The organism is Mycetohabitans endofungorum (assembly GCF_037477895.1).
Classification (GTDB): Bacteria; Pseudomonadota; Gammaproteobacteria; order Burkholderiales; family Burkholderiaceae; genus Mycetohabitans.
Genome location: NZ_CP132745.1, coordinates 576,713 through 634,383, shown reverse-complemented (window position 1 = coordinate 634,383; position 57,671 = coordinate 576,713). Strand labels below are relative to the sequence as shown.

The window sequence follows — 57,671 nt, the reverse complement described above, 5'->3', positions numbered from 1 at the left end:
TATTTCCGCCCCCGTTATTGAAACGCTGAAAGCCCAAGTGGCGCAGCAGGCTGAATTGACGGCACGCGTTGAGTTGCGTACGCAGCCCGCACATATTACCGATGGTTTGCCGCAAGGCTACTTTGACACCATTGTCATTAATTCTGTCATCCTGCATTTTCCAAATACGGACTATTTAATTGACGTATTACGCCAGGCCATGGCGCTACTTGCGCCGGGGGGCGCACTTTTCGTCGGCGATGTGCTTGATCTGCGATTGTTCGGGTGTTTTGCGAGTGCCGTCCAATTGCACCAGGCGGATCCCACGACGGATGATCATGCCAGTGTGCGCCAACGGATTGAGCAAACGCAACTGGCCAGGAAGGAATTGCGTTTGGCACCGGCTTTCTTCAGCACGCTGCCCCGCACGATTGACGAGATTGCAGCGATCGATATCCAGCTCAAACAGCGGGATTACCATAATGAATTGAGCCGTTACCGCTACGATGTGGTGCTGCGCAAAGGGCCAGTCAACACGCTATCGCTGGCGCATGCACCGCAGCTGCATTGGGCAGCAGAGTCCACCACGCTTGAGGCGGTGCAGACGCATTTAGCCGCTGAACGTCCCGCCTGCCTGCGTATTGTCGGTGTGCCTAATATGCGCTTGGCGTGCGAATTGGAAGCCATGCAGGCGCTTGGTAACGACGATTGTGATCTTAAACAGATCCAGCATCGGCTCAAAACGGGATATACACAAGCCATGGCACCCAATGTCGAAGATTTCTACGCATTGGGCGAATCGTTGGGTTATTGGGTCGGTGTCACATGGTCGGAACAGGCCGCTCCAGCATGTATCGATATTGTACTGGTAAAAACAGGCGACATGGCTTGCGCGATTCCTACGGATCTCTACCTGTCGCCTTCCTCTAGCAGCGAACAATCCCCTCATGCTTATGCCAATAACCCGACAAGCTTAGATCAGTTTGCGGATATTCGTCAGTATGTCGCAGCACGACTACCCGAATACATGGTGCCGGCCGCTTTCATGCGCCTGGATGCGTTGCCGCTTACGCCGAACGGCAAGCTTGACCGCCGTGCCTTGCCAGCGCCAAGCAGCGCGCTGTCTGAGCAAAGGTATGAGGCACCGCAAGGGGAATTTGAGACCACGCTCGCGGCAATCTGGCGTGAACTGCTTGGCGTTGAGCGTATTGGCCGTCAAGACAGCTTTTTTGCACTGGGTGGTCATTCGTTGCTTGCGGTACGCATGATTGAACGCTTGCGCCGCGTTGGGTTGACAGTCTCGGTACGCACGTTGTTCGATTCGCCTACCTTGGCTGCCCTGGCTCAATCGCTCAACCCGCACCGTGAAGTGACGGTGCCGCCCAACGTGATTACGCCCGACACTACCGCAATCACGCCGCAGATGTTGCCTCTGATCGATTTGACCCAAGCGGACATTGATCGAATTGTTGAGCAGGTGCCGGGTGGAGTAGCGAACATTCAAGATATTTATGCGCTTTCGCCGCTGCAGGACGGGATTTTATTTCACCACTTGCTGACCACTGACGGCGACCCGTATCTGCGGATGGTTCAGAAATCATTTGATGATCGGCAGGCGCTCGATCACTACCTCGATGCGGTCCGGCAGGTCGTTAATCGTCACGATATTTTGCGCACGGCCTTTGTGTGGGACGGACTGTCTACACCTGCCCAGGTTGTCTGGCGCCATGCTCCGCTATCGACGACTGAGCTTGTTTTAGACCCAGCCCAGGGATCTGCCACCGAGCAATTGACCCATCGCTTCAATCCTCGTCGTCACCGTATCGATTTAACTCAAGCCCCGTTGATGCATTTCGTCATCGCGCGAGATAGCGATGGTTGCTGGCTGCTATTTGAGTTGGTGCACCATCTAATCGATGATCACGCGACACTGGAAGCCATGCATACCGAGGTGCAGGTTTTCCTGGATGGTCGGGGCGATACTTTGCCACCGGCTTCACCCTTCCGTAACTTGGTTGCGCAGGCACGCCTGGGCGTGAGTCAAGAAGCCCATGAACGCTTCTTTACCGACATGCTTGCTGACGTGGATGAGCCGACACTGCCGTTTGGGCTTGCCGATGTGCATCGTGACGGCGCGCAAGTGACCGAAGCGCAGCACGCGTTGTCACAGGCATTGAACGATCAGTTGCGTGCGCAAGCCAGACGTTTGGGTGTGAGCGTGGCCAGCTTATTTCATCTGGCGTGGGCGCAGGTGCTCGCGCGTGCGAGTGGCCAGCAGCGGGTGGTGTTTGGCACAGTATTGTTCGGGCGCGTGCAAGGTGGCAATGGCACGGGCAGCGCGATGGGGCCGTTTATCAATACACTGCCGCTGAGAGTGGAACTAGACCGTAGCGTTGAGGATGGCGTGCGGGATGCACAAGCACGCTTGGCCGCGTTGCTTGAACACGAACATGCGTCGCTGGCACTCGCGCAGCGTTGCAGTGGCGTGCCGGCGGGCACGCCACTCTTTAGCGCGCTGCTTAATTACCGACGCAATGTGGTGCGGCTGGGCGATAAACAATCGGGGGAAGGTGCGGGTTTTTTAGATGTAGAAGGGCGTACCAACTACCCACTCACGCTGTCGGTGGATGATGCCGATCGAGCGTTAAGGCTCAGTGTTCAAGTGGCACGGCCGTTTGACGCAAACCGTGTGTGTGGTTATATGCAGCAGGCACTGGAAAGCCTAACGCAAGCGCTCGAATATTCGCCAAACTTACCGGTTTGGCACTTAGAAGTGCTGCCTGGCGAAGAGCGTGCACTGCTGCTTCAGACATGGAACGCGACACAGCGCGAGTATCCGGCACACCGGTGTGTGCACCAGTTATTCGAAGACCAGGTGGCGCGCACACCCGAGGCGACGGCGCTGGTGTATCAGGACCAGGTGCTTAGCTATGCGCAGCTCAATGCAGAGGCCAACCGCCTCGCGCATCGGCTTATCGATCTGGGCGTTGAACCCGGTCACTCTGTTGCCACGCTGCTTGAGCGCTCGATTGATTTGGTGGTTGCGCAGCTAGCCATCCTCAAGGCAGGTGCAGCTTACGTACCGATTGATCCGCGCGCGCCCACAGAGCGACAAAGCTGGATCGTAAGCGATTGTGCAGCGCAGTTGTTGCTCACTGATGCGCACACCGAAGGTGCGGCTGCGCTGCCCACAGCACTAATGCGTCTGGACTTGTCAGATAAAGCGCAAACTGAGCACTTTCCAACGACGTGCCCACAACTGGCCGGCCGTAGTGTTGATACGGCTTATGTGATGTATACGTCGGGCTCCACCGGTATGCCCAAGGGCGTACGGGTGCCGCACCGAGCGATTGCGCGGCTAGTGATCAACAATGGCTATGTTGATGTTGGAGCGAATGATCGCATCGCATTGGCGGCCAATCCAGCTTTTGACGCGAGCACCTTTGAGGTCTGGGCGCCGTTATTAAATGGCGCGGCGGCGGTCGTGATCGATCATGACACGGTGCTGACGCCAGCGCTGTTTGCACAAACGCTGCGCGAACAGCGTATTAGTGTTTTGTGGTTGACCGTGGGTTTGTTCAATCAAATGGCCGTGGAATTGGGCCCAGTCTTTCCCCAACTCAAGGCTTTGATTGTCGGAGGTGACGCACTAGATGCGAGCGTGGTGGCGCAAGTGCTGCGCGATTCGCCTCCTCAACAGTTGATCAACGGTTATGGTCCGACCGAGAGCACTACATTTGCGACGACTTATAGGATCACGGCGGTGCCCAAGGGCAACGTCAATATTCCGATTGGTCGGCCGATTGCAAACACCCAAGTTTATCTGCTCGATGCACACGGCCAGCCGGTGCCGCTAGGTGCAGTTGGCGAGCTGTACATTGGTGGTGCAGGGGTTGCACAGGGCTATCTGAACCGCCCGGAGCTGACTGCCGAGTGCTTTGTGCGTGATCCGTTCTCAGATGAAGCGGATGCACGAATGTATAAGACGGGCGATCTGGCGCGTTATTTGCCGGATGGAAACCTAGAGTTTGTCGGGCGCAACGATGAGCAGGTCAAGATCCGCGGTTTTCGCATTGAGCCCGGTGAGATCGAGGCGTGCCTGGTGCAACACGCGCAGGTGCGCGATGCGGTGGTGCTTGTGCGGGGCGAAGGCGTGGAGAAGCGGCTGGTCGCGTACGTGGTGGCGGAGGCCGATGAGCAGCTGGTTAGCGAGCTGCGCACGCATGTGGCTGCTCGCTTGCCCGAGTATATGGTGCCGGCTGCATTGGTGCGGTTGGATGCGTTGCCGTTGACGGCCAATGGCAAGCTGGATCGGCGCGCGTTACCTGAGCCAGATGCTGGTGCACTCGCGCATCAAGCGTATGAAGCGCCGCAAGGCGAATTGGAGACCACGCTGGCCCAAATCTGGGCCGAATTGCTCGAAGTGGAGCGTGTGGGTCGGCACGACAGCTTTTTTGCACTCGGGGGCCATTCGCTGCTGGCGGTGCGCTTGATGAACCGAGTCAGCGCGCTGGGTGCCGACGTGCCGCTTGCGACCCTCTTTGCATCGCCGACGCTGGCCGCGTTTGCGGCGGTGGTGAGTGCGCAACTGAACCAGCAAACCAGTGCGCTGCCTGAGATCACACCGGTCCCACGCGAAGGCGTCTTACCGCTGTCGTTCGCGCAGCAGCGGCTATGGTTTCTCGCACAACTTGATAAGACCAGTGCTAACTATCATATCCCGTTTGTCCTGCATGTGCGTGGGCCATTAAACCGAGTCGCATGGCAGCAGGCATTGGATGCACTCCTCGCCCGTCATGAAGCGTTGCGCTCGACGTTTGTGAGCGTCGAGGGTCAGCCGCAGGTGCAGCTGTTGCCGGCTGACACGGGCGTGCCGCTGCGCTGGCATGATTTGCGTGGAGTACCCGATGCCGATGCGCAGCTGTCGCGTTTGACTGCCGATGAAGTGCACGCGCCGTTCGATCTGGCGCGTGGACCGCTGATGCGTGTATGCGTCATTCAGCTCGCCGATGACACCTATCAGTGCGTGTTCACGCAGCATCATATTGTGTCGGACGGCTGGTCGCTTGAAGTGCTGATAAGAGAACTCAGTGCATTGTACGCGGTAAGCGTTGGGGCGCAAGCCGATCCGCTGCCGCCGCTGACGATCCAGTATCCAGATTACGCGGCTTGGCAGCGTCAATGGCTGTCGGGTGAGCGGCTTCAAACGCAGAGCGACTACTGGCGCGCGACACTGGCTGATGCGCCGGTGCTGCTGGAACTACCGACGGACCGGCCGCGCCCGGCACAACAGTCGTTTGCTGGTGCACACGTGCCGGTGCAGATCGATGCATCGACTACGCAAGCGCTTAAGCGCTTAAGCGCGGAGCATGGTACGACGCTATTTATGACGGTGCTCGCCGCGTGGAGCGCGGTGCTCGCGCGCCTGTCAGGTCAGGATGATTTGGTCATTGGCACGCCCAGTGCCAATCGGGGGCATGCTGCGATCGAGCCGTTGATTGGCTTCTTTGTCAATACGCTGGCGTTGCGTGTCGACTTATCTGGCGAGCCTAATACGAGCGAACTGCTTAAGCGCGTGCGGTGCACGACGCTGGACGCGCAGGCGCATCAAGATCTGCCGTTCGAGCAAGTGGTCGAGATCGTGCAGCCGCCGCGTCGATTGAATCATACGCCGCTGTTTCAGGTGATGTTTGCGTGGCAGAGCAACGAGATAGGGCAATGGAGCTTACCCGAGCTGGATGTCAAGCCTGGTGAGCTTAATTACGACATGGTCAGGTTTGACCTGGAAATGCATTTGTATGAGGCAGGTGAGCAGATCACTGGTTCGTTACATTATGCGAGTGCGCTGTTTGACCCCACGACGATCGAGCGGCACGTAGGGTATCTGAAGACGATGTTGCAGGCGATGGCGGCTTGCCCACAGCAACCGGTGGCAACACTGCAGATGCTGGGAGCGGATGAGCGTCAGTTGCTGCTTCAGACATGGAACGCGACGGCGGCTCCCTATCCAGCTCCCCAATGCATTCATCAGTTGTTCGAGGCGCAGGTGGAGCGCAGCCCGGAAGCCACTGCACTGGTGTATGAAGCGCAGACACTGAGCTATGCGCAATTGAACGCCCGGGCCAACCGTCTCGCGCATCGGCTCATTGAATTGGGCGTCAAGCCAGATACCCGAGTGGTGCTCTGTGTCGAGCGCTCGCCGGCAATGGTCGTGGGGCTATTGGCGATTCTGAAGGCCGGCGGTGCGTATGTGCCGCTCGATCCCGCGTATTCGTCCGAGCGTCTCACGCATATTCTCGCCGATACCGCACCCACGATCGTGTTAGCTGATGCGGCTGGGCGCGCTGCGCTCGGTGATGCTGTACTGACCTCGTGCACGGTAATTGACCCCAATAGGCTGCCGGAGGCAGCGGATACCAATCCGTCAGTGTCAGGCCTGACGGCGCACGGTCTCGCCTATGTGATTTATACGTCCGGCTCGACCGGGACGCCCAAGGGCGTGATGGTCGAACATGCCCAAGTGGTGCGGCTGTTTGACGCGACCCACTCGTGGTATGGCTTCAATGAGCACGATACCTGGTGCCTATTCCACTCGTTTGCGTTCGATTTTTCCGTGTGGGAACTCTGGGGCGCGTTACGTTACGGTGGCAAACTGGTCATTGTGCCCCATCATACTGCCCGCTCTGCCCAAGCGTTTCACCAATTGGTCTGTGAGCAAGGCATCACCGTATTAAACCAAACACCTAGTGCGTTTAAGGCCTTTATCGCTAGCCAAGCACAAAGCGCCTTATCGGATCAATTACGCTATGTGATCTTTGGTGGGGAGGCGCTGGAGCCCGCCATCTTGCAGGCATGGTATGCCACGCGCGATGAACGCCGTCCGCAATTGGTCAACATGTATGGGATTACCGAAACCACTGTGCATGTGACTTACCGGCCGCTTCGACAACAGGACAGTAAGCAAGCGGATAATCCGATTGGCGTACGGATCCCAGACCTGAAGATCTATCTGCTCGATGCGCACGGGCAGCCGGTGCCGCTCGGTGCGGTGGGGGAACTGTACATTGGTGGGGACGGTGTGGCACGGGGCTACCTGAACCGTCCTGAGTTGACTGCCGAGCGCTTTGTGCGCGATCCGTTCTCGGATGCACCGGATGCGCGGATGTACAAGACGGGCGATTTGGCGCGCTATTTGTCCGACGGCAATCTGGCGTACGTAGGTCGCAACGATGATCAAATTAAGATGCGCGGCTTTCGCATTGAGCCTGGAGAGATCGAGGCATGCCTGGCTGCACACACACAGGTGCGCGATGTGGTGGTGCTCGTGCGAGGCGAGGGCCTGGACAAGCGGCTTATCGCGTACGTGGTGGCCGAGCCGGATGACGCGCTGGCTAGCACGTTGCGCACGTATGTGGCCGCTCGCTTGCCCGAGTATATGGTGCCGGCCGCGTTTGTGCGGTTGGATGCGTTGCCACTGACGCCGAATGGTAAGCTGGATCGGCGGGCGCTACCTGAGCCAGACGCTGACGCGCTCGCGCATCAAGCGTATGAAGCGCCGCAAGGTGAGCTGGAGTTGACGCTGGCGACGATTTGGTCGGAGCTACTGGGTGTCGAACGTGTGGGCCGGCACGATAGCTTTTTTGCACTCGGGGGCCATTCACTGCTGGCGGTGCGGTTGATGAACCGAGTGGGTGCGCTCGGTGCCGACGTGCCACTTGCGGCCCTCTTTGCATCGCCGACGCTGGCCGCGTTCGCGGCAGGGGTGAGTGCGCAGCTGAACCAGCAAGGCACCGCATTGCCTGAGATTACGCCTGCCTCGCGCGAAGGCGCGTTGCCGCTGTCGTTTGCGCAGCAACGGCTATGGTTCCTTGCGCAACTCGATGAGGTCAGGGGTACCTATCACATCCCGCTTGTGCTGCGTGTGCGCGGGCCTTTCGATCGGGCCGCCTGGCAACAAGCGCTGGATGCCCTGTTCGCGCGCCACGAAGCGCTGCGCTCGATATTTGTCAGTGTCGACGGACAGCCGCAGGTGCGGTTGCTGCCGGCCGACACGGGCATGCCGCTGCACTGGCACGATCTGCGGGGCGTGCCGGATGCCGATGCGCAACGGGTGCGTTTGACCGCCGATGAAGTGCACGCGCCGTTCGATTTGGCGCGCGGTCCGCTGATGCGCGCATGCGTCGTTCAACTCGCCGACGATGACTATCAGTGCGTGCTCACGCAGCACCATATTGTGTCGGACGGCTGGTCAATCGACGTGTTGGTCCGCGAGTTGAGCGCGCTGTACGCCGCGAGCGTGGGGGCGCAAGCCGATCCCCTGCCGCCGCTGGCGATCCAGTATCCGGATTACGCGACCTGGCAGCGTCAGTGGCTGTCGGGCGAGCGGCTTCAAACGCAGAGCGACTACTGGCGCACGACGCTCGCTGACGCGCCGGTGCTGCTGGAACTACCGACGGACCGGCCGCGTCCGGCGCAGCAATCGTTTGCCGGCGCGCACGTGCCGGTGCGGATCGATGCGCAAACCACGCGCGCACTGAAGCGCTTGAGCGCGGAGCATGGCACGACGCTATTTATGACGGTACTTGCCGCATGGAGCGCGGTGCTCGCGCGCCTGTCGGGCCAGGACGATTTGGTCATTGGCACGCCCAGCGCGAACCGGGGGCACCGCGCAATCGAGCCGTTGATTGGTTTTTTTGTCAATACGCTGGCGTTGCGCGTCAATCTGGAGGACGAGCCGACGACCGCGCAACTGCTCGAGCGCGTGCGGCGCACGACGCTGGACGCGCAGGCGCATCAAGACCTGCCGTTCGAGCAAGTGGTTGAAGTGGTGCAGCCGCCGCGCCGGCTCAATCACACGCCGTTGTTTCAGGTGTTGTTCGCGTGGCAGAGCAATGAGACAGGGCAGTGGCGCTTACCTGGGCTGGATGTCACGCCTGACGAACTCGATTACGACATCGCTAGGTTTGATCTTGAACTGCATCTGTATGAGGCAGGCGAGGAGATCACCGGGTCATTGCATTATGCGAGTGCGTTGTTTGACCCCGCGACGATCGAGCGACATGTCGGGTATCTGACGACGATGTTGCAGGCGATGGTGGCTCGCCCACAACAACCGGTGGCAACACTGCAGATGCTGGGAGCGGATGAGCGTCAGTGGCTGCTTCAGGCGTGGAACACGACGGCGGCTCCCGACCCAGCCCACCCGTGCATTCATCAATTGTTTGAGGCGCAGGTGGAGCGCAGCCCGGAAGCCACTGCACTGGTGTATGAAGCGCAGACACTGAGCTATGCGCAATTGAACGCCCGGGCCAACTGCCTCGCGCATCGGCTCATTGAATTGGGCGTCAAGCCGGACGCTCGAGTGGCGATTTGCGTCGAACGTTCACCGGCGATGGTCGTAGGGCTATTGGCGATCCTGAAAGCGGGCGGCGCGTATGTGCCGCTCGATCCCGCGTATCCGCCCGAGCGCCTCGCGCATATTCTTGCTGATACCGCGCCGGCCATCGTGCTGGCCGATGCGGCAGGCCAGTCTGCGTTGGGCGACACGGTTCTGGCTTCATTCACCGTACTGGATCCGAACGTACTGCCAGAGAGCGCGACCACCAATCCACAGGTGCCTGGGTTGAGTGCTCGTCATCTGGCGTATGTGATTTATACGTCCGGCTCGACCGGCATGCCAAAGGGCGTGATGGTCGAGCACGCCCAAATTGCCCATTTATTTGATGTCACGCAACTGGACGATGCGCAGAAGAAAGATCAAGCGTCGATGAGCCATCCAGTTTGGATGCGGCAAGCGTATGGACTGACGCCTGACGATCGTGTCCTGCAAAAGGCGCCTTTGACTTTCGATGTGTCGGTCTGGGAGTGCTTTTGCACGTTGCTCAATGGCGCGACCCTCGTCGTGGCAGCACCCGGTGTGCATAGGGATCCGTCTGCGTTAGTGGAGTTGATGATCCGGCAGCGCATCACGACGGTTCATTTTGTGCCTTCCATGCTCGGCATGTTCCTCGCCACTGACGGTGTTCAGCGCTGCACGACGGTCAAACGCGTGCTTTGCACGGGAGAAGCCCTCACGAGTGCGCAGGTTCGGCTTTGTCAGCGTCTTTTACCGCACGCCCAACTGCATAACTTGTATGGCCCCACCGAGGCAACGATTGGTGTGGCAGCGTGGACTTGCCCAGCAGAGTATACGGAGGACACTATTCCGATTGGTCGGCCCATTGCCCACAACCGACTTTACCTACTGGACAGATACGGTCAGCCGGTGCCGCTGGGGGCGACCGGCGAGTTGTACATCAGTGGTGCAAGTGTCGTGCGCGGTTACTTGAATGGCCCCGACCTGACCGCCGAGCGCTTTTTGCTCGATCCGTTCAGCGATCGTGAGGACGCGCGCATGTATAAAACGGGTGACTTGGCGCGTTACCGGCCTGACGGGAATTTGGCGTTTCTGGGACGCAATGATCACCAGGTCAAGATTCGAGGTCTTCGAATCGAGTTGGGCGAGATTAAAACATGCCTGGTTAGACACCCACAGGTACAAGAAGCGGTAGTACTTGCGCTGGGTGAGGGCCTGGACAAGCGGCTCGTCGCGTACGTGGTGGCCGAGCCGGATCAACAGCTTGCCCATACGTTGCGCGCGTATCTTACGGCTAGACTGCCTGACTACATGGTGCCGGCCGCGTTTGTGCGGCTCGATGCGTTGCCGTTGACGCCCAACGGCAAGCTCAATCGACGTGCGTTACCCGAACCAGACGCGAGTGCGCTGGCGCAGCAAGCGTATGAAGCGCCGCAAGGCGAATTGGAGACGACGCTCGCGACGATTTGGACGGAGCTACTCGGGGTGGAGCGTGTTAGCCGGCATGACAGTTTCTTTGCGCTCGGGGGCCATTCGCTGCTAGTGGTGCGTTTAATGAACCGAGTTGGCGCGCTGCTCGGTGCTGACGTGCCGCTGACGGCCCTCTTTGCATCGCCGACGCTGGCTGCGTTCGCGGCGGTGGTGAGCGCGCAACTGAACCAGCCAGTCAATACATTACCTGAGATCACGCCGATCTCGCGCGAAGGCAGCTTGCCGCTGTCGTTCGCGCAGCAACGACTATGGTTCCTCGCGCAACTCGATGGAGTCAGTGGTACCTATCACATCCCGCTTGTGCTGCGTGTGCGTGGGCCTTTTGATCGGGCTGCGTGGAAGCAAGCGCTGGATGCGCTGTTCGCGCGCCACGAAGCGCTGCGTTCGACGTTTGTCAGTGTCGACGGTCAGCCGCAGGTGCAGCTGTTGCCAGCCGACACAGGCGTGCCGCTGCACGGGCATGATCTGCGCGGCGTGCCGGATGCCGACGCGCAGCTGACACGCTTAAGTCGCGATGCAGCGCACGCACCGTTTGATCTGGTGCAGGGGCCGCTGATCCGCGCGTGTGGCATCCAATTGGCCGATAACGAGCACAGGTTAGTGCTCACGATGCACCATATCGTGTCGGACGGTTGGTCGTTTGGCGTGCTGGTGCGTGAGTTAAGCGCGCTGTACGCCGCGAACGTGGGGGCGCAAGCCGATCCCCTGCCCGCGCTGACGATCCAGTATCCGGATTACGCAGCCTGGCAGCGTCAGTGGCTGTCGGGCGAGCGACTTCAAACACAGAGCGATTACTGGCGCACGACGCTCGCGGACGCGCCGGTGCTGCTGGAACTACCGACAGATCGGCCGCGTCCGTCTCAGCCATCATTTGCCGGCGCGCACGTGCCGGTGCGGATCGATGCGCGAACCACGCAAGCGCTCAAGCGCTTAAGCGCTGAGCACGGTACGACCCTGTTTATGACGGTGCTCGCGGCGTGGAGCGCGGTGCTCGCGCGCCTGTCGGGCCAAGATGATTTGGTCATTGGCACGCCCAGCGCCAACCGGGGGCATGCTGCGATCGAGCCGTTGATCGGCTTTTTTGTCAATACGCTGGCGTTGCGCGTGAATTTAAAAGGCGAGCCGACGACAACGCAGTTACTTGAGCGCGTGCGGCGCACGACGCTGGACGCGCAGGCGCATCAAGATTTGCCGTTTGAACAAGTGGTCGAGATCGTGCAGCCGATGCGCCGGCTCAATCACACGCCACTGTTTCAGGTGATGTTTGCGTGGCAGAGTGGTGAGCTAGCGCAATGGCGACTGCCGAATCTGGGCGTCACGCTTGACGATCTTGATTACGACATTGCTAGGTTCGACCTTGAGCTGCACTTGTATGAGGCAGGCGAGGAGATCATCGGGTCATTGCATTATGCGAGTGCGTTGTTTGACCCCGCGACGATCGAGCGACACGTGGGATATCTGACGACGATGTTGCAGGCGATGGCGGCTTGCCCACAACAGCCGGTGGCAACACTGCAGATGCTGGGAGCGGATGAGCGTCAGTTGCTGCTTCAGACATGGAACGCGACGGCGGTTCCCTATCCAGCCCACCAATGCATTCATCAGTTGTTCGAGGCGCAGGTGGCGCGCAGCCCGGAAGCCATTGCACTGGTGTATGAAGCGCAGGCACTAAGCTATGCGCAATTGAACGCCCGGGCCAACCGTCTCGCGCATCGGCTCATTGAATTGGGCGTCAAGCCGGACGCTCGAGTGGCGATTTGCGTCGAACGTTCACCGGCGATGGTCGTAGGGCTATTGGCGATCCTGAAAGCGGGCGGCGCGTATGTGCCGCTCGATCCCGCGTATCCGTCCGAGCGCCTCGCGCATATTCTTGCCGATGCCGCACCAATGATCGTGCTGGCCGATGCGGCTGGCCAGGCCGTACTGGACGAGGCGGCACTCGCTTTACAGCCCGTACTCGATCCCAATCAGTTGCCGTCGCTGGCGCATACTAATCCGTCGGTGTTGGACCTCACCGCCCGAAACCTTGCGTACGTGATTTATACGTCGGGTTCTACTGGCACCCCGAAGGGTGTCATGATCGAACATGCGCAAGCGAGCAATTTCTTGTGCTGGGCAATAAAAACGTTTAGTCCAGCGCAAACACGGCACACGCTGTTTGCGACCTCGATCAATTTCGATCTTTCTGTCTTTGAATGCTTTGTGCCGCTGGTGCAAGGCTCAACTTTTCACTTAGTCGATGATGCATTGGCTTTGCTCAATTATTCTCAGCCGGTTTCGCTGATCAATACGGTACCTTCTGCGGTGCAGTCTTTGCTGGAGCATCGGGCGAGCCTATCGTCAGTAGCCGCAATTAATTTGGCAGGCGAGCCGTTGACAGAGCCCTTGATTGAGCGGATTTTTGAGCAGTCATCGGTTCAGCGGCTGTGCAACCTCTACGGACCTTCAGAAAGTACGACCTATTCGACCTGGCTGTCGATTCAGCGTGGCGAACCCTTGGTCGAGAGCATCGGCCGGCCAATTGCGAACACGCAAGTTTATCTACTGGACACGTATGGCCAGCCGGTGCCGCTAGGCGCGGTCGGTGAGATTTACATCGGCGGAGCCGGTGTCGCTCGTGGCTATCTGAACCGTCCAGAATTGACGGCTGAGCGCTTTGTACCTAATCCGTTCTTGGGTGCGCCCGACGCGCGCATGTACAAGACGGGTGACCTGGCTCGCTATCGGCCCGATGGCAATTTGGCGTTTGTTGGTCGCGGTGACCAGCAAGTCAAGATTCGCGGTTACCGGATTGAGCCGGGTGAAATCGAGGCGGTTCTTCAACGTCACCCTGCTGTGGCGCAAGCTGCTGTTATCGCGCGCGAAAATCGTTTGGGAGATAAGCAGTTAGTTGGCTATGTTGTGCTTGGCGATACTTCTCATCAATCTGATTTTGCAGAAGAGGCAAACCAAGTCGACGAATGGCAAAGCGTCTACGATGCCTATTACAGTCATGAACAAGATTATCCTTTCGGCGAGGATTTTAGTGTCTGGAAGAGTAGCTACGATAGCCAGCCGATTCCGTTGTCGGCTATGCAAGCGTGGCGCGCCGATGCGGTTGAGCGTATTCGTGCGCTGCAACCGCGGCGGGTGCTGGAGATTGGCGTAGGCACGGGACTGCTACTCGCGCACCTGGCGCCGCATTGTGAAGCGTATTGGGGCACGGACTTTTCCGCGCCTTCCATCGAGACATTACGCGCTCAGTTGGCGCAGCAGCCGGAACTGGCCTCTCATGTTCAATTGCGCACACAGGCTGCGCATATCACCGAGGGTTTACCGTCAGGGTATTTCGATACCATCGTGATCAACTCGGTGGTGCAATATTTCCCCAGTGCCAGCTATTTAATGGAGGTGGTCCGCCAAGCGATGGACCTGCTGGTGCCCGGTGGGCGTGTTTTCATCGGTGACGTGCGCAACCTTAACCTGCTGAACTGTTTTACTACCGCGGTGCAGTTGCACCAAGCCGATTCGGCTACCGACGACAGGTCGAGCGTCGGGCGGCGTATCCAGCAAGCGCTGCTTGCCGAAAAAGAGCTGCTGCTAGCGCCCGCTTTCTTCAGCGCACTGCCGGACAGCATCGACACGATTGCGGCGGTCGATATCGAGCTTAAGCGCCGTGATTACGATAATGAATTGAGCCGCTATCGCTACGACGTGGTGTTATGCAAAGGGCCCGTCAACACATTGTCCCTTGCTCAAGCGCCGCAGCTGCGTTGGGGACGCGGGATAGTCGAGATCGAGGCGCTACAGACATTGCTTGCGACGGAGCGTCCCGCCCAGCTGCGCATCACGGGTGTGCCAAATGCCCGGCTAGCACTGGAGATGGAGGCGATGCAGGCGCTTGAGCATAGCGATGATATCGGTCTAATTCAGCGTCAGTTCATGACCGGCGATGCGCAAACGATCGGATTGGAGCCTGAGGCATTTTCCGCTCTAGGAGGATCATTCGGATACTGGGTCGGCATCACTTGGTCAGAATATGATGCCCTTGCTTGCATGGACGTCGTGTTCGTGCAAGCCAGCGAGATGGCCCAAGCGATGCCCACCGATGTGTACCTTCGGCCTTCGGGCGACGCTCAAGCGTCACCGTTCAGCTACGCGAATCAACCGGCTAGCTTTGATCCCTTTGCAGACGTTCGCCGCTATGTGGCGACACAGCTGCCTGATTACATGGTGCCGGCCGCGTTTGTGCGGTTGGATGCGTTGCCGTTGACGCCTAATGGTAAGCTCGATCGACGTGCGCTACCTGAGCCGGAGGCCGACGCACTCGCGCATCAAGCGTATGAGGCACCGCAAGGTGAGTTGGAGGCCACGCTCGCGACGATCTGGTCGCAGCTATTGGGCGCCGAGCGTGTCGGCCGGCATGACAGCTTCTTTGCCTTGGGTGGCCATTCGTTGCTGGCGGTGCGTCTGATGAACCGGGTCAGGGCGCTCGGTGCTGAAATGCCGCTGACAAGCTTATTCGCGTCGCCGACGCTGGCCGCGTTTGCAGCGGTGGTGAGTGCGCAGTTGAATCAGCCAGTCAACGCATTGCCTGAGATCACACCGATCTCGCGCGAAGGCAGCTTGCCGCTGTCGTTCGCGCAGCAGCGACTATGGTTTCTCACACAACTTGATGAGACAAGTTCTAATTATCATATTCCGCTTATCCTGCATTTGCATGGGCCACTGAACCGGACCGCATGGCAACAAGCGCTGGATGCGCTGTTCGCGCGCCACGAGGCGCTGCGCTCGACGTTCGTGAGTGTCGAGGGTCAGCCGCAAGTGCAGCTGTTGCCCGCCGATGCCAGCGTGCCGCTGCACTGGCATGACCTGCGCGAAGCGCTGGATGTCGAAGCGCAACTAGCGCGCTTAAGTCGCGGCGCAGCGAGCGCACCGTTTGATCTGGCGCGTGGTCCGCTGATGCGCGCGTGCGTGATCCAATTAGCCGACGACGAGCACGTACTGGTGCTGACAAAGCACCATATTGTGTCGGACGGCTGGTCGATTGGCGTGCTGGTGCGCGAGTTGAGTGCATTGTACGCGGCAAGCGCAGCCGGCCAAGTCGATCCGCTGCCACCGCTGGCGATCCAGTATCCGGACTATGCGGCCTGGCAGCGTCAGTGGCTATCGGGTGAGCGGCTTCAAGCGCAGAGCGACTACTGGCGCACGACGCTGGCCGATGCGCCGGTGTTGCTGGAACTACCAACAGACCGGCCGCGCTCGGCGCAACAGTCGTTTGCCGGCGCGCATGTACCGGTGCAGATCGATGCGCGAACCACTCGTGCACTGAAGCGCTTGAGCGGTGAGCATGGCGCGACGCTGTTCATGACGGTACTTGCCGCGTGGAGCGCGGTGCTTGCGCGCTTGTCGGGCCAGCAGGATCTGGTCATTGGTACGCCCAGCGCGAACCGGGGGCATGCCGCAATCGAGCCGTTGATTGGCTTTTTTGTCAATACGCTGGCGTTGCGCGTAAATTTAGAAGGCGAGCCGACGACAACGCAGTTACTTAAGCGCGTGCGGCGCACGACGCTGGACGCGCAGGCGCATCAAGATTTGCCGTTCGAGCAGGTCGTGGAGATTGTGCAGCCACCGCGTCGGCTCGAGCATACGCCGCTGTTTCAGGTGATGTTCGCGTGGCAGAGCAATGAGACAGGGCAGTGGCGCTTACCTGGGCTGGACGTCACGCCTGGAGAGCTTGATTACGACATGGTCAGGTTCGACCTGGAAATGCATCTGTATGAAGCAGGTGAGGAGATTATTGGGTCGTTGCACTATGCGAGTGCGCTGTTTGACCCCGAGACGATCGAACGGCACGTGGGATATCTGACGACGATGTTGCAGGCGATGGTAGCCTGCCCACAGCAACCGGTGGCAACGCTTCAAATGCTGGATCCGGATGAGCGTCAGTTACTGCTTCAGACATGGAATGCGACACAGCGCGAGTATCCGGCACACCGGTGTGTGCACCAGTTATTCGAAGACCAGGTGGCGCGCACACCCGAGGCGACGGCGCTGGTGTATCAGGGCCAGATGCTTAGCTATGCGCAGCTCAATGCAGAGGCCAACCGCCTCGCGCATCGGCTTATCGATCTGGGCGTTGAACCCGGTCACTCTGTTGCCACGCTGCTTGAGCGCTCGATTGATTTGGTGGTTGCGCAGCTGGCCATCCTCAAGGCAGGTGCAGCTTACGTACCGATTGATCCGCGCGCGCCCACAGAGCGACAAAGCTGGATCGTAAGCGATTGTGCAGCGCAGTTGTTGCTCACTGATGCGCACACCGAAGGTGCGGCTGCGCTGCCCACAGCACTAATGCGTCTGGACTTGTCAGATAAAGCGCAAACTGAGCACTTTCCAACGACGTGCCCACAACTGGCCGGCCGTAGTGTTGATACGGCCTATGTGATGTACACGTCAGGCTCCACCGGTATGCCCAAGGGCGTGCGGGTGCCGCACCGAGCGATCGCGCGGCTAGTGATCAACAATGGCTATGTTGATGTTGGAGCGGATGATCGCATCGCATTGGCGGCCAATCCAGCTTTTGACGCAAGCACCTTTGAAGTCTGGGCGCCGTTATTAAATGGCGCGGCGGCGGTCGTGATCGATCATGACACGGTACTGACGCCAGCGCTGTTTGCGCAAACGTTGCGCGAACAGCGTATTAGTGTTTTGTGGTTGACCGTGGGTTTGTTCAATCAAATGGCCGTGGAATTGGGCCCAGTCTTTCCCCAACTCAAGGCCTTGATTGTCGGAGGCGATGCACTAGATGCGAGCGTGGTGGCGCAAGTGCTGCGCGATTCGCCTCCTCAACAGTTGATCAACGGTTACGGCCCGACCGAGAGCACTACATTTGCGACGACTTATAGGATCACGGCGGTGCCTGAGGGCAACGTCAATATTCCGATTGGTCGGCCGATTGCAAACACCCAAGTTTATCTGCTCGATGCACACGGCCAGCCGGTGCCGCTAGGTGCAGTTGGCGAGCTGTACATTGGTGGCGCGGGGGTTGCACATGGCTATCTGAACCGCCCGGAGCTGACTGCCGAGTGCTTTGTGCGTGATCCGTTCTCAGATGAAGCGGATGCGCGAATGTATAAGACGGGCGATCTGGCGCGTTATTTGCCGGATGGAAACCTAGAGTTTGTCGGGCGCAACGATGAGCAGGTCAAGATCCGCGGTTTTCGCATTGAGCCCGGTGAGATCGAGGCGTGCCTGGTGCAACACGCGCAGGTGCGCGATGCGGTGGTGCTTGTGCGGGGCGAAGGCGTGGAGAAGCGGCTGGTCGCGTACGTGGTGGCGGAGGCCGATGAGCAGCTGGTTAGCGAGCTGCGCACGCATGTGGCTGCTCGCTTGCCCGAGTATATGGTGCCGGCTGCATTGGTGCGGTTGGATGCGTTGCCGTTGACGGCCAATGGCAAGCTGGATCGGCGCGCGTTACCTGAGCCAGATGCTGGTGCACTCGCGCATCAAGCGTATGAAGCGCCGCAAGGCGAATTGGAGACCACGCTGGCCCAAATCTGGGCCGAATTGCTCGAAGTGGAGCGTGTGGGTCGGCACGACAGCTTTTTTGCACTCGGGGGCCATTCGCTGCTGGCGGTGCGCTTGATTGAGCGCCTGCGCCGTATTGGTCTGGGGGTGTCTGTACGTGCGCTATTTGACAGACCCACGTTGAGTGCGTTGGCTCAATCGCTGGGTCAGCACCGTGAAGTGGCGGTGCCTCCGAATGCGATCACCCCTGACACGACCACGCTGACACCGGAGATGCTGCCACTGATTGACCTGACCCAAGCTGACATCGATCGGATCGTCGCGCAGGTGCCGGGTGGGGTGGCAAATATCCAAGATATTTATGCATTGTCACCGCTGCAAGACGGTATTTTATTTCACCATCTACTGGCTAGCGACGGTGATCCCTATCTATTGATCTTTCAAAAGGCCTTTGCCAATCGGGAACGGCTCGATTGCTACCTTGATGCAGTTCGGCATGTCGCCGATCGCCACGATATTTTGCGCACCGCGTTTATCTGGGAAGATATGTCCACGCCTGCCCAGGTCGTCTGGCGTTACGTGTCGCTACCGATTACTGAACTTGCGTTGGATCCGGCTGACGGGCCGATCACCGAGCAACTGGCCCAGCGCTTTAATCCTCGTCGGCATCGCATCGATTTAACTCAAGCCCCCCTGATACATTTCGCCGTTGCGCGAGACAGCGATGGCCGCTGGTTATTAGTCGAATTGGTGCATCATTTAATCAACGATCATTCGACACTAGAAGTCATTAATAATGAAGTGCAGGCTTTCATTGAAGGACGGGGCGACACATTGCCACCAGCCCAACCGTTCCGTAACCTGGTCGCGCAGACCCGCCTGGGTGTAAGTGAAGAGGAGCATGCGCGCTTCTTTACTGACATGCTGGCTGACGTGGAGGAACCCACGCTGCCGTTCGGGTTAGAGGATGTACATTGCGATGGTAGTCAAATCGCCGAGGCGCGCCGAGCGCTGCCACAAGAGTTAAACGATCGACTGCGCGCACAGGCCAGAAACTTGGGCGTGAGTTTAGCTAGCTTGTGCCATTTGGCGTGGGCGCAAGTATTGGCGCGTGCGATTGGCCGGCAGCAAGTGGTGTTTGGCACGGTGCTGTTTGGGCGGATGCAAGGAGGGGACGGCGCGGACAGTGCGATGGGGCTGTTCATTAATACGTTGCCGCTGCGTGTGGATTTGTACGGTAATGTTGAGCACAGTGTGCGAAACACACACGCGCGCTTGGCCGCACTGCTCGAACACGAACATGCGTCGTTGGCACTTGCGCAGCGCTGCAGTGGAGTGCCGACAGGCAAGCCACTGTTTAGTGCGCTACTCAACTATCGGCATAATGTGGCGCCTTTGGCTGACAGCTTGATGGTCGACGGTGTCGAGTTATTAAGCGCAGAGGAGCGTACTAATTATCCGCTGACATTGGCAGTGGACGATTCTAAGCAAATTTTAAGCTTGGGCTGCCAAGTGGCGCAGCCACTCGATCCAAATCGTGTGTGCGGGTATATGCAGCGGGCATTGGAAAGCCTTGTCGAAGCACTCGAGCATGCGCATGACAAACCGGTTCAGCAACTGGAGGTGATGCCCGAAGACGAGCGAGCCTTGCTGCTCGAAACATGGAATATGACGCAGCGCGATGATCCGTCGCATCGGTGCGTGCACCAATTGTTCGAAGAGCAGGTAGCTACAACACCTGAAGTCATTGCACTTACCTTTAAAGAACAGCGAATTAGTTACACGGCACTCAATGCCCAGGCAAATCGTTTAGCCCACCGGCTGATCCGGTTGGGGGTGGTGGCGGAGACGCCAGTGGCCGTGCTAATGCAACGCTCGCCCGAGCGCGTGGTGACAGCGCTGGCCATCCTTAAAGCCGGCGGCGTCTATATGCCGCTGAACGAGCAATGGCCTGATAGCCGGCTGCACACGTTATTGGGTGAAACACGCGCGCCCATCGTGCTGACGGATCGCCCATTGCAAGCGCGCTGCGATGCGTTCAGTGCGCATGTCATTGCCGTTGATGCTGATGCGTCACTCGCTCAGGAGCCAAGCGATAACCCTACGGTGGCGTGCTCACCCGAGCAACTGGCGTATTTGATGTACACGTCGGGTTCGACTGGTCAACCCAAAGGGGTGGGCATTGTGCATCGCACGGTGCGCTATATGGCCTTAGACCGGCGCTTGTCCGCCGTGCGCGATCGCGTGCTGCTGCATTCGTCGCACGCCTTTGACGTGTCCACGTATGAGCTGTGGACGCCGCTGCTCTGTGGTGGTCAGGCCGTCATTGTGCCGCCGGGCGAATTGGACGTGCATGTGCTGCAAGAGACCATCCGAGCGCATCAAGTGAGCGCGCTATGGTTGAGCGCAGGGCTGTTTCAAGTGATGGCCGAAGGTGACTTGAGCTATTTGCGCAGCGTGCGTCAGCTGACGGTGGGCGGCGATATTGTCTCCGCCGCGGCGGCGCAGCGCGTGCTTGAGCACTGTCCAACCCTGCGCTTTATCAACGGATATGGGCCGACCGAGACGACCATTGCCACGTGCCATCTGATCGAGGCACCGTATCAAGCGCAAGCGTCGATGCCGATCGGCACGCCGCTGGATAATGCCACGGCTTACGTGTTGGACGCGTGCTTGCGTCCGGCGCCGGTGGGTGTCGTGGGGGAATTGTATATAGCCGGTGAGGGCGTAGCCAGGGGCTACTTCAATCGACCGGGGCTGACCGCCGAGCGCTTCATTGCTCACCCATTCGATGCGAGCGGTGCGCGGCTGTACCGGACGGGCGATCTGGCGTATTGGCGCTCGGATGGCGCGCTGGAGTTTATCGGCCGGGCGGACCAGCAAGTCAAGATTCGAGGCTTTAGGGTTGAGCCGGGCGAGATTGAGGCGGTGCTGCAGCGTCACCCGGGCGTGGCGCAAGCTGCGGTGATTGCTCGAGAGGATCGGGCGGGCGATACGCAGCTGGTGAGTTACATCGTACCCGATGAAGCCCCTGCCGAGCGAGATCTCGCGACGGAGGCAAACCAAGTCGAAGAATGGCAGAAGGTCTACGATACGTATTATCAAGACGACGCAGACTATTCTTTTGGTGAAAACTTCAACATTTGGAAGAGCAGCTACGATAGCCAGCCGATTCCGTTGTCGGCTATGCAAGCGTGGCGTGCCGATGCGGTTGAGCGTATTCGTGCGCTGCAACCGCGGCGAGTGCTGGAGATTGGCGTAGGCACGGGACTGCTACTCGCGCACCTGGCGCCGCATTGTGAAGCGTATTGGGGCACGGACTTTTCCGCGCCTTCCATTGAGACATTACGCGCTCAGTTGGCGCAGCAGCCGGAACTGGCCTCTCATGTTCAATTGCGCACACAGGCTGCGCATATCACCGAGGGTTTACCGTCAGGGTATTTCGATACCATCGTGATCAACTCGGTGGTGCAATATTTCCCCAGTGCCAGCTATTTAATGGAGGTGGTCCGCCAAGCGATGGACCTGCTGGTGCCCGGTGGGCGTGTTTTCATCGGTGACGTGCGCAACCTTAACCTGCTGAACTGTTTTACTACCGCGGTGCAGTTGCACCAAGCCGATTCGGCTACCGACGACAGGTCGAGCGTCGGGCGGCGTATCCAGCAAGCGCTGCTTGCCGAAAAAGAGCTGCTGCTAGCGCCCGCTTTCTTCAGCGCACTGCCGGACAGCATCGACACGATTGCGGCGGTCGATATCGAGCTTAAGCGCCGTGATTACGATAATGAATTGAGCCGCTATCGCTACGACGTGGTGTTGCGCAAAGGGCCCGTCAACACATTGTCGCTTGCTCATGCGCCACAGCTGCGTTGGGGACGCGGGATAGTCGAGATCGAGGCGCTACAGACATTGCTTGCGACGGAGCGTCCCGCCCAGCTGCGCATCACGGGGGTGCCGAATGCCCGGCTAGCGCTGGAGATAGAGGCGATGCAGGCGCTTGAGCATAGCGATGATATCGGTCTAATTCAGCGTCAGCTCATGACCGGCGACGCGCAAACGATCGGATTGGAGCCTGAGGCATTTTCCGCTCTAGGAGGATCACTCGGATACTGGGTTGGCATCACTTGGTCAGAATATGATGCCCTTGCTTGCATGGACGTCGTGTTCGTGCAAGCCAGCGAGATGGCCCAAGCGATGCCCACCGATGTGTACATTCGGCCTTCGGATGATGCTCAAGCATCACCATTCAGCTACGCGAATCAACCGGCCAGTTTTGATCCCTTTGCAGACGTTCGCCACTATGTCGCGACACAGCTGCCTGATTACATGGTGCCGGCCGCGTTTGTACGGTTGGATGCGCTGCCGTTGACGCCTAATGGCAAGCTCGATCGACGTGCGCTACCTGAGCCAGACGCCGACGCACTCGCGCATCAAGCGTATGAAGCACCGCAAGGTGAGTTGGAGGCCACGCTCGCGACGATCTGGTCGCAGCTATTGGGCATCGAGCGTGTTAGCCGGCATGACAGCTTCTTTGCTCTCGGGGGGCACTCGCTGCTGGCGGTGCGGTTGATGAATCGGGTCAGGGCGCTCGGTGCTGAAATGCCGCTGACAAGCTTATTCGCGTCGCCGACGCTGGCCGCGTTCGCGGCGGCGGTGAGTGCGCAGTTGAATCAGTCAGCCAACTCATTGCCTGAGATCACACCGATCTCACGCGAAGAAAGCTTGCCGCTGTCGTTCGCGCAGCAGCGACTATGGTTCCTCTCGCAGCTCGATGGGGTCAGTGGTACTTATCACATGCCGCTTGCGCTGCGTGTGCAAGGAGTGTTCGATCGGGCCGCATGGCAACAAGCGCTGGATGCGCTGTTCGCGCGCCACGAGGCGCTGCGCTCGACGTTCGTGAGTGTCGAGGGTCAGCCGCAGGTGCAGCTGCTGCCGGCTGACACGGGCGTGCCACTGCACTGGCATGATCTGCGTGGCGTGTCTGATGCCGACGCGCAGCTGTCGCGCTTGAGCGCCGATGAAGCGTGTGCGCCGTTCGATCTGGCGCGCGGCCCGCTGATGCGCGCATGCGTGATCCAATTAGCTGACGACGAGCACGTACTGATGCTGACAAAGCACCATATCGTGTCGGATGGCTGGTCGATTGGCGTGTTAGTGCGAGAACTCAGTGCATTGTATGCGGCAAGCGCAGCCGGCCAAGTTGATCCCCTGCCAGCGCTGGCGATCCAGTATCCAGATTACGCCGCCTGGCAGCGTCGGTGGCTGTCGGGCGAGCGGCTTCAAACGCAGAGCGACTACTGGCGTAGGACGCTGGCCGATGCGCCGGTGCTGCTGGAACTCCCGACGGACCGGCCGCGCCCGGCGCAACAGTCGTTTGCTGGTGCACACGTGCCGGTGCAGATCGATGCATCGACCACGCAAGCACTTAAGCGCTTAAGCGCGGAGCATGGCACGACGCTATTTATGACAGTGCTTGCCGCGTGGAGCGCGGTGCTCGCGCGCCTGTCAGGCCAGGATGATTTGGTCATTGGCACGCCCAGTGCCAATCGAGGACATGCTGCGATCGAGCCGTTGATTGGCTTCTTTGTCAATACGCTGGCGTTGCGTGTCGACTTATCTGGCGAGCCCAATACGAGCGAACTGCTTAAGCGCGTGCGGTGCACGACGCTGGACGCGCAGGCGCATCAAGATCTGCCGTTCGAGCAAGTGGTCGAGATCGTGCAGCCACCGCGTCGGCTCGAGCATACGCCGCTGTTTCAGGTGTTGTTCGCCTGGCAGAGTAACGAAACAGGACAGTGGCGTCTACCTGGACTGGACATCATGCCTGCTGGGCTCGATTACGACGTGGTCAGGTTTGACCTGGAAATGCATTTGTATGAAGCAGGTGAAGAGATTATTGGGGCATTGTGCTATGCGAGTGCATTGTTTGATCCCACGACAATTGAGCGGCACATAGGGTATCTAAAGACGATGTTGCAGGCGATGGTGGCCTACCCACAGCAACCGGTGGCAACGCTTCAAATGCTGGATCCGGATGAGCGTCAGTTACTGCTTCAGACATGGAATGCGACAGCGTCTCCCTACCCAGCCGACCAGTGCGTTCATCAGGTGTTCGAGGCACAAGTGGAGCGCAGCCCGGAAGCCACTGCATTGGTGTATGAAGCGCAGACGCTGAGCTATGCGCAATTGAACGCACGAGCCAACTGCCTCGCGCATCGGCTCGTTGAATTGGGTGTCAAGCCGGATGCCCGAGTGGCGATTTGTGTCGAACGTTCACCGGCAATGGTCGTGGGACTATTGGCGATCATGAAGGCGGGCGGCGCGTGTGTGCCACTTGATCCCGCGTATCCGTCCGAGCGCCTCGCGCATATTCTTGCCGATGCAGCGCCAACGATCGTACTCGCTGATGCAACGGGTAGGGCCACATTGGGGGAAGCGGCGCTTGCGTGCCGAACCGTACTTGAGCTCGATGCACCGCTCGATCAAGCTGCACCCAACCCGCGGGTAGCCGGACTGACTCCTCGTCATCTTGCCTATGTCATCTACACGTCTGGTTCCACCGGCACGCCGAAGGGCGTGATGATCGAGCATGTGCAAATTGCACGCTTATTGGAGGCTACAAAGCCTCATGGTACGTTAAATGAAGACCAGGTGCTGATCGACCGACAGCGAGGTTACGGTCTAAGACCTGCCGATCGCGTTCTCCAAAAAGCACCCTTTAACTTCGATGTATCAATTTGGGAGCTTTTTTGGACGTTGCTCAATGGCGCCACTCTTGTGATAGCAGACGCCGACGTTCATAAAGACCCTGTTGCCTTGAGGGATCTCATTGTCCGGGAGCGCATCACGACGGTTCACTTTGTACCCTCCATGCTCAGCATTTTCTTGGATACTGAGGGTGTTCAGCGCTGCACATCGGTGAAGCATTTGATTTGCGGTGGCGAAGCACTGTCCGGTGCGACTGTCCAGCAGTGTCAAATGCTGTTGCCTGACACGCAAGTTCATAACTTGTATGGCCCCGCTGAAAATCCCATTGGTACAACATTTTGGACTTGTCCAGTGGCCTGTACAGAGGACAATATTCCGATTGGGCGGCCCATCGCGAACACCCAAGTTTACTTGCTTGATGCATACGGCCAGCCGCTTCCGCTCGGTGCGGTCGGCGAGCTGTATATCAGTGGTGACGGTGTGGCTCGCGGCTATTTGAACCGTCCTGATCTGACCGCTGAGCGTTTTGTGCTCAACCCTTTCTCAACAGAGCCCGGCGCGCGGATGTATAAAACCGGCGATTTGGCTTGTTACCGACCCGACGGCAATTTGGAGTACTTGGGCCGCAATGATGACCAGGTCAAGGTTCGCGGCTTTCGCATTGAACTGGGTGAGATCAAGGCGTGCCTTGCCCAACATCCACAGGTGCGTGATGCGGTGGTGCTCGTGCGGGGCGAGGGCCACAACAAGCGGCTTGTCGCGTATGTGGTGACCGAGGCCGACGAGCAATTGGCTAGTACGTTGCGTGCCCATGTAGCCGCTCGCTTGCCCGACTATATGGTGCCGGCTGCATTCGTGCGTTTGGATGCGTTGCCACTAACACCCAACGGCAAACTGGATCAACGCGCGCTGCCTGAACCGGATTTGACACCGGTTCAATATCGTATCCCTCGTACGCCGCACGAACAGACATTAGCGGAGCTTTTCGCAGAAGTGCTGAATTTGCCTCGTGTAGGCATTGATGACAGTTTCTTCGACCTGGGCGGTCATTCGTTGTTGGCCATGCGTTTAATTGACCGTATTCGCAAGACTTTGAAGGTTGATCCTAGCATTCGTATGCTATTTGAAGCGCCCACTGTGGCTGGTTTGGCACAACGCTTGACCCAGTTTAATAGTGTGCAAGAAAGCGCATTTTCTGTCTTGCTTCCTCTTAAGCCTAAAGGAAGTCGCCGTCCTCTTTTCTGCATGCATCCTGGATTTGGTTTGAGTTGGAGTTACATTAGCCTGTCAAGTTTTCTAGACACCGACCAACCTCTCTATGGGTTGCAAGCCCGTGGGTTTGATGGGACAAGGCCACTTCCGTCAAGCATTGACGACATGGTGTCAGACTACCTAGAGCACATTCGCCAAGTTCAGCCAGAAGGGCCTTACTACCTGTTAGGTTGGAGCCTGGGAGGCATAGTCGCTCACAGCATGGCGGTTCGGCTTGAACAGCAAGGTGAAAAGGTGGCGTTGCTAGCTTTACTGGATATTTTTCCAGGATCGTATTTGCTGGACAGCAAAGGCGAAGTTGACCAAGCGATGGTTAATGCCGCGCTCGCCGAACATTATGGTGATGAATTTATTGGAGCCATGAGTGATGATTTTTTAAAAAATGCTCTTGAAATTGCAAAAAATAATCCACTTCTTTTAAAAGATTTTCATCCGGCAGTGTATGCGGGTAATGCGATATTCTTCCGGGCCACTCAAGCGGGAGCTGAATATGATGTACTAATCTCCCCTGATGTATGGAAGCCCTACATACTTGGAAATATAGAAGTCTACGATGTGCACTGTAGCCACGGAGCAATGCTCAGGCAGGAACCAGCGGCGGTAATTGGCGAAATTTTAGCTCGTAAATTGAGTGAGCTGGCAGATAAACAAATCCAAGGAGAGGCTGATGCAGTACGGTAAAATTTTGCAAAATAATATTGCCAGGCCTGACGATAATTATGGCACTCCTTGCTCTTATATGGCTTGCACTTGTCAGGTTAAATTATATGATAAATGGCGCGAAATTCGCTGCTTGTGTCGATTGTGTTGCGTGTACAGTTGTCACTTGTGCCAACAGGGTAATGGCCTTCCCGATATTGCTTTAAAAGATACATTAACCGTGAAGGCACAGTGCAGAGCGGGACGGCCGATAATTGAAAAATTTATGTTGTTTAATAAATATCCGTGTAGTGTATAGAATTCGCCTAACTGGTTCCGGTGATGATGTTGACACTAAAAGCATGATGCATAGATTGAGTTATTTAAGCTGTTTTGATTGGCTGAATGCGGGCTAAATTTTGGCGGGACCTTAACGTGAATGTTTGATAATTAAGGTTGAGTAAAAATTTTTTTAAAAAGGGGTCGGTTATGGATAAAATGCTAGAAATTACAGGTGAGCCCATAAGGGCAAATGATATTGCCAGGGCGGCATATGATTTTAATATTAATGTTCGCCTTGGGCAAAAGGCATGCAAGTCTATTGTTGAATCCCGTAAATTGCTTGACGACCTTCTTTTGCAGGGGAAGGTGATTTATGGTGTAAATACAAGTATGGGGGGATTTGTTAAATACCTTATCCCAGAAAAGTATGCGACGCAAACGCAAGAAAATCTTATTGCGGCAGTCGCAACAAATGTTGGTCCATATTTTGATGATGCTGTGGTTCGAGCGACGATGTTAACACGTATCAACTCGCTTGCTCGAGGAGTATCTGCAATTTCACTAGAAAATATTCAAAAATTTGTAGATATTTTTAATAAAGGAATATGTCCTTGCGTACCTCAGAAAGGTTCTCTTGGTACGAGTGGAGATTTGGGACCACTTGCTGCTATTGCTTTGGCGCTAACTGGAAAATGGAAGGTTAGGTATCAAGGGGAAATCATGAGCGCCTCAGAGGCACTGTGTAGGGCTAATATTGAGCCGCTCAGGCTTAGTTATAAAGAGGGCTTGGCATTAATAAATGGAACCTCGGCCATGACTGGCTTGGCGTGCCTAATAGTAAATGATGTGGAGAATTTAATTAAATCATATGAATTAATAACATCGTTAACTTTGGAGACATTGAAAGGAAAGCGTAAGGTATTTTCACCGTTGGTGCACGAAGAAAAGCCGCATCGAGGCCAGCAAGCGTCTGCAGCAAATATCTACAACGCGCTTGCCGACAGTAATATGATAAGTAGTGAGGATGATGTATCAAAAAGTCTTCGATCGCAACTTTGCGATAATGTGATAGATAGTGTTACTGATCAAATCGAAGATGCGTATTCTTTGCGTTGTACGCCGCAAATAATTGGACCGATTAGGGATGCTGTGGATTATGTTAAGTGTGTGGTAGAGAATGAGTTGAATTCTAGTAATGACAATCCTTTGGTGATTCCAAAGCATGGTGATGTATATCATAATGGCCATTTTCATGGTCAGTATATTTCCATGGCGATGGATCATTTATCTATCGCGTTGGTTACGTTAAGTAACTTGTCGGATCGGCGTATCGATCGATTTATGGATAAAAATAATAGCAATGGATTGCCACCATTTCTTTGTGTGAGTGATCAAGGAATCCGACTTGGGTTGATGGGAGGGCAGTTCATGAGTGCTTCCCTTGCCTCAGAAAACCGGTCTTTATGTATGCCAGTCTCTATTCAGTCATTGCCCTCGACAGCTGATTTCCAAGATATTGTGTCACTTGGTCTTGTGGCTGCTCGGCGTGCACAGGAAATATTTAATAATACCGTTTATGTTATAAGCTTCGAACTTTTGTGTGCATGTCAAGCAGCTGATATTCGTGGTGCTGACAAATTGGGAACGCATACTGCCATGCTTTATAATTCGGTGCGGTCTTTTTTGCCGTTTTTTGATAAAGATGAGTCGCTTACCCCATATCTAGAAGATATTGCTATTTTTATTCGAAATGGAATGGCTCATTCTTCGAGGTGAGGTTCTTTCCCAATCAGGGCCGTTCTAAAGTGGAAATTTCCGGCTCTTCGGGGTGGGCCGAATCGGCTCGGGACTTGCACTGGCGGGCGAATTCGGCGGGCGTCATCCACTGCAGTGCCCAGTGGGGACGCGCCTCATGATAGTACTCGCGCCAGGCCTCGATTTTGCGCTTGGCGTCCTCGAGCGACAAGAACCCATGCGCGTTGAGGCATTCCTCACGCAGTGCCCGTTGAACGACTCGTTCTTCGCGTTATCAGTTGGCTTGCCGGGACGTGAGAAATCGATCTCTACACCTCTCTCATACGCCCACTTGTGGAGCACTTTAGAGATGAATTCGCTGCCATTGTACGTCTTGATAAAGCGCGGTAATGGTCGACCCGCAGCGATGCGATCCAGCGCATGGCTGCTATCCGCTCGGTTTCGACGGATACAGTTACCGACTCAAATAGGCTGCCAAACTCTTGCACAAAAGACCAAAAAGCGTTAAATAACAACCTTATCCTGTTCCACAACGTAGAGGAATTTGCACGACCGAACGTAGAAGGGTTTTAACTGGCCGTCCGGCCGGTCTCATTTCCTTCATTTCTTCATTTTTTATTAATTAAGAAATAGGAGTTAAAAATGGAAAGGAATTATAAAAAGAAGGGCTGTGTGAGTTCCCGCCGGAAGTTTCTTTCTGATATGGTCATGTTGTCCACTTCGGGTATCGTTGCTGGAGGGTGGACGCCAATTTATCAAATATCAGCCAACGCAAGTGAAACATTGGTGAATTTCCCGGTCGGGATATCAATTTATCGGCAGGCTTACGAGAACTGGAGCAGGGAAATATTTGTAGATAACGTATGGACAGCGGTGCCTAAAACCCCTGACGACATCGTTTCCATCGTGAACTGGGCGAGATCAAATGATTTTAAGGTTCGCCCACGTGGATATATGCATAACTGGTCTCCATTAACAATGGACTCGGATAGCAAGGCTTCTTCAGTTGTTTTGCTTGACATGACGAAGAACCTGACCGCCGTATCAATTGACACGGCATCAAAGCCAGCTCGAGTAACTGCGCAAACAGGCGTATCGATGGGGGCTTTGCTCGAAAAACTGGAAACAAAAGGCCTGGGAATGACAGCTGTGCCTGCCCCCGGCGACATTACGTTGGGAGGGGCATTAGCGATTGGTGCGCATGGTACTGCTGTGCCAGCGAAAGGGGAGAAATTATTATCAGGGCATACCTATGGCTCTTTGAGCAATCTTATTCTATCGTTAAGTGCGGTGGTGTATGATGAGACAAAGAAAGAGTATATATTGAGGACGTTTTCCCGTGAAGAGGCAGATATTAGTGGATTCCTTACGCATGTCGGACGAGCTTGCATTGTCGAGGTGACGATGCAAGTTGGAGAAAATCAGCGCTTACGCTGTCGGAGTCACATTAATATTTCTGCTAATGAATTATTTGCAAAACCTGGAGCATCTAAAAGGGCTATTGGATCGTTTCGAAGATCCAAGCGAACCATTGAATCGTTTCTTGATAAATCTGGTAGGATAGAAGTAATATGGTTCCCATTTACAAGCAATCCATGGCTGAAAGTCTGGAGTGTAAGGCCAAATAAGCCATTATTTTCTCGCGTTGTCACGAAGGCGAATAATTATCCATTTTCAGACTGGATTTCTATAGAATTATCTGATTTAATCAAGCGTATTGTTATTGACAACGAGGTAACTATTACCCCGGTTTTTGGCCAAAAGCAGTTGGCAATTGCAACTGCAGGCTTGGTTGCCACGCATAGCCTGGATATTTGGGGATGGTCAAAAAACTTACTACAATACATTCGACCCACTACACTGCGGGTTACTGCAAATGGCTATGCAGTCGTTACCAGCCGGGCTAACGTCCAGCGTGTCATTAGCGATTTCATCGAGAACTATCAGGAGCGCATTAATGCGTATCAGAAGCAAAACCAATACCCAATTAATGGCCCTCTCGAAATTCGGGTGTCAGGGCTGGATAACCCGAATGATGTGAGCCCGAGTAGTGTCACTGCTGCCCTATCTGTGATTAAGCCACGCTTGGATAGACCAGATTGGGATATTGCGGTTTGGTTCGACATTTTGACTTTGCCTGGAACGCCTCACGCGAATAAATTTTATCGCGAAACAGAACAGTGGATGTTTTCACATTATGCAGGCTCCTATGCGACAATGCGACCAGAATGGTCTAAGGGGTGGGCATATACAGATTCAGCAGCTTGGAACGATTACACGACGATTAGCACAACCATCCCGAATATTTATAGGGAGGGTCAAATCAGCCAAGAGAAAGATTGGGATAAAGCTATCAAGACACTCAATAAATACGATCCTAACCGTATCTTCTCATCTGCGTTGCTCGACAAGCTATTGCCTTCAGGAGTATAAGGGATGGAGTTTCTGGAAGTATAACGGGCGTGCCGCAAGGTGCGCCCCTTGAGCGCGTCCATGATCTGGCTGTCTGTGAATATCGATTTCTTTATTGCGTAGAACTCTTTTAACAAAAAAATTCTACTTTTATTCCCGCTGGATTCTCGAGAGAATTACCCACCCTGCTGCTCGAGTTGCCGCGCTAGTTTCCCCGCCCGCCGCAGCGCCTCGACGATTTGCACATAGGCGCGCTGCCGCGTCGGTTCATCGGGCGCCCGTAGAGCGAACGATGGGTGATAAGTTGGGATGACAAAGTGCCCGCCGTGCTCAATCGTGTGATCTAACAAACGCTGCAGTGTCACAGTCGGATCTTGCAGCACGGCTTTGAGCGCTATCGCGCCAAGGGCGACGACTACAGCGGGTGCAACCGTATCGAACTCACGATCGAGCCAGTAGTGGCACGCTTCGATTTCGCGCTGTGCAGGCGTTTTGTGCATGCGCCGCTTACCGCGCGGCTCCCATTTGAAGTGCTTGACAGCGTTCGTCACATAGACGTCGCCGCGGGCAACGCCGGCCTCCCGCAACGCGTCGTCCAGTAGTACGCCAGCCGGACCGACAAATGGCCTGCCTTGTCGATCTTCCTGGTCGCCGGGCTGTTCACCAACCATCATGATGGGCGCATGAGCGGGCCCCTCGCCTGGCACCGGCTGCGACGCGTCGTGCCACAGCGCACAGCGCCGGCAATCGTCCAGGCTTTGCGGCTGCTGTTGCGGTTCGATTTCGATCTTCCCGTGTTCCTGCGTTATCGGTTTGCGCGCGGTCATAACGAGACTCCTGGCACATGGGCTTGCACGACGCGTGCCCGCGGTTCTGGACGCGGTCCTCAGGCGTTGTACTCCAGTCGCCACATAGACGCCGTGCATTTTTCAGTAAATTGTAAAAAGCGGTCGTGTAACGGCGATGCGGTAGTGGGGTCGTATGGAGGCCGTATGCGCGAGCAGGCGGCACGTCCGTTGCTCGATGGTAAAGGCATTCGTTCACTCATATTCACGGAGGTTGTCTATGCACCACGTTCAGGAAATCATGTCTCGGGACGTCGTCCATATCAGTCCGTCCGACACGATTCGACATGCTGCCGAGTTGATGGACCAGTACGATATCGGCGTGTTGCCGGTATGCGAGAGCCGCAAGCTTACCGGCATGGTCACGGATCGCGATCTTGCGGTGCGCGCGCTGGCGGCCGGTAAGAACCCTGATAGCCCGGTGAGTGAGGTCTGTACGCCGCAGGTCGAATGGTGTATGGAAGACGACGATTTGGATGCTGTCCAAAAGCGTATGGCCGACGCGCAACTGCGCCGCATGCCGGTGATCAATCGTCAGAAGGAGCTGGTGGGCGTGCTGTCGCTTGGAGACGTCGCCACGCGCAGCGTCGGCGCGTCGCACGACGAGGTCGCCAATACGCTGGAGGGCGTGTCGCAGACGCGACGTCATTAATATAAGAGATGGCGGCGCTTGCCCCAGCGCGAATGGGGTCCAAGTATTGGACGCCGGGGCGGCGGCTTGACCGACTGCCGCCCCGGCATTGAGACGTCGCGAGGCAGGGAAACGATCAGCTTTTGTTCGATGGCTGTGAGGACGGAGCCGCGTTATCGTCGTGGCTGCCGCGCGACTGATGATCATCATCAGGTACGATTTTCGTCACACCGCCTGTCGCGGGCGGGTCGCTGGCAGGAAAGCTGTCCTCGACCGACTTATCGATTGCTTCCTCTTTCTTGTCGCGCGAGATGTGTTCCTTGGTTGACATATTGGTCGTGGCTCCATAAAACAGACGATGAATGTCTTCGCAAACCGCGTGCCTGGAGAGATTGGCCAAGCGGCCGGCGCCCCTGGGCACCGGCTCGGTAGGCGCCATCTTAGCGGCTAGCTGTCGTCGTTAACGGCTACTGTCACGCCTACCTTGGTGTGGTGGGCAGGCTGTTAGGAAGGTTGGCTGCTTCACCACGGCGGCTCAGCGCGCTATCGTCCCGGAAATCGTAGTGAGCCGCTCATTCAGTGCGCGCTGCGCGTCGGCATCCAGGCCGCCGCCGTGCTGGCTGGCGGCGCGGGCAGCGTCCCGTTGCACGTCGTCGAGCCGGTGCTTCAGCTCGGCGCCTGCCGCAGCCGTGTAGTCGCCGCGCGTCACGCGCACATCGATCAGGCGACGCTCGTTAGCAATCCGAGCATTGATTTGCTCATACCGCTGGATACCTTCCACCACCGAGTCCGGATGGACGGATGGGGGCGGAGGCGTCTGCGCGATACAGCCGCACAATAACAAACTGCCCATCAGGATCGGGACGAAGCAACGCAATGGCATGGCAACTATGAAACGGGCTTAGTACAGATAGGCCCCGCGGTCAGTCGACGACGCAAGGGTGAGGGTATCGCATTCGCATATGCCCCTATATGTTTGGCGCGCCGGCTTGCTGATATAGAATCGTATCGCGCAGCTAACGGGTCAGCAAGACAATCGGGCGGCGATGGCGCCGCGCTCGTGACAGTCGCGCATGCCGCCGAGGATCTATGCGATTGCCGTGCACAACGGCGCGTTGACGGATTCGCCGGCACCCGCACGCGCAGCGGTTAATGAGACCATGCGCGCCGCCGTCTGGGGTGATGGGGGGACGGCGTTTACGCGCTTTTTACGCTGCGCAGGCCACTCTTATCGGACGATTTATGGCCCTGCGGATAGCCTATCAGATGCCTTGGTGCATTAACGGAGAACATAACAATGGACCTCATCTACCTCGCCGGCATCGTCCTGTTCCTGGGACTGTGCATGGCGCTGGCGGCCGGCTGCGACAAGCTGCGCCGCACACCCGGAGGCCGCTCATGATGGCGTGGATGACATGGCTGGCTGGCATCGCGACGCTGCTGGTGCTGGGGTACCTCGTGTATGCGCTGCTGCGCGCGGAGGATTTGGGATGAACGCCAATTCGTTTTTGCAGGCGGCGCTGTTCATCATCGTGCTGATCGCGCTGGCGCTGCCGCTTGGCCGCTATATGTGCGGGGTGCTGGATGGCTCGTCGGTGCTCGTGCGCAAGCTGGGCCGCCCGCTGGAGCACGGGCTGTATCGAGTCGCGGGTGTTGATCCGCAGGCCGAGATGTCGTGGAAGCACTATGCGCTCGCGGTGCTGCTGTTCAACGCGCTGGGGGCTGTCGTGGTGTATGGCCTGCTGCGGCTGCAACAATATTTGCCGGCTAATCCGCAGGGGCTCGGCGCGATGACGCCCGATGCCGCGTTCAACACGGCGGTCAGTTTCGTGACCAATACCAACTGGCAGGATTACTCACCGGAGTCGTCGGTCAGCTACCTGACCCAGCTGACGGGCTTGGCTGTGCAGAACTTCTTGTCTGCGGCCACCGGCATTGCGGTGGTGGTCGCGCTGATCCGTGGGTTTGCGCGCCATACCGCGCGCACCATCGGCAATTTCTGGGTCGATTTGACGCGCGTCACGCTTTACATTCTCGCGCCACTGGCGATTGTCGTGTCGCTGGTGCTGGTGAGCCAAGGCGTGCTGCAAAACCTGAAGCCGTACCAGCAAGTATCGACGTTGCAGGTGACGACCTATCCGGTGCCTAAGATCGACGCACAAGGCAATCCGGTCAAGGACGCGCACGGCAATGTGATGATGCAGGACGCAAAGGTGGACAAGCAGACCTTGGCTATGGGGCCAGTCGCATCGCAGGAAGCGATCAAGATGCTGGGCACCAATGGCGGTGGCTTCTTCAACGCGAACTCGGCCCACCCATTTGAGAATCCGACGCCATTGTCCAACTTTGTGCAGATCCTGTCGATCCTGATCATCCCGGCCGGATTGTGCATCGTCTTCGGACGCATGGTGGGCGACCGCCGGCAGGGCTATGCGGTGCTTGCGGCGATGACCATCGCGTTCGCGGTGGCATGCTTTGCGGAAATCTCCGCAGAACAATCCGGCAATCCGCTGTTTGCGTCGCTGCACGTGGACCAGCAGGCGTCGGCGCGACAAGCGGGTGGCAATGCCGAAGGTAAGGAGGTGCGCTTGGGCATCGCGCAGTCCGGCATCTTCACGGTGGCGACTACGGCGGCATCGTGCGGCGCGGTGGATAACACGCACGATTCGCTCACGCCGATGGGTGGCTTTGTGCCGCTGCTGCTGATGCAACTGGGTGAAGTGATTTTCGGCGGCGTCGGCTCCGGGCTCTACGGCATGCTCGTGTTCGCGTTGCTCGCCGTATTCGTTGCGGGGTTGATGATCGGGCGCACGCCAGAGTACGTCGGCAAGAAGATTGAGTCGTTCGAAATGAAGATGGTGGCGATTGTGGTGCTGCTTACGCCGTTCCTGGTGCTGGTGGGCACGTCAATTGGGGTGCTCTCGCCGCTGGGCGTGGCCGGTATCGCCAATCCCGGGCCGCACGGTTTCTCCGAGGTGCTGTATGCATTCAGCTCAGCAGCCAACAATAATGGCAGTGCGTTCGGCGGGCTGTCGGTCAATACGCCTTTCTACAACGTGTTGTTGGCGGTCGCGATGTGGTTTGGCCGCTTCGGCACGATCGTGCCGGTGTTGGCGATTGCGGGCTCGCTGGCAAACAAGAAGCGCATTGCCGCGACGCCGGGTACGCTGCCCACGCACGGCCCGTTGTTTGTCGTGTTGCTGCTCGGCACGCTCGTGCTGGTCGGCGCGCTGACCTATGTGCCTTCGCTGGCGTTGGGGCCGATCGTCGAACAGTTGATGATGATCGCCGGCCATTGATTTCGAGGAAAGCATGACTAACGTCAATCCATCGCTTGCTCATCGTGCAGATAACCTCGGGCAGGCTCGTACCGCGGTCCATTCGATGTTCGATCCGGTGCTGCTGAAGCCCGCCATCGTCGATGCGTTCAAGAAGCTCGCGCCGCGAACCCAACTGCGCAATCCAGTGATGTTCTGTGTGTACGTGGGCAGCCTCCTGGCGACGGTGTTGTGGATCGCAGCGCTTGCCGGGCAGGCCGAGGCGCCGGCCGGTTTCATCTTGGCCATTGCGTTATGGTTGTGGTTCACGGTGCTGTTCGCCAACTTCGCCGAGGCGCTGGCGGAAGGCCGCTCGAAGGCCCAGGCCGCGTCGCTGCGCAGTGCCAAGCACAATGTGATGGCTAAGAAGCTGAACGAGCCTCACCCGAAAGCGCCGGTCCGTATCATGGCGTCCACGGATTTGCGCCGCGGTGACGTGGTGTTGGTCGAGGCGGGCGACACGATTCCGGCGGACGGCGAGGTCATCGAAGGTGTCGCGTCGGTCGACGAGTCGGCGATCACCGGTGAATCGGCGCCCGTGATCCGCGAGTCTGGCGGAGATTTCTCCTCCGTCACTGGCGGCACACGGGTGCTGTCGGACTGGATCGTGGTGCGTGTCAGCGTGAATCCCGGCGAGGCCTTCTTGGACCGGATGATCGCGATGGTCGAGGGCGCTAAGCGGCAAAAGACGCCCAATGAGATCGCGTTGACCATCCTGCTGGTTGCGTTGACGCTCGTGCTGCTGTTTGCGACCGCGACGCTGTTGCCGTTCTCGATGTTCTCGGTCTCTGCGATGAAATCGGGTCATATCGTGACGATCACGGCGCTGGTCGCGTTGCTGGTATGCCTGATTCCGACCACGATCGGCGGATTGCTGTCGGCGATCGGGGTGGCCGGCATGAGCCGGATGATGCAGGCGAACGTGATCGCGACATCCGGCCGCGCCGTCGAGGCCGCCGGCGACGTCGACGTGCTGCTGCTGGACAAGACCGGTACGATCACGCTTGGCAACCGGCAGGCGTCGGCGTTTGTGCCGGCGCCAGGCGTGTCCGAGCAGGAACTGGCCGATGCCGCACAGTTGGCGTCGCTGGCCGACGAGACGCCGGAAGGCCGCAGCATTGTGGTTCTCGCCAAGCAGCGTTTCAACATTCGCGAGCGGGGCATGGCTAGCCTGCATGCGCAGTTCCTCGGTTTCACCGCTCAGACGAGGATGAGCGGCGTCGATCTGCCTGAGCGCGAGATCCGTAAGGGCGCGGCTGACGCGATCCAGCAGTATGTCAAGGCGCATGCAGGCCACTTTCCTCAGGAAGTGCGCGCGGCGGTCGATGACGTGGCGCGCCGCGGCAGTACGCCGCTGGTCGTCGCGCAGCGGCAGCCAGGCGCCGATGGCCAGGCTCGCGTGCTCGGTGTGATCGAGCTGAAGGACATCGTCAAGGGTGGGATCAAGGAGCGCTTTGCCGAGTTGCGCAAGATGGGTATCAAGACGGTGATGGTGACCGGCGATAACCGCCTCACCGCGGCAGCGATTGCCGCCGAGGCTGGCGTCGATGATTTTCTGGCCGAGGCCACGCCAGAGACCAAGCTTGCGACGATCCGCGCGCATCAAGCCGAAGGGCGGCTGGTGGCGATGACCGGCGACGGCACGAACGACGCTCCGGCGCTGGCGCAGGCCGACGTAGCGGTCGCGATGAACACCGGCACGCAGGCGGCCAAGGAAGCGGGCAACATGGTCGATCTCGATTCGAATCCGACCAAGCTGATCGAGATCGTGGAAATCGGCAAGCAAATGTTGATGACGCGCGGCTCGCTGACCACGTTCTCGATCGCCAACGATGTGGCGAAGTACTTCGCGATCATTCCGGCGGCCTTCGCGACCACCTATCCGCAGCTGCACGTGCTCGACGTGATGCGACTCACTTCGCCTTCCTCTGCCATTTTGTCGGCGGTGGTGTTCAACGCGCTGATTATCGTGTTCCTCATTCCGCTCGCGCTAAAGGGAGTCAAATACCGGCCGCTGGGTGCTGCTTCGCTGCTGCGACGCAACCTGCTGATCTATGGACTGGGTGGCATCGTGTTGCCGTTCCCGTTTATCAAGTTGATCGATATGGTGATCACCGCCCTGGGCTGGGCCTGATCCGTTCCTTGAAACCCTTGCCGGGCGGGTCGGCGTCCCTTCGTTTGCCCTTGTCCGGCCTTTTTGGGGGCGGCACGCTGCTCCACTGTGAACCAGAATCATGAACACTTTACTGCGTCCCGTGCTGGTGTTGTTCGTTGCGCTGACGGTGATCACGGGCATCGTCTATCCCGCCGCGGTCACGGCGATCGCGCAGGCTGTTTTCCCGGCGCAGGCCAACGGCAGCCTGATCGAAAAGAACGGCAAGCTGATTGGCTCGGCGCTGATTGGACAGCAGTTCAATAGAAACGACTACTTCTGGGGCCGGCTGTCGGCGACGACACCGAATCCGTACAACGCGCAAAGCTCGAGTGGATCAAACCTGGGGCCGACCCATCCCGCGCTGGCGGACGAGGTGAAGGGACGGCTTGCCGCCTTACATAAAGCCGATCCGGCCAACACGGCGCCGGTGCCGGTGGACTTGGTGACCTCGTCAGGCAGTGGCTTGGATCCAGACATCAGCCCCGCGGCGGCGGCCTATCAAGCCCCCCGCGTGGCGCGGGCACGAGGCCTTCCACAAGCGCAGGTCGACGAGTTGATTGCCCGCAATACGACCGGTCGGCAGTTCGGCTTGTTGGGTGAGCCACGGGTGAACGTGCTTAGGCTCAACCTGGCGCTAGATGAGTTTAAGCCGATGCGCTGAGGAAACGACACGGCGATAACCTGTCTCCATATAAAGTATGGCCCGTGGCACTGCGGGCTTTGCATCCATCGTGCCCGGGGGCAACGCGACCACCCCGAGGCGGAACGCGACAAATCGAAGTATTGCCCGTCCTCGCCGGACTGGGCGGTGTTTTGTGCGGCGCGCGTGGTGGGCTGCAGTAGCTTATTTCCTACGGAATTTGCATTGGCAGCACGGGCTATCACACCGTCTGACGAAAATGGCGGTTGCAAATCCATACCGTCTGGATTTAGCAACGTCGGCTCGGCTTTTATTTCTTTTTTCTACAGGCGTCGAGGTATGCTGCGGCCGCAGCGAAAATTAAATGAACTACCGTTTAGGGAAGATTAGATGAAACGACTGGTACTCTCGGCCATCTCGCTCGGCGTGCTCGCCGCTACCTCGGCAGCGCATGCCCAAAGCTCGGTGACATTGTATGGCGTTATCGATGAAAGCATGACCTTCTTGCATAACCAAGGCGGCAAGAACCAGTGGTCCACGGTTTCCGGTAACCTGCAGGGGTCGCGCTGGGGCTTGACGGGGGCGGAAGATTTGGGCGGCGGCCTAAAGGCGATCTTCCAGTTGGAAAACGGCTTTAACCCAAACGATGGCCGTCTGGGCCAAGGTGGCCGCGAATTTAGCCGTCAGGCTTATGTAGGGTTACAGAACGATGCATACGGCACGGTGACGCTGGGTCGCCAATACGTGCCGGATACAGACCTGGTACAAGGCATGACGGGCGACAACTACTTCGGCTCCGTGTTCGCAACGCCGGGTGACGTCGACAACTACGACAATAGCGTGCGCGTCAACAACTCGGTCAAGTACGCGAGCCCGGTCTGGGCCGGCTTCCAATTCGAAGGCTTGTACGCGTTCGGCAACCAGGCCGGCTCGTTCGGCGACCGCCGTGCGTGGGGCGCTGCGCTGGCGTACACAAACGGCCCAATCGCCGTGGCGGCGAGCTACCAGTACTACGATGGTGGCAAGGTCACCAACGGCGTGCGGGACTTCTCGGGTGCCACCACGACGGCGACCAACACGACGACCGACTCGGTTTTCAACGGCCCGGTCAACGGTGCCTACACGTCGGCTGCGTCGCTCAAGATCGCCCGTGTCGCTGGTCAGTACACAATCGGCCCGGTCAATGTCGGCGCGTCGTACAGCAATGCGCAGTACACGGCGGATTCCGCTTCATCGTTCGGCCAGACGCAAAAGTACAACACCGGCAACGTGTTCGCGACCTACCAGGCCACGCCGGCGCTGCTCACGGGCATTGGCTACAGCTACACGAAGGGTTCGGGCAACTCGTCGGCAAAGTACAACCAGGTGAGCCTGGGCGCTGACTACAGCCTGTCTAAGCGCACTGACGTGTACCTGGTCGGCGCATGGCAAAAGGCCGCCGGCCAGCAGGACGGCGCGGGCGCGCAAGCCCAGGCTTCGATCGGTTCATACGGTTTTGCAGGGGCGAACGGCGGCGCGCAAGAATACGTTGCGCTGGGCCTGCGCCACAAGTTCTAAACGGCACGCAATCTGCTTCTGCGGGGGGGCCGGCGTGGCCGGTTCGGCGCAGGGGGCAACAAAAGCGCAGGCAAGCGCAGGCTTGACCTGCGTTTTTTTCATGTGCGCCCGGTTGCCTCGACCCGCGCGCGGCCGACCGCCGCTGCGTGGCCAACTGCCGCCTCATGCACCCGGTTTTACCCCCGGGCCACGGTCACCCGTCATGGCCTCACGGCGAGCGAGTCGCCTTGGCATCACAGCCGCCGCCCAGATTCATGATGCCGGCGGGCAGCTTTGTGCCCATCGGATATTGGCCGGACGAGATGGCGGCGATCAATGACTCGATAACATGTTCGGTCAATGTGCAGGGTCTGGCCGACATCGGAAAGGCCAAGTATTCAACGTGTCGGGTTTGCATGTTATATGAGGACTTGGGGACTGGGGAAGCGGGCGAACATCCTTGTGCGAATGCACGATCGCGTTGTGCAATAGTCAGACACTCGACAGCACGCGAGCGGTGCTGTGACAACGCAAGGGTTTTGAAAGGGGAGCCAACTCATGCAGGGGCCAGAACCGATCGCCGGCCGGCTCGCGAAGCTGCCGGAGCAGGGCGTTGAGACCGACGACGGCGTGTTCATTGCGCCGGCGCACGCGAATGTCATCTCCGGTCGGCAGTATGTGCTGAAGTCGGGCGACACGTTCGTCGTTAACGATCCGAACGGCGATATTCTAGGCCATGACGATGGCTTGTTCGTCAACGACATGCGCGTGCTGTCGCAACTGCAGCTCACATTTGGCGGCCGGGCGCCGTCGCTACTGTCGAGTAGCGTGAGCAGCGACAATACGGCGTTCACCGCGCATTTGACCAATCGGTCGTTGCCGCGATTGGGCGGCGAACATACGCCGCAGGGTGTGATCCATGTTGAGCGTTTGCGGGTACTGTGCGGTAATGGATTAAATGAGGCGATCGCGCTGACCCATTACGGCACCGAGCCGGCGGTCGTACCGCTGTCGATTTCGTTTGCCAGCGATTGTCTAGACATATTTGAAGTGCGTGGCTCGCCGCGCAGCCGGCGCGGCACGCTGGTGCCGCCCTATGTTGACAATGATGAGGTCGTGTTCAGCTACCAGGGTTTGGACAACGTCGAGCGGGTGGTGCGCGTCGCGTTTTCGCCTGCTCCGGACAAGCTGCTGCCGGGGCGCGCCGACTATACATTGACGCTGCCGTCCGAGGCGTGTCTGTCGGTTTACCTGCAGGTCACGATCGTTACCCGGCCAATCAACGAGGCTGCCGCGCAGGTGTCCGGTGGCCTGGTGTCGGCGCCGCCAGCCGGCTTGAGCGGTGCGGGACGGGCGGCGGTACGCGCCGTGCTGGCCGAGTCGCACCGGACGATGCGCGATAGGCGTCGCGCCAGTGCAAGGCTGCGCTCGAGCAATCCGTTGTTCAATGCTTGGATGGAGCGTTCGTTTGCCGACTTGGGATTGTTGACCACGGATCGGGACACCGGACCCTATCCGTATGCGGGTATTCCGTGGTTCTCGACGCCATTCGGGCGGGACGCGGTGATGACGGCCTTGCAGACGCTGTGGGTGCAGCCGGCGTTGGCCCGTGGCGTGCTCCGTTTTCTCGCGGCTCATCAGGCGCGCGAGGATTCGGCGTTTCGCGATGCCGCGGTTGGCAAGATCATGCACGAGATGCGCAAGAGCGAGATGGCGGTGACTGGGGAAGTGCCGTTTGCGCTGTACTACGGCGGTGTGGATACGACGCCGCTGTTCATCGTGTTGGCCGGCGCTTACCTCGAGAGGACCGGCGATGCGGCGTTAATCGACGAATTGTGGCTGGCGCTGGAGCTGGCCGCGCAATGGATTGCACGGGTATGCGACCGCAATCCGTTCGGCCTGCTCGACTATCAGCGCGCGGCGGATAGCGGTCTAGCTAACCAGGGCTGGAAGGATAGCCACGATTCGGTGTTCCACTCGGACGGGCGCATGCCGGACGGACCGATCGCACTGGTCGAGGTACAGGCGTACGCGCGTGCGGCGTTTGAGACAATGGCGCGGCTGGCGCAGCATCGTGGCGCCGTCACGCTCGCCGCCAACTATACGACGCGTGCCGCAGCGCTGTGCGAACGGGTCGAGGCGATGTTCTGGATGCCGCAGGAAGGCTTCTATGGGATGGCATTGGACGGGCATGGTGAGTTGTGCCGTGTACTGGCCTCGAACACCGGGCACCTGCTGGCGTTCGGGTTACCGGACCAGGCGCGTGGCGAGCAGGTCGCACAGACTCTCGAGTCCGCGTTGTTCCACACCGGATGGGGCCTGCGCACGCTAGCTGGCGGCCAGCCTCGGTTCAATCCGATGTCTTACCATAACGGTTCGGTGTGGCCGCACGATACCGCGCTGTGCGCTCGCGGCATGGCGCGCTACGGCGAAAAGGGCGCGGCAGTGCGGTTGCTGCAGGCACTGTTCGAGGCGGCAATCAACTTCGACATGCGCTTGCCTGAGCTATTCTGTGGCTTCACGCGGCGGCGCGGCGAGCCGCCGACCGCCTATCCGGTCGCGTGCCTGCCGCAGGCCTGGGCGGCAGGTTCGCCGTTCATGATGCTCGAGGCTTGCCTGGGCGTGACCGTGGACGCGCAGCGGGAGGAGGTCCGCATTGAGCACCCGCGGTTGCCGGCAGGTATCGATTGGCTGGAAGTTGACGATCTGCGCGTGGGTAGCCGGACTGTATCGTTGGCGTTCCGCCGCGTGGGGGAGCAGGTGGTGCCAGCTGTGGACCGCGGTGATGTGCGCCTGCTCGCGTTGCTTTAGCGAGGCACCGATCGATGCAGCGGAGCTGTAGCGGAACGCGTTCCGGTGGGTGCGGCCGACCGAAGTCAGCCGCTACACTAGCGCCAGCCTCACGAGGCTGTTCGAAACCAAACTTTCGCTGTCGGCGTTGCACCGCCAACTGAACGGTGCAGCAGCGTGATCTGCGTTATTCCTTGATCAGGAAACGTTCGCGCTTCTTGCCGTGAATCCAGGCCGGCGCCCGTCCCCGCCCGGACCATGTGGCTCCGCTGGCAGGGTCTCGGTACTTCGCCGGCGCGGAAGCACGCTTTTCCGGCGCGCTGCTCGCCGCATGCCGTCGGCCAAAAATGTCCTGGGGGCTTAATCCGTATTCGGCGACCTTCGCGCGGATGTCCACGATCACTGCGTCTAGCTCAGCCAAACGGGCCTCCTCGGCCTTTCGCTGCAACGCTTCGATTTGTTGTTGAAGTTGCTTGTAATTTGCCATTAGTTTTTTTAGCTCGAGTGGAATAATGCGCGATGATAGCGCGCCAGCGGTGTCGCGGACGCGTTATCACCGGATAGGCGGGTTGGCCTTGGTTATGCTCTCGTTACACTTTGGGCGAGCAGAGCGCGAACGAATCGGCCCGCATTTTCCGACGGCCCGCAGCGGTAGGGTTAGCGGCGCACGGGCAGCTAGCCCCTGCCCGGCCTTGTATTTAACCGCCGTCGGGTGTCCTCGCCGAACGACGAGTCTTACCGGCGGTGCGTGTGGGAGGCACAGGGCCGTCCGATACGCCATGGCCGTTGTCATTGGCGCGGTCCCGACCCCACAATGCATCCGGGAGATTGCGCTCCATTTCGTCGCGGGTAATCTGTTCTGCCAATTGTCGAGATTTTGGGGTAGCGGGGCCTGCTGGCCGGTTCGCTCCTGACATGACGCACTCCTTGTGGTTGGACAAGTCACCTTTATCTAAGCACATTTTACGACTACGTCAAATTCGCATGCCCGACGGTGAGCATCTTTCATTCCTGATAGGACATGTGATGCGATCTGGCGCCGCCGGGACTTCAAGAGCAACGCTTGAGTACAGTAACGTGCTCGCAGCATAAAGCGCCTCGCCATGACATTCTCGGTCGGATCACCGGCATGTTTGCCGAGCATGTAGGCTTTGCCGGCCGGCCAGGCCGGCGAGGGTTACACGCCAGCGGCGGTCGGCACGCCGCGCGAGCGGCCAGAACTCAGATATTCGGCAATCGAATCCTGCGTGATTTCTCCGAGATAGCCGCCTTCCGGATCGACGACTGGCAACCACGACGAGTTAACCTCAAACATCTTGGATAACACCACGCGCAGGTTATCCTCCGCATTCACGGTGGTCGAGAATTCGCGCATTTTGTCGCCGCAACGTGCCGGGGTAGAGGCGCCTTCACGCGCGACACGACGCGATACGTAGCCCAATGCGCGCCGTGCGTCGTCGGTGACCGTCACGTAGCGATTGTCGGTGTCATCCATCACGCCGAGCGCTTGGGCAAGCGGGGTATCGACGTGCACGGTCTGGGCGTGGGCTGCCGCATCGCTCGCCTTGACCAGCAGCAGGCGTTTGAGTGTGCTGTCGTGGCCCACGAATGCGCTGACGAATTCGTCCTTGGGATGGGCAAGCAAGGTGTCGGGATGATCGAACTGCACCAACTGGCCGCGCCGGAACACGGCGACCTTGTCGCCTAGCTTGATCGCCTCGTCGATATCGTGGCTCACCATGATCACTGTTTTCTTCAGCGCACGTTGCATCTGGAAAAACTCGTTCTGGATCGACTCCCGGTTGATCGGGTCGACCGCACCGAACGGCTCGTCCATCAACATCACAGGCGGATCAGCCGCGAGCGCGCGGATCACGCCGATGCGTTGTTGTTGGCCGCCAGAAAGCTCGCGCGGATAGCGCTTCAGGTACAGCTTCGGGTCCAGCGCGACCATCGACATCAGTTCGATCGCGCGAGCGTGATAGCGCGCCTTGTCCCAGCCGAGCAGCCGTGGCACCACCGTGATGTTCTCCTCGATCGTCATGTTCGGAAACAAGCCGACCTGCTGAATCACGTAGCCGATGTGGCGACGCAGTTCCACTTCGTTAACGTTCGCGGTGTCCTCGCCGTTGAGCAGCACCCGGCCGCCGGTCGGCTGAATCAGCCGATTGATCATTTTCAACGTCGTGGTCTTGCCGCATCCCGAAGGGCCGAGAAAAATGCAGATTTCGCCTTCGGCAACGGTCAGGCTGACGGCGTCGACTGCCCGTACCGCACTGCCGTCCTTGCGTGTGAAGGTCTTCGTCAAGTGGTCAAGTTCGATCATGTCTTCGCTACTCCCTTCGGTGTCAATGCACGCTGCAGCGCGTGCAGCAGCAGGTCCGCGACGATGGCCAGCATGCTCACGAGCACCGCCCCGATCACCAGCCGCGTCATGTTGCTTTGGCTGATCGCACGCAGTACCAACTCGCCGAGGCCTCCGGCGCCGATGACTGCGGCAATAGTCATCACGCCGATGTTCATGACGACGGCCGTCCGTACGCCGCCGATGATCACTGGCACGGCGAGCGGTAGCTCGACGAGCCAGAGCCGTTGCCATCGTGTCATGCCGATGCCGGTACCGGCTTCGCGGATGCTTGGGTCAACATTGCGCAGCGCCAAGTAGGTGTTGCGCATAATTGGCAGCAGCGAGTACAAGAATACCGCCACGATTGCAGGAGCGGGGCCGATGCCGGCACCCCAGCGCGACAGCAGCGGAATCATCAGGCCGAACAACGCAATCGACGGCAGCGTAAGCACGATCGTCGCGCAGCCGAGCAACGGGCCGGCCAGCCATGCGCATCGGTTGATCAGGATGCCGAGCGGCACACCGACGAGAATCGCGCAGCCGACGGCGGTACCGACCAGTGCGAGATGCTGCAAGGTGAGCGACGCCAGTTCCTGCCAGTTGTTTGAGAAATAGGTCATGAGGTCCATCGGTTCTCCCGGCTTAAGGCAACGCGTGTGTGCGCAGGAAATCGGCGGCGACCGCACTGATCGATTCTTCGTCGATGTCCACGCGTTTGTTCATCTCGGACATCACTTCGTTGTTGATCTGCGCGGACAGTGCATTGAGTTGCTTCGCGAGTTCCGGGTGCCGGTCCAGCACGTCGCGGCGCACGACCGGCGTTGCATTGTATGCGGGGAAAAAGCCGAGATCGTCGTCGAGCACCGTGATGCCGAAGCCTTTGATGCGTCCGTCGGTCGTGTAGACTAGCCCAAACATGGCTTGGTCGTTGTGCAACGCCGTATAGACCAGCCCGGAGTCCATCTGCTTGACATCTGAGCGGCGCAGTCGCAAGTCGTACAGCGCCTGTAATGGCCGCAACCCGTCTGGCCGGTTCGCAAACTCCGCGTCCATCGCAAACCAATGCCGCTTGTGCGGGTCGTCTTGTCGGATCTTCGCGGCCAGTTGCGAGATCGTATGGATGCCGTCGCGTTCGGCGCGCTTGCGAGGCATCGCCAGCGCGTAGGTGTTATTCAGCGCCGACGGCTCGAGCCACACCAGGCCACGCGGTTTGTCCAGATCGCGTACGCGGCGGTACACGGTTGGCGGATCGAGCTTCTCATGGATTCGGTTGTAGACGATCAGCGCCGTACCGGTGTAGTCCCATACGATATCCAATTGCCGGTTCTCCATCGCGCTGCGCAACAGCACGCTGCCTAGGCCGCTGCGGTTCTCGACCGTGTAGCCGCGCGAGCGCAGGTATTGGGAAGTGATTTCCGCGAGCAGCAATTGCTCGGTAAAATTCTTACCGCCGACGACCAGCGTCGCGGCGTGCGCCGGTACCACGCTCGCCAGCGCGGTGCTGGCGAGCAGCCAAGTCATGACGTATTTAAGCAAACGGGTCATAAATTCTCCTGTGCTTTCGTTACAGTGCCAGTCCGCGACGCGCCAACGCGGCGCGAGCGATGCCGGCAACGAGTGCGTCCAGCGCGAGCGCCAGCGCAGCAGTCGACGCGGCGCCTAACAGCAGCATGGCCGGATCATTCAGATAGATTCCCGGGAAAATCAATGTGCCGAGGCTGTCGGCGCCAATCAGGAAGGCCAGCGGCGCGGTGCCGACATTGATGGCGAGCGCGGTGCGCACACCGCCGATGATGATCGGCATCGCGTTGGGAAGCTCGACCTTGAACATCGACTGCAGCGGCGTCATGCCGAGGCCACGCGCCGCCTCGCGCCAAGCGAGCGGCACCGCGCGCATACCCTCGTATGCGTTGCGGGCGATCGGCAGCAACGACGCAAGCCACAGTGCGACGATCGCCGGCGCGGCGCCGATACCCAGAACCGCCAGTGCCAGCGCGAGCACCGCCAGTGACGGCACGGTGTTGCCCACGTTTAGCACTTGCATCAGCCGCTCTGCATGCTGCGGGTTCGACGCGCGGCTCAGCAGGACGCCGGCGGGGATGCCGGTGAGCAGCGCGAGCGCCATCGACGCGCCGACCAGCAACAGGTGTGCGCCGGTGTAGTACAGCAGGTCGGTGTGATACTTGCACAGCACGTCCGGTCCGATCGCGCGGACCAGCGCTGTCACGATCAGTGTCAGCACGATGAAGCTCGACAATAGCTTCGCGCGACGACTCGTCATCGTTGAGTTCTCCTCGTGGGTTGCCGATACAGCACGCGCTCTAAAGCAAGATAATAGCGAGCCACGCGCGGGGCACGAAGCCCGGCACGCTGAAGGCGGACGGCACAACGCCGTCACATGCTGCACGGTTGCCCGCTGCGCGGTCGCATTTGCAACGATGGCCGCTGCACGGGCAGGATGTCGTCCGTGAACGACTGGCGGAAGGACCGGGCGCAACGCGCTGCCGAGTCCACTAAAGCGCCCGGTACGGCCGGGCAGATGAAAGGGTTCGCCGATGTGAACCCATCTTTCATGCAACCGTATTGAAATTGCGCGAAAGGACTCGGATCACGCAATAACTACCACGATCTTGTATTGCAGACGCTAGCATTCTATTCAATGTCCGCGCAAAAGTCCAGCGCTGGCAGGGAAAATGCAGTGATCGCTGTCCGATCGTCGTTAGAGGCAGCGGTGCTCATGCTTCACCGCGCGTGGCGAGCCCGTAGCGCTTGATCTTCTCGTACAGTGTCGCTTTACCGACTTGCAGGTGCTCGGCCGCAGTCGATACGGCGCCGCCGTGCGCCTCCAGGGCCTGTGCGATGAGCGCGCGCTCAAACTGCTCGACGCGCTCTTTCAGTGGCTGCGCGTCGTTGTCCGGGCGGGTGGCGTGCTGCATATCGTCCAAGCCGATGCCAAGCACGAAGCGATCGGCGGCGTTGCGCAACTCGCGCGCGTTGCCCGGCCAGTCTTGCTGCATCAGCGCGTGCCGCTGCGCGTCGGTGAGCACGCGCGCCGGGCGCTGGTAGCGCACTGCGGCATCGAGCACAAAATGCTCGAACAGCGGCACGATGTCCTCGCGACGTTCGTTGAGCGGCGGTAGGGCGATCGTCACGACATTTAAGCGGTACAGCAGGTCGCGTCGGAACGTGCCGGCCGCCACATGCTGGTTCATGTCTCCCTTGGCCGCCGCAATGATCCGTACGTCGCTGTGCACCGGCGTGTTCGAGCCCAGCCGTTCCAGCACACCGTCCTGCAGCACGCGCAGCAGCTTTGCCTGCAGCGCGAGCGGCATGCTTTCGACTTCGTCGAGAAACAGCGTGCCGCCCGATGCATATTCGAGCTTGCCGACGCGACGTCGCGTCGCGCCGGTGAAGGCGCCTTGCTCGTGGCCGAACATCTCTGACTCGAACATTGGCTCGGGCAATGCCGCGCAGTTGATCGCGACGAACGGCTGGTCGCGGCGCGCAGACTGTTCATGTAATGCCCGTGCGATCAACTCCTTGCCGGTGCCCGTCTCGCCGTTGATCAGCACGGCGGCATCGGTCGGTGCGACGTTGGCGATCATCGTGCGGACCTGCTCGATCGCCGCGCTTGTGCCGATAATATGCACGGTACCGGGACGCTGGGCTGCTAGCTCTCGGCGCAGTGCACGGTTCTCCAGTTGCAACGCGCGTCGTTCGAGCGCGCGGCGCACGGCGTCGGCGAGGCGCTCCGACGAAAACGGCTTTTCAATGAAGTCGTACGCGCCGTCGCGCATCGCCTGCACCGCCATTGAGATATCGCCATGGCCGGTGACGACGATCACGGGCACATCCGGCGCTCGCTCGCGCATCAGCGACAGCAGTTCTAGGCCGCTCGCCCCGGGCAGTCGGACATCCGTGACGATCGCGCCGGGCACGCCAGCGCCGGCGGCGTGCATCGCGTCCAGCGCGGCTTCTACGCTCGGATAGCCGGTCACGTCGAAGCCGCCGAGCATCAAGCTCTGGACGTTGGCGCGCCGTACTAGCTCGTCGTCTTCAATGAACAATACTTGCAAGCCGTGGGTCATAGTTGTGGTTGTCCATGCGGTGGACAATGGCGTGGGCGATGTGTGGTCATGCCGGCGTGTCCTGGTCCGAGCGCGCATACGCGCGTGGCAGCGTCATGACGAAGCATGCGCCGTGCGCCGGCGCATCGCGATCGTCGTCGCGCGTGGTGGCCACGCTTAGCGTGCCGCCCGCGTCGCGCACGATCGAGGCGGCGATCGCCAGCCCGAGCCCCAGCCCTTGCCCCATTTCCTTGGTGGTGAAGAACGGCTCGAACAGCCGGGGCAGCACGTCGGCGGCGATGCCGGGACCGTTGTCGATGATGGCGATCGCCACGATGTCTGGGCGTGTGTCGACTTCAATGATAATGCGTGCCGCCGGGTTGCTGGCGAGCGCATCGGCTGCGTTGCCGATCAGGTTGATCAGCGCCTGCTCGACTCGCAGGTCATCACAGCGCACAGCGGGTGACGTATTCAGTGCATTCAAATCGAACGGCGCACGCTTGCCACCGGCATGCACGCTCACGACTCGCACGTCGATGCCGGCAAGCTTATCGCGCAACATCGCCAGTGCGTTGCGCAGCGCCTGCGCGACGACGGCGTGCGCATCGCGCGGGCGCCGCTTGCTGACGAACAGTTTCAACTGGTTCGTAATGCGCCCCATCCTGTCGATCAGTGTCGCGATGGCCTGTAGGTTCTCGCGCGCCGCATCCAGCGCGTTACGCTCGATCAGCACCCGTGTGTTATCCGAAAAGGTGCGCAGCGCGGCAAGTGGCTGGTTCAGCTCATGGGTGATGCCAGCGGCCATTTGCCCGAGCGCGGCCAGCTTACTGGCCTGCACGAGTTCGTCTTGCGCGGCGCGCAGTTCCGCTTCCGCGCGCGTGCGTTCGCCGACTTCGCGCGTGAGTCGCTCGTTGGCCGCCGACAGGTCCGCGGTACGTTCCGCGACGCGCTGGTTCAGCTCCGCATAGGCGTTCTGCAGCATCCGGCGACCGTACTCCATTTCGCGCAGCTTGGCCCTTCGCAGCCGCCAGTAGAAGCCCAGCAGCGCGGCAATCAGTAGTGCCAAGCCGGTCGCCACCGTCATGGCGCGCGCCCGTACATCGACATCATCCAGCGGCGACAGTACCGTCAAGCGCCAGCCAAGCTCGCTCAGCGGTTGCTCGGTGTGCAGATACAGCGGTGCCAGCGGGCCTGAGCCGAACCGCACTAACTCTGCATCCGTTTCGCGCGTGCGCGCCCTGGTTAGCGGCAACGGCGTCAACGGCTCGTCGCTGTACTGTTCGGTGTCGCGAATCCATGCTAAAGCCTGGCTCGACAACGGGTGCGTCGTATGGTACTTCCACGATGGGATTGACGACAGGATGACGATACCGTTGGCATCGGTGACGAACAGCGGCTCGGACCGGTCTTGTGGCGGGAACCAGCTCAGGTCGATTTTAATCACCACGACGCCGACTTGGATCCCATTGTATGAGACCGGCTGGGAAATGTAGTAGCCGGCCTGATGCGAGCGCGTGCCGATCCCGAAAAAGTGGTCCTCGCGTCCCGCGATTGCGGCGACGAAATACGGCCGGAAACTATAGCGTGTCCCGACGAAACTGCCGGGTTCGCGCCAGTTGCTGGCTGCCACGCACAGGCCGTCGTCGGTGATCAGGTAGGCCTGTGATGCCTTCGAGCGTTGTGCGATTTCCTCCAGGTAGCGATTCGCGCGGGCGACCGCTTCACCGTTCGGCTGCCGTAGCGCATCCTGCACCAGAGGATGCGTGGAGAGCAGGTACGGCAGGGGCTCATAGCGGTCTAGCGCGGCTTGCAGTGTGGCGCTTGTGCGCGCCGCGCGCGCGGCCGACGCCTCGCGCAAGCGGTCGATTGCATGAGTGCGCGCGGTCGACCAGGCCGCGACGCAGCTTGCGATGACGACCGCGGCGAGCACCAGCAATACGGCGGTACGGCGTAGCACGGCGAGATGTCAGGGTAGCAGCGGATGGAGGCATCATTGTGGCACAACGCCGTGCGGGCGCCTATGCGGTTGCTTCCGCTTTGATGCTTGCCGGCCGGCGCATCACGCGCTTGAGCTTGTCGCGATCGAGTTCGTGCTCCCACGCGGACACGACGACCGTTGCTACGCCGTTGCCGACGATGTTGGTCAGCGCACGACACTCGCTCATGAAGCGGTCGATGCCGAGGATCAGTACCATGCCGGCGAGCGGAATGGTCGGCACGACCGCTAGCGTCGCGGCGAGCGTGATGAACCCGGCACCAGTGACGCCGCTCGCGCCCTTGGACGTGAGCATGGCGACGGCCAGCAGTGTCAACTGCTGACCCCATGTCAGGTCGGTATGGGTCGCCTGCGCGATGAACAGAACGGCCATCGTCATATAAATGTTCGTGCCGTCGAGATTGAACGAGTAACCGGTCGGCACCACCAGTCCAACGACCGAGCGCGAGCACCCGAGCTTCTCGAGCTTTTCCATCAGGTGCGGCAGCGCCGCCTCGGACGAACTGGTGCCGAGCACGATCAGCAACTCTTCCTTAATGTAGCCGAGAAAACGCACGATGCTGAAGCCGACGGCACGCGCAATCGTGCCGAGCACAATCAGCACGAACAGCAGCGACGTCAGGTAAAACGTGCCCATCAGCTTGAGCAACGGCAGTAGCGAGCCAACCCCGTACTTGCCGATCGTGAACGCCATTGCACCGAACGCGCCGAGCGGCGCGACCTTCGTGATCAGGTGCACCATGCCAAAGAACACCTGCGAGACGCTGCTGATGAATGCGGACACCTTGGCGCCGCGCTCACCCAGCTGAGCCAGCACGCTGCCGAACAGGATTGCGATCAGCAGAATCTGCAGGATGTCGCCTTGCGCGAAGGCGCTAAAGAATGTGTCGGGGATCAGGTGTATTAGGAAGTCGACCGTTGTCTGGCCATGCGCCTTTTGCGCATAGGCTGACACCGCCTTGCTGTCGAGCGTAGTTGGATCAATGTTCAAGCCTACACCGGGCTTTAGGATATGCGAGGCGACCAGGCCGATCAGCAGGGCGAACGTCGAGACGACCTCGAAGTACAGCAACGCCTTGCCGCCGACGCGGCCCACCTTCTTCATGTCCTGCATGCCGGCGATGCCGGACACTACGGTGCAGAAAATGATGGGTCCGATCACCATCTTGATGAGCTTGATGAACGCGTCACCCAGCGGTTTCATTTGTATGGCTAATTGTGGGTGGTAATGGCCCAGCAGAATGCCCAGTGCGATGGCGAATAAAACCTGGACGTAAAGGACCTTGTAGAGGGGTTTTTTCACGATAGATACCCTTATCGTTTGTAACAAGAATCGCAGGCCCGGACAATCTCGTCACGGGCGTGCGCGGATAACGCGTTGCGTGCGCTGCGCGGGCTCAGCGTGAGCGGGATCGACGGACGGACATGCGATGTCTCCTGGCTGTAGTTGTGTCTTGGCTTGGCGCCGTGGGCGCTCTATGTGCAAGGCCGATGCCAGCCTCGGCCGATGGGTATAAGTCTTTGACTGATAACGGTTATGAGGGTCGGTGCAATGCTGTGCTTTCCGAATTTCCGGAAAATGCCGGTGGAAAAATCTGGATATCCAGATGCATTGAACGAATCCCTTGGCTTGAATAAAGGCCAAGCTATCGCGCGAGTGTCGGCGCTGACCCTGCGTTGAAGCGTTGCGTTCACGGCCCTCGATTCATGCGAGAGGAAGCGGCATCTAGCTGGATCGGCGTGGATCGTATGGTGCGTAGGTGGGCGCATCGGCGAGCAGCCAAGTAGCGTATCGCCGCGGCAATGCGCTACTTCGCAGAGAGCGTGGCCAGCAGGTTTATCACCATGTTCGGCGTAAAGGTGAACGGCACCCAGCCATAGCCGGTATGGCGGAACACAACCAGTTTCGAGCCATTGTTGTGTGATTGCGTAGCGATCGCCGGATCTTGCGTTGCCGCGAAGCGCCAGCCCGGCGGCAGTGTAGCGGGCGGCTCAGGCGTCATCGAGGCACGCGCGATTGCTAACTCCTCAATGATCGCTGAGATATCGGCGGGCCCGAGCGTAACGGAGTGCTCGCCGAGTGTCACGACGATTTCGTTTTGCGACGGACGGTTGAAGTGCAACTGAGGCGGTGTTGAATCGTTGGCCGTTTTTGTTGCCGGGTCAGCCAGAGCCGCCGAAACTGCCGAATCTGCCGGCCCGGCGCTGGCGAGGTGGTCAATCAGCCGTTGCACCGCGTCGATCTGTTCGTGAAGCTCCATACTTCTGCCCTGATTGAGATGAGGCTGTAATTTTACTCGAGGTGCCAGGCACAGCGACCGGCTGGCTCGTCGCGCGTCATTTTTGTGCGTAAATCCAGCCATTTCTAGCACGTCGATCGCCATGAAGGCGCTAAGCTCCCGTATCATTAAGGCTTTTGTAAGCTTATTCCCGGATTTTTGAAGGAGTCGCATGCCTCACGACATCAGCCTTATCACTCTGATCGCAACCGGGCTCGGGCTCGCGATGATCCTCGGCTACGCCGCGTCGTGGTTCAAGATGCCGCCGCTGGTCGGCTACCTGCTGGCCGGCGTGCTGTGCGGGCCCGCGACGCCGGGTTTTGTTGGCGACGTGGCGCTTGCCGGCCAGCTTTCCGAGATCGGTGTGATGCTGTTGATGTTCGGCGTCGGACTGCATTTCTCGCTCGACGACTTGCTGGCCGTCAAGCGTATCGCTGTGCCCGGCGCGATTGTCCAGATCGCGGTGGCGACGGCGCTCGGCATGGGCACGGCGATGTGGTGGGGCTGGCCGGTCGGTGTGTCGCTCGTCTTCGGGCTGGCGCTGTCAGTGGCCAGCACGGTCGTGTTGCTGCGCGCGCTGGAGGCGCGCGGCCAGCTTGATTCGGCCAACGGTCGTATTGCGGTCGGTTGGTTGGTCGTTGAGGACCTGGTCATGGTGCTCGTGCTGGTGTTGCTTCCACCGTTGGCCGGCCTACTCGGCGGCTCGCCGGACGGCAACCATGACGCGGGACTGACCGAAGCGCGCGCCGCCGCGCCGCCGCCCAGCCTGTGGGCCATGGTCGGCGTGACATTCGCGAAGGTCGCCGCCTTCATCGCATTGATGTTGGTGGTCGGCCGCCGGGTGTTCCCGCGCCTGTTGTTCCTGGTGGCCCGCACCGGCTCGCGCGAGCTGTTCACACTGTGCGTGATCGTCGCCGCAGTGGGTGTGGCGTACGGCTCGGCACGCCTGTTCGACGTGTCGTTCGCGCTGGGCGCCTTTTTCGCCGGCATGATGATGCGCGAGTCCGAGTTCAGCCATCGCGCGGCGGACCAAACGCTGCCGTTGCGCGACGCGTTCTCGGTGCTGTTCTTCGTGTCGGTCGGCATGCTGTTCGATCCCCACGTGTTGATCAACGCGCCGTTACACGTGCTCGGCGTGGTCGCGATCATCATGGTCGGCAAGACCGTGGCGGCGGTGGCGCTGGTGCTGGCCTTCCGCTATCCGCTGAACAGCGCGTTGACCGTCGGCGCGAGCCTTGCGCAAATCGGCGAGTTTTCGTTCATCCTGGCCGGACTGGGGATGTCGCTCGGCTTGTTGCCAAAAGAGGGGCAGGACTTGATCCTGGCCGGCTCGCTGATCTCCATTGCGTTGAATTCGCTCGTGTTCGCCGCGATCGAGCCGGCGCAGGCATGGATCCGTAGTCGTTCCAGCCTAGCGCGACGGATGGAATGCCGCGAGGATCCGCTCGCTGCGTTGCCGATGACGGTGCCGCAGGCACACCTGACCGGCCAAGTCGTGATCGTCGGCTATGGCCGGGTCGGGCGCCGTGTCGCGCAGACGCTGGCCGCACATCGGATTCCGTATGTGGTGGCCGAGCAGCATCGCGATATCGTCGAGAAGCTGCGCGCCGAGCAGGTGCCCGCCGTGTGCGGCGATGCGTCCGATCCGATGGTACTGGTGCAGGCGCATGTCGCTCGCGCCGGGATGCTGGTGGTGACGTTGCCGGACACATTCGATGTTCGCAAGATCGTCGACACCGCCCGCACGCTGAACCCGTCTATCGAAGCGGTGTTATGCACTGACAACGACGACGAGGCCGCGCTGCTCCAATCGGAACGAGTCGGCACCGTGTTTGTTGGGGATAGCGAGTTGGCGCGCGGCATGACCTCGCACGTGCTGTCGCGGATGACGGGCGCCGCGACCGCGGGCGGTGTCGATGCAACCGGTGCGTCGGGTCACCTGCGATGAGGGCTACGTCGGGTTTGACCGGATGTCAAGTGGTTGGGCGAAGCATGACAATGTTGGCCGAATGTGCGTAAAAGTTATCAACAGTTTCTGTGGATAAACCTGTGGTGAACCCAGCCGAAACCTAGTCAATCTGGGGTTCCCATCGGGATCACCGCGTTGCATAGGTGGCCCTGGACTGCAACGGGCGCACAGAAAGGTTATATTTCCGGGATGGAAAAAAGACAGAATAGGGCATTCGGGATGTCATCCGACATGCCACCGCCGCCTCGGCAATGGGATGCGCGGCTCGCTCGCCGGCTCGTGATGCCATTGAAGGACACCTCGGTCACGCCGAACTACCTGACGACGCTGCGCCTATTGATCGGCCTGGCCGGCGCGGCCGCGCTGGCCAGTGGTGGATATGGTTGGGCCAACGTCGGCGCGTTGCTGATCGTGCTATCCAATTTCGTTGACCATACGGACGGTGAGTTGGCTCGCATCAGCGGTAAATCGAGCCGCCTGGGCCACTTCTACGACCTCGCGGCGGACGCGCTAGTTACGATCGGGCTGTTCGTCGGCATGGGGTTGGGTGTCCCCGCCGATGTGCACTCAACGTTGCCGGCGGCGCCTGTATGGCTCGGCTGGGTGGCCGGCCTAGCTGTGGCGTTGATTTTCTTCCTGCGCATGCGCATCGAGCAGCGCGCGGGCAAGGCCGGCACGCGCCAGGCGTTTTTGGCCGGCTTTGAAACCGAGGACGTACTTTACCTGCTGCCGTTGGTCACGTTGCTGGATGGCGTGACGCCGTTCCTGTTGGCGGCGGCAATCGGCGCGCCACTGTTCGCGGTGTGGGTCGCGATTGACTATCGCCGCACAATGCGGCGGGGCACGGGGGCTGCTGCGGCAACCCATTACGGCACGACGCCATGACTGTCGCGGCCGGACTGGCCCGCGACGGCGCGGGCGCTGGACATCAGGGCAGCACGGCAATGGACGCGTCGTTGCACGAGCGCATCGCGACGCTCGATACCGAGCTGCTGCGCGAGACGTTCGCTGACCAGGGCGCGTTCCTGTTCCTCGACACATTTCTGGCGCCGGACATGACTGCCCGGCTCGTGGACGCAGTGCGCCGGGTCGACGGCGCAGTGAACCGCAACTACCTGCCTGGACACAAGCAGGGCGGCAGTGTCAGCAGGCATGCGATCGACCGGCTTGCACCGGTGATCGCCGAATTGTATCGTTCGCCAGCGTTGATCCGCTGGCTGGAGGCACTGTGCGGGGACCGCCTGATGGCCTGTCCTGACACGGATCCTCACGCATACGCGCTCTATTTCTATACCAAGCCCGGTGATCATATCGGCTGGCACTACGATACGTCGTACTACAACGGCCGGCGATACACGTTGCTGCTGGGCGTGGTTGACGAATCGTCGTGCAAGCTGGAATACCGGCTGCACACTCGTGAGCCGGGCATACCCGTCGTCGAGGCGGCAGTGCAGTTGCCGCCTGGCGCTCTGGTCTTTTTCGATGGAGACAAGCTGCATCATCGGGTTACGTCGTTGGGCGCGGACGAGCGGCGCGTATCGTTGACATTCGAGTACGTGACCGATCCGAGCATGGGGCGGTTCCAGCGGTTCGTATCGAACATGAAGGACGCAATCGCTTACTTCGGTTTTCGACAAGTATTTCGGCAGTGGACCGGCAGGCGAACGCGCACATGACACGTGCAGCGTGGATTTCGTTGACGA

The 57,671-nt window shown here is 59.2% G+C and carries 28 protein-coding genes and 2 pseudogenes (2 of these 30 running past the window's edge); 16 read left to right on the top strand and 14 right to left on the bottom strand.

All coding sequences use genetic code 11. From position 1 onward, the window contains the following. The 3 genes and pseudogenes from RA167_RS15750 to RA167_RS14845 all read left to right on the top strand — a co-directional run. Positions 1 to 187: pseudogene (locus RA167_RS15750) on the top strand (amino acid adenylation domain-containing protein); its annotated part reaches 2,987 nt to the left of the window's first position; the annotation flags it as partial. A 675-nt stretch (positions 188 to 862) separates the two neighbouring features. Beyond that, positions 863 to 26,989, top strand: coding sequence for a non-ribosomal peptide synthase/polyketide synthase (locus tag RA167_RS14850; RefSeq protein WP_422393168.1), 26,127 nt, complete (start codon positions 863 to 865; stop codon positions 26,987 to 26,989). Between the two features lie 447 nt (positions 26,990 to 27,436). Next, positions 27,437 to 29,005, top strand: coding sequence for a phenylalanine aminomutase (D-beta-phenylalanine forming) (locus RA167_RS14845; RefSeq protein WP_076788384.1), 1,569 nt, complete (start codon positions 27,437 to 27,439; stop codon positions 29,003 to 29,005). 13 nt (positions 29,006 to 29,018) lie between these two features. Here RA167_RS14845 and RA167_RS14840 read toward each other — a convergent pair. Then, positions 29,019 to 29,404 (bottom strand): annotated as a pseudogene (locus RA167_RS14840) (integrase core domain-containing protein); the annotation flags it as partial. Between the two features lie 222 nt (positions 29,405 to 29,626). On the opposite strand from RA167_RS14840, the gene RA167_RS14835 reads away from it, so the two are divergent. After that, positions 29,627 to 31,417: a cholesterol oxidase substrate-binding domain-containing protein gene (locus tag RA167_RS14835; RefSeq protein ID WP_076788383.1), complete on the top strand. Its 1,791-nt coding sequence runs from the start codon at positions 29,627 to 29,629 to the stop codon at positions 31,415 to 31,417. 155 nt (positions 31,418 to 31,572) lie between these two features. Here the strand turns inward: RA167_RS14835 and RA167_RS14830 are convergent, their stop codons facing one another. Continuing rightward, entirely contained in the window at positions 31,573 to 32,223 is a 651-nt protein-coding gene (locus tag RA167_RS14830) for a UdgX family uracil-DNA binding protein (RefSeq protein WP_076788381.1), read from the bottom strand. Positions 32,224 to 32,461: 238 nt separating this feature from the next. Between RA167_RS14830 and RA167_RS14825 the strand changes: the two genes are divergently transcribed. Continuing rightward, a complete protein-coding gene (locus RA167_RS14825; RefSeq protein ID WP_076788379.1) occupies positions 32,462 to 32,893 on the top strand; it encodes a CBS domain-containing protein in 432 nt (143 codons plus the stop codon). 115 nt (positions 32,894 to 33,008) lie between these two features. On the opposite strand, the gene RA167_RS14820 is transcribed toward RA167_RS14825, so the two are convergent. Next, positions 33,009 to 33,272, bottom strand: coding sequence for a hypothetical protein (locus RA167_RS14820; RefSeq protein ID WP_370642990.1), 264 nt, complete (start codon positions 33,270 to 33,272; stop codon positions 33,009 to 33,011). A gap of 135 nt (positions 33,273 to 33,407) precedes the next feature. Then, positions 33,408 to 33,755 (bottom strand): hypothetical protein, encoded by a 348-nt coding sequence (locus RA167_RS14815; RefSeq protein WP_076788376.1) that lies wholly within the window; start codon positions 33,753 to 33,755, stop codon positions 33,408 to 33,410. A 414-nt stretch (positions 33,756 to 34,169) separates the two neighbouring features. Here RA167_RS14815 and RA167_RS14810 point away from each other — a divergent pair, with 414 nt between their 5' ends. From RA167_RS14810 to RA167_RS14785, 6 genes are all read left to right on the top strand, one after another. Next, positions 34,170 to 34,274: a potassium ABC transporter ATPase gene (locus RA167_RS14810; RefSeq protein ID WP_212667346.1), complete on the top strand. Its 105-nt coding sequence runs from the start codon at positions 34,170 to 34,172 to the stop codon at positions 34,272 to 34,274. Next, the gene (locus RA167_RS14805) at positions 34,271 to 34,366 is read left to right on the top strand and encodes a potassium-transporting ATPase subunit F (RefSeq protein ID WP_083703616.1); all 96 of its coding nucleotides are present in this window, start codon (positions 34,271 to 34,273) and stop codon (positions 34,364 to 34,366) included. The genes RA167_RS14810 and RA167_RS14805 overlap by 4 nt, the downstream gene beginning before the upstream one ends. Then, entirely contained in the window at positions 34,363 to 36,171 is a 1,809-nt protein-coding gene (gene kdpA / locus RA167_RS14800) for a potassium-transporting ATPase subunit KdpA (protein WP_076788372.1), read from the top strand. The genes RA167_RS14805 and kdpA overlap by 4 nt, the downstream gene beginning before the upstream one ends. Before the next feature lie 85 nt (positions 36,172 to 36,256). Next, complete coding sequence (gene kdpB, locus RA167_RS14795) at positions 36,257 to 38,323, top strand: potassium-transporting ATPase subunit KdpB (RefSeq protein WP_076788693.1); 2,067 nt, start codon at positions 36,257 to 36,259, stop codon at positions 38,321 to 38,323. A 100-nt stretch (positions 38,324 to 38,423) separates the two neighbouring features. After that, the gene (gene kdpC / locus RA167_RS14790; protein WP_076788370.1) at positions 38,424 to 39,005 is read left to right on the top strand and encodes a potassium-transporting ATPase subunit KdpC; all 582 of its coding nucleotides are present in this window, start codon (positions 38,424 to 38,426) and stop codon (positions 39,003 to 39,005) included. Positions 39,006 to 39,374: 369 nt separating this feature from the next. Further along, on the top strand, positions 39,375 to 40,541 hold the full coding sequence (locus tag RA167_RS14785) for a porin (RefSeq protein WP_076788369.1): 1,167 nt from the start codon (positions 39,375 to 39,377) through the stop codon (positions 40,539 to 40,541). 208 nt (positions 40,542 to 40,749) lie between these two features. On the opposite strand, the gene RA167_RS14780 is transcribed toward RA167_RS14785, so the two are convergent. After that, a complete protein-coding gene (locus RA167_RS14780; RefSeq protein ID WP_175972488.1) occupies positions 40,750 to 40,902 on the bottom strand; it encodes a hypothetical protein in 153 nt (50 codons plus the stop codon). A 176-nt stretch (positions 40,903 to 41,078) separates the two neighbouring features. Here RA167_RS14780 and RA167_RS14775 point away from each other — a divergent pair, with 176 nt between their 5' ends. Beyond that, positions 41,079 to 43,331 carry a glycogen debranching N-terminal domain-containing protein gene (locus RA167_RS14775; protein ID WP_076788367.1) on the top strand — a complete coding sequence of 751 codons (2,253 nt, stop codon included), beginning with the start codon at positions 41,079 to 41,081 and terminating at the stop codon, positions 43,329 to 43,331. Positions 43,332 to 43,497: 166 nt separating this feature from the next. On the opposite strand, the gene RA167_RS14765 is transcribed toward RA167_RS14775, so the two are convergent. The 9 genes from RA167_RS14765 to RA167_RS14725 all read right to left on the bottom strand — a co-directional run bounded on the left by RA167_RS14765 (position 43,498) and on the right by RA167_RS14725 (position 54,104). Continuing rightward, entirely contained in the window at positions 43,498 to 43,797 is a 300-nt protein-coding gene (locus RA167_RS14765) for an H-NS family nucleoid-associated regulatory protein (protein WP_076788365.1), read from the bottom strand. Positions 43,798 to 44,487: 690 nt separating this feature from the next. After that, complete coding sequence (locus RA167_RS14760) at positions 44,488 to 45,636, bottom strand: ABC transporter ATP-binding protein (RefSeq protein ID WP_076788364.1); 1,149 nt, start codon at positions 45,634 to 45,636, stop codon at positions 44,488 to 44,490. Further along, positions 45,633 to 46,286, bottom strand: coding sequence for an ABC transporter permease (locus RA167_RS14755; protein ID WP_076788362.1), 654 nt, complete (start codon positions 46,284 to 46,286; stop codon positions 45,633 to 45,635). The genes RA167_RS14760 and RA167_RS14755 overlap by 4 nt, the downstream gene beginning before the upstream one ends. A gap of 13 nt (positions 46,287 to 46,299) precedes the next feature. Next, on the bottom strand, positions 46,300 to 47,202 hold the full coding sequence (locus RA167_RS14750) for a glycine betaine ABC transporter substrate-binding protein (protein WP_076788361.1): 903 nt from the start codon (positions 47,200 to 47,202) through the stop codon (positions 46,300 to 46,302). Positions 47,203 to 47,221: 19 nt separating this feature from the next. Next, positions 47,222 to 47,938, bottom strand: a complete 717-nt coding sequence (locus RA167_RS14745; RefSeq protein WP_076788359.1) for an ABC transporter permease — start codon at positions 47,936 to 47,938, stop codon at positions 47,222 to 47,224. Positions 47,939 to 48,392: 454 nt separating this feature from the next. After that, complete coding sequence (locus RA167_RS14740) at positions 48,393 to 49,745, bottom strand: sigma-54-dependent transcriptional regulator (RefSeq protein ID WP_076788355.1); 1,353 nt, start codon at positions 49,743 to 49,745, stop codon at positions 48,393 to 48,395. Positions 49,746 to 49,791: 46 nt separating this feature from the next. Next, complete coding sequence (locus RA167_RS14735; RefSeq protein ID WP_076788353.1) at positions 49,792 to 51,681, bottom strand: sensor histidine kinase; 1,890 nt, start codon at positions 51,679 to 51,681, stop codon at positions 49,792 to 49,794. Between the two features lie 61 nt (positions 51,682 to 51,742). After that, positions 51,743 to 53,026 carry a dicarboxylate/amino acid:cation symporter gene (locus tag RA167_RS14730; protein WP_076788692.1) on the bottom strand — a complete coding sequence of 428 codons (1,284 nt, stop codon included), beginning with the start codon at positions 53,024 to 53,026 and terminating at the stop codon, positions 51,743 to 51,745. A gap of 502 nt (positions 53,027 to 53,528) precedes the next feature. Then, the gene (locus RA167_RS14725; RefSeq protein WP_338877425.1) at positions 53,529 to 54,104 is read right to left on the bottom strand and encodes a hypothetical protein; all 576 of its coding nucleotides are present in this window, start codon (positions 54,102 to 54,104) and stop codon (positions 53,529 to 53,531) included. Positions 54,105 to 54,171: 67 nt separating this feature from the next. Between RA167_RS14725 and ybaL the strand changes: the two genes are divergently transcribed. The 4 genes from ybaL to RA167_RS14705 form a co-directional block, all read left to right on the top strand. After that, positions 54,172 to 55,947 (top strand): YbaL family putative K(+) efflux transporter, encoded by a 1,776-nt coding sequence (gene ybaL, locus RA167_RS14720; protein ID WP_076788350.1) that lies wholly within the window; start codon positions 54,172 to 54,174, stop codon positions 55,945 to 55,947. A 240-nt stretch (positions 55,948 to 56,187) separates the two neighbouring features. Next, positions 56,188 to 56,853, top strand: a complete 666-nt coding sequence (locus RA167_RS14715; RefSeq protein WP_422393165.1) for a CDP-alcohol phosphatidyltransferase family protein — start codon at positions 56,188 to 56,190, stop codon at positions 56,851 to 56,853. After that, positions 56,850 to 57,644 carry a HalD/BesD family halogenase gene (locus RA167_RS14710; RefSeq protein ID WP_076788347.1) on the top strand — a complete coding sequence of 265 codons (795 nt, stop codon included), beginning with the start codon at positions 56,850 to 56,852 and terminating at the stop codon, positions 57,642 to 57,644. The genes RA167_RS14715 and RA167_RS14710 overlap by 4 nt, the downstream gene beginning before the upstream one ends. Continuing rightward, a protein-coding gene (locus tag RA167_RS14705) for a lysylphosphatidylglycerol synthase domain-containing protein (protein WP_076788690.1) crosses the window boundary here: on the top strand, positions 57,641 to 57,671 show its start. The gene runs 995 nt beyond the window's last position; the window shows 31 of its 1,026 coding nt (coding positions 1–31); the start codon lies at positions 57,641 to 57,643; its stop codon lies beyond the right edge, outside the window. The genes RA167_RS14710 and RA167_RS14705 overlap by 4 nt, the downstream gene beginning before the upstream one ends.

Bases quoted from the DNA above. Each gene is read 5' to 3' on its own strand.
- RA167_RS14850 (WP_422393168.1), top strand. From the start codon at position 863: ATGGCTTGCGCGATTCCTACGGATCTCTACCTGTCGCCTTCCTCTAGC.
- RA167_RS14845 (WP_076788384.1), top strand. From the start codon at position 27,437: ATGGATAAAATGCTAGAAATTACAGGTGAGCCCATAAGGGCAAATGAT.
- RA167_RS14835 (WP_076788383.1), top strand. From the start codon at position 29,627: ATGGAAAGGAATTATAAAAAGAAGGGCTGTGTGAGTTCCCGCCGGAAG.
- RA167_RS14830 (WP_076788381.1), bottom strand. From the start codon at position 32,223: ATGACCGCGCGCAAACCGATAACGCAGGAACACGGGAAGATCGAAATC.
- RA167_RS14825 (WP_076788379.1), top strand. From the start codon at position 32,462: ATGCACCACGTTCAGGAAATCATGTCTCGGGACGTCGTCCATATCAGT.
- RA167_RS14815 (WP_076788376.1), bottom strand. From the start codon at position 33,755: ATGCCATTGCGTTGCTTCGTCCCGATCCTGATGGGCAGTTTGTTATTG.
- RA167_RS14810 (WP_212667346.1), top strand. From the start codon at position 34,170: ATGGACCTCATCTACCTCGCCGGCATCGTCCTGTTCCTGGGACTGTGC.
- RA167_RS14805 (WP_083703616.1), top strand. From the start codon at position 34,271: ATGATGGCGTGGATGACATGGCTGGCTGGCATCGCGACGCTGCTGGTG.
- kdpA (WP_076788372.1), top strand. From the start codon at position 34,363: ATGAACGCCAATTCGTTTTTGCAGGCGGCGCTGTTCATCATCGTGCTG.
- kdpB (WP_076788693.1), top strand. From the start codon at position 36,257: ATGTTCGATCCGGTGCTGCTGAAGCCCGCCATCGTCGATGCGTTCAAG.
- kdpC (WP_076788370.1), top strand. From the start codon at position 38,424: ATGAACACTTTACTGCGTCCCGTGCTGGTGTTGTTCGTTGCGCTGACG.
- RA167_RS14785 (WP_076788369.1), top strand. From the start codon at position 39,375: ATGAAACGACTGGTACTCTCGGCCATCTCGCTCGGCGTGCTCGCCGCT.
- RA167_RS14780 (WP_175972488.1), bottom strand. From the start codon at position 40,902: ATGTCGGCCAGACCCTGCACATTGACCGAACATGTTATCGAGTCATTG.
- RA167_RS14775 (WP_076788367.1), top strand. From the start codon at position 41,079: ATGCAGGGGCCAGAACCGATCGCCGGCCGGCTCGCGAAGCTGCCGGAG.
- RA167_RS14765 (WP_076788365.1), bottom strand. From the start codon at position 43,797: ATGGCAAATTACAAGCAACTTCAACAACAAATCGAAGCGTTGCAGCGA.
- RA167_RS14760 (WP_076788364.1), bottom strand. From the start codon at position 45,636: ATGATCGAACTTGACCACTTGACGAAGACCTTCACACGCAAGGACGGC.
- RA167_RS14755 (WP_076788362.1), bottom strand. From the start codon at position 46,286: ATGGACCTCATGACCTATTTCTCAAACAACTGGCAGGAACTGGCGTCG.
- RA167_RS14750 (WP_076788361.1), bottom strand. From the start codon at position 47,202: ATGACCCGTTTGCTTAAATACGTCATGACTTGGCTGCTCGCCAGCACC.
- RA167_RS14745 (WP_076788359.1), bottom strand. From the start codon at position 47,938: ATGACGAGTCGTCGCGCGAAGCTATTGTCGAGCTTCATCGTGCTGACA.
- RA167_RS14740 (WP_076788355.1), bottom strand. From the start codon at position 49,745: ATGACCCACGGCTTGCAAGTATTGTTCATTGAAGACGACGAGCTAGTA.
- RA167_RS14725 (WP_338877425.1), bottom strand. From the start codon at position 54,104: ATGGCGATCGACGTGCTAGAAATGGCTGGATTTACGCACAAAAATGAC.
- ybaL (WP_076788350.1), top strand. From the start codon at position 54,172: ATGCCTCACGACATCAGCCTTATCACTCTGATCGCAACCGGGCTCGGG.
- RA167_RS14715 (WP_422393165.1), top strand. From the start codon at position 56,188: ATGTCATCCGACATGCCACCGCCGCCTCGGCAATGGGATGCGCGGCTC.
- RA167_RS14710 (WP_076788347.1), top strand. From the start codon at position 56,850: ATGACTGTCGCGGCCGGACTGGCCCGCGACGGCGCGGGCGCTGGACAT.